The sequence below is a fragment of the Candidatus Edwardsbacteria bacterium genome (assembly GCA_031082425.1).
Taxonomy (GTDB): Bacteria; Edwardsbacteria; AC1; order AC1; family EtOH8; genus UBA2226.
The window spans coordinates 114,707-172,377 of the sequence record JAVHLB010000003.1 but is presented as its reverse complement, the minus strand read 5'-3'; the positions used below and the strand labels follow the sequence as shown (position 1 = coordinate 172,377).

Genomic DNA, 57,671 nt, shown 5'->3' with positions numbered 1-57,671 from the left:
CCCGGGAGCTGAGGATCTTGTTGAGGGACCCGGTGATCTCATTTGCCACCGCAAACTCTATGGGATAGACCACAGTCACCAGTTCCTGCCCCTGCTCTCTCATTCGCATATTTTCGGTGGCCTGCTTGGGGCTCATCACCCTGATGATGCCGCCCGATTCCTCGACCACCAGCCCCGCAGCCTTGACTATCTCCTCAAAGGCCCGGGCCCAGGGAACGTTATGCAGCCTCATGCTGACCGAACCCTTGACATCGTTGCCCACGATCAGGTTCCGGCCGCTGTACTCGGCCATGGCCCTCAAAACAGTTATAACGTCGGCATTCTCCAATTCCATGGAGACCGATCTGCCGCCCGACAAGCCGCCGGAGGAGGCCGAACGGTATCTTGGCTTTTGCGGTTCGACATAGGCGGCCTTGGGCTGGATCGGAGTGGCAGGAAGGGCCATTTTCTCCGGAGGAGCCGGAGGGGTGGGCGCGGCCGCGTAGATCGGCGCAGCCGGCACTTCCTCTATAACCGGGGGAGGGGTGCTGGGTGCGGCCGGCGTAGAAGTCACCGGCACCACCGGGGCCGCCGGCTGTTCTTCCGTCACCAAAGTGGGCGTTGAGGGCGCCGGGGTGGAGGTCACAGGCACTACCGGGGCCGCCGGCGTTTCCTCAACCATCGGAGGCGGCGGGGCCGGCATGCTGGGCGGCTCCATGGCCTGGGGGGCAGTGGTCGCAGCCATCTCTGATGGGGCGGCGCTAGCCTTCCATTCGGCAAAGGGTGAGGTATCCTTGGTGGTCAGGGCAACAATGATGTCGTTCTCTTCGGTCATCAGCAGATAGTTGGGCTTTACGCCCATCTCTATCACGATCCTGGCGATCCCGCCCTCCCGGTCAAACTGGCTGGTGCTGATGGTGGTAATGCCGCCCTTGTTGACGGTCATGGTCTTGTTGCCGAAGGCAATGCTGGCCCCCTTGATGTCAACCACCAGCCGGTCGGGATTGCTGAGGGTGAAATCCTTGGAATCAAGGATATCGTCCCCGGTGATCACCACCTGGGTGACCCCTTCGGATTTCTTGACCGCAATATCCAGCACTTTGGCTGCATCGGCCAGGGAAAATACTGACAGCAGCGCCGCAACGGCCAACGGCAGCATTTTGTTGCTTCTATGATAGCTCATTTTCTTTTGCTCCCTTTGCTTTTACTTTCAGTTAACGGAACAACAAACTTAACCGTGCTTCCTGGATCGCCCTGTTCGAAGACCACCGAGGAGTCGGTTATGGCAAAAACCTTTCCGCCGATCACCTGGTCCCCGGGTTTGATTATATAACCTACCCCTTGGGTGTCGTTAATCAAAGCCAGTCTTCCCGAAGGCCCCCAGATGATGCCGGTCAGGGTCATGTTGCTCACATCCAGAGTGCTGACGTCCGTAACCCCCGAACCCTCGCCCTTTTTCTGGACCAAGGACTTAAAGGGATCCCTTCGTCCGGACGGTTCATAAACATAGTTCTGGGCCCTGAAAAGAGTATCCTCACCGGCCGCCTTCAGGTCTATCGTCCCGGTAGCCGCTGGAGGGTCTGCGGCATAGCCGACAGAGGCCAGGGCCAAAACGATAATTAAAAGGCTACCTGGGTTTACGAGAAGTTTTAGCTTTTGCACTGGCTTGATCTCCTCCTGATTTGAATACGTATGCATTGGCCGTGAAATCGGCTTTAATGGTACGTATCGGATCATTATTAGGATTGATTTTTATATTTGACGAAATAATAATTCTTGACAGATTACCCAGCTTGGCCATAAAGGTGGTTATCTGGTCAAAATTGCCGACCACCGACATGGTGACCGGGATGGCCGCTGAAAGCTGAGTGGCTGAGGCCAGTTTTCCCGGCTTGAAAACCAGGAACCTCACCCCTGATTCGATCCCGGCATTGGTGATCTTTTTAAGCAGGCTGGGAATTTCGCTATCGGTGGGCAGCAACTCCTGAGCCTTTCCCCATTTTTTCTCCAGGGCCTTATACTGCTCCTCCAATTCGGGGAGCCTGGCCACGGCGGCCCGGACCTGCTCAAGCTCCTGGCGCTGCTTGGCCTCCTGGACGGAAAGCCCCTGAATTCTTTTTTGGGACGGCTGATAGCTGAATTTGAAGAATAACCCGGCTAGGATCAGCCCGAATAGTATCAAGCCGACGGTTATTTGTATCTTGGGATCTTTGATATCTAGGCTCATTTTGACCCCTTTCCGGCTGTTTGGCCCGTCGTTTCCCCGGGGCTGACAGGTTTGTTCGGGTTCTCGGTATATTTTGAAGTGATGGAGAATTTCACCAGATCACGCCCCTCGCTGGTGGCCTTGGTGGTTTGGGTTAATTCTACGTTAGAAAAATACCCGGAACCCTTCAGCCTGTCCATGAAATCGGCCACGATAAGATTGGAGAATGTCATTCCTTCCATGGATATCAAATCCTTGTCATCTTTCATGCTGGTAAGCCAGAGATAATCCGGCAAGGCGTGGCTCAATTGATCCAACAAAGTGACGGTATAGAACCGGGTCTTGTCAATGGAGGCTATTTCGTTCAGCTTGGTGTTCACCTCGGCCTGCTTTTTAAGATAATCATCCACCAGCCGCTTGGGACCGGCCAGCTTTGCCAGTTCTTCATTGTAACCCTTGATCTTGGATTCCAGGTTGGCGATCTTGGCCTTCTGCGAGATCATGGTCAAAACCATGACCACCAGCACGATGACCACCCCCAGAACGCTGGCCAAGATGCCGACATTGAAGGGAAGCTTGGGCAATGAAAAGCTGCGCCCGGCTCCGGCCGGTTTGGCACCGGCCACTCTCTCTACCTTGCGATCCCGGATCAAATTAATCTGTATCATTATTTTACCTCCCTAAGCCCCAGGCCGATGGCCAGGGTCAAGATGGGGGAAACCTTTTCGCTGGCTACGGCTCCGAACAGGCCCGGATCATAGCTGATCTTTTGTAACGGGTTTATGATCTCCACCGGGATCCCGAACCTCTCCTTAAGATGATCCTGAAGTGACGGGATCAGGGCCCCGCCGCCCGACAGATATATCCGGCTCATCCTTTCCCCCCCGCCGGACATGGCCAGGAAGGAGAGGGTTCGCTCTATGGAGGAGGCGAAATCGTCGGAGAAGGACTGGAACACCGAGGCCGCCGATTCCTGGCTGACGTCGGACACCGTCTCGCCCTTGATCAGCTCCGAGGCCTGCTCGTAGGAGATCCCCAGGTTCTTCTGCATCAGTTGCAGGCAGGAGTTGCTGGCCATGGGTAGGTCCCGGGTGAAATAGGGCACGCCGTTCTTGACGAAATTGATGTTGGTGTTATCGGCCCCGATATTGACCAGGGCTATGATCTCGTCGGCCGGCATTTCGTAACTGGCCTCGAAGGCATTCTGCACGGCAAAGGCCCCGTAATCCAGCAGGATCGGGTTCAGGCCGGCCCCGGACAGCAGGTCCAGATGGACGTTCACCGTCTCGTTCCTGGCCGCCACCAGCAGCACTTCCATCTGGTTGTTGCCCGAATCGGGGTTGATGATCTGGAAATCCAGCACCACGTCGGAGATCTCGAACGGCACATGCTGCTCGGCCTCCCACTTGATCCTCTCCCGGGCCTCCTGCTCCTTCATCTTGTCCATATTGATCCGCTTGACGATGACGCCCCGGCCGGAGACGGCAGTTACCACATTATTGCTTTTTATCTGCCTGGTCTCCAAAAGGGTCCTGATGGTGTCTATCACCAGGGTCCGGTCCATGATCTCGCCCTCGACGATGGCCTCCGGCAGCAGCGGGGCAATACCGTAGTTGACCAGCGACAGCCCCTTGCCGGTCTTCTGGATCTCGACGACCTTTATCTGGCTGCTGCCTATGTCCAAACCTATGGTGGCTGGTTTTTTTCCAAAAAGCATTTTGAGGTTACCTCACTTTATCGGTTATTATCAACCAATTGATTTTTCACCAGTCCGATCTACCAGCCCAATTCGCCAATAAATTTCTGGATCTCGCTTCCCTTGACCAGCCAACGCCGGCCGACCTTCTTGCCCGGGAGATTTTTTTCGCCCAAATGCTTGCGCACCGTCTGGTCGGTGACCGCCAGGATCTTGGCAGTCTCCGAGACGGTGTATAATTTCCCGGAATCTATTTCTTTTGGGGATACAGGCATATTTACCTCGCTCAAGAATGAAGTATCGGTAAGTATATATAACTATAGACAAAGCTACCTTTAGACATTTTATTCATTTTGTCCATATTTGTCAAGAACTTTTTTTATTTTTTTATTTTTTATTATTTTTTCTCTTGACATAATCACTAAGTTGCACTATACTATCCAATTGATAGGGACACTTAAAGGGATAATTCAACAAACCAAATATTTTTGGAGGTTATCATGAAAAAGTTAATTTCCCTGATTTTCATAGCCCTGCTGACCATTGTGGGTTGCAGTTCTGTGACCCCGGCGCCGGAATTGATAATCACCTCGGTGACCCCTCCGGGCGGTGGTGGAGAATTAACCGTGGCTTTCGAGAACATGAATTACGTTGATGCCGTCCTTAACAAGCGGACCACCACCTTCACCGATACAATTGGAACAACCCCGATCGTTGAAAATTATAATATCGCCGGATATGTTACCGGAGGTGGTATCTATACCTATAAATTCACTCCCAGTTATCCAGCCATGGGGGCAGGTGCCTCGGTTCAGATAACTTTTCATGGGACCGATGCCTATGGTTACAATAAGACCTTCACTGTAACCACCCCAAAGATCTGGTATTGATCTTCAAAACAAGAAACGCCCCGGCTCCTGCCGGGGCGTTTCTTCATTATATATGATATTATTGCTTATATTCCCCTTAAAACCACCCTTTCCACCAATCCTTTCGCCCTCTTTTTCATCTCCTCCAGGTATTCCTCATCATATGGCGGCAGACTACGTAGCCCCTCGTCGTCGGCATTGGTTTGGACAAACTGCTGTAAAACCCACTTTTTTGCCCCTTTTATCTCTTTTGCCATATTTTCAACCGAATCCAGATCGTGATATTGCGGAACAATGGTGGTGCGGAACTCATACTCCCGGCCGGAGGTCATGATCAGGCCGATGCTTTCCCTGATATTCTCTTTATTGACGGCAACCCCGCAGGCCAGGTCGTAGGATCCGTCGAAAGAAGCCTTGATATCCATGGCGATGAATTTTACCAGGCCCTGGTCTATTATCTTCCTTAACAGGGCCGGGTTGCTCCCGTTGGTGTCTAATTTGGCCGGCAGGCCCGATCCCTTCAGTTTCGTCAGCAGGGGCAGCAGGTCCTGGTGGATGGTGGGCTCGCCCCCGGTGATCACCACCCCGTCTATCCAGCCCTTCTTGCCCCTTAAAAACGTTTCTATGCGCTTCCAGGGGACGTCGGCGATCTGCTCAGGGTGCTTGACCAATATATGGTTATGGCAGAACGGACAGCGAAAGTTGCAGCCGGGAAGAAAAAGGACTGAGACGATCTTTCCGTCCCAGTCGATCAGCGATGTTTCGATGAAGCCTTTTATTTCCATAATTACGATCGTTATACGATAGAAACCATTAACCACAAAGGCACAAAGACACAAAGTTTATTAAAACTCAGAAAACAACGGATGATTCTGTTTAGTGCCTTGGTGTCACTTCGGCATGGCTCAGTGCATGCTTGGTGGCAAAAAGCTTTAAAAGACAGCTTATACCGCCGGGTCCAGGTAGGGCTTGAGTTCCTTGGACATCGGGGGCCGCTTGACCCAGCGGTCCATCTCGTCCTGGTTGTTCAGCAGGACCACGGTGGGGATGTCGAACACCTCGTAAAAGGCGCCCTCGGCCAGGCCGTCCACCGTGTCCATGTCGAAATAGGTGAGCGGCACCTTGCCCTGAAATTCCCACTTGTCCAGGAAATAATTGATCTTCTCCATGGCCTGCTTGCAGACCTGGCAGGTGGGCCGGCCGAAAACTTTCAATTCCATAGTATATGCCTTATCCTTGTAGATTTAATTATTATAGGATAGTCATTCCAGCGCAAGGCTGGAACCCACTCTGATATCCCCGGATCCCCTTCCCCGCTTTCGCGAGGACAAGCTTCCAAGGGAATGACGAACCCTATCAGGCGATCTGGGAGTGGTAGCGGTCCTTGAGCTCGCCCAACTTGCCCTTGTTCCAGCCCTCGACGATGGTGAAATAGCCGGTGACCCGGGTGATGTGGTTGACGTCCCGACCGCCCACCGTCTGGCTTTTGATGGTGGCCCAGTCGTGCTTGGCGACGGCCTCGGCGCTGCAGCACACCTTGACCCCGTGCTTCTTGTTGCGGATGATGATGTCCCCGCCCTCTTCGGTGAAGTCGTAGATGTGCTTCTCGGCGCTCAGTTTGTCTTTTAATTCCTGCAGTTCCATGATGTTTGTCTCCTTTGGTTGGGGCAATTCGTGAATTGCCCTTACGTTATTAGTTTCTATATCCTTTTGGGACACGGCATGCCGTGTCCTTACTTATTTACGTCTGGATTGCTTCGTTTGCCAAACATTGATACCCCTCGCAACCACTATTCCCTTCCCCATTGGGGAAGGGCCAGGGGTTAGGTTGGGCGATTCGCGAATCGCACCTAATATCTTGGGTCCAGGGCGAAGCCACTTCACCCCTACAGTAGACTGTCTCCTGTATACTGTATACCCATACCCGCCTACTTGATCCTCATTTTCCCGAAAACTGTTTGTCCCAATCTATCCTGGCCGTGAACTGCATCACCACGAACAGCGTGGCAATACAGCAGATGGTGATGGCCAGCCCGGTGTAGCCCTCCCAGAAGAAGGCGTAGGAGAAGAACACCAGATACACCAGCTGGGCCAGGGCCGTCTCCACCAGGGCAAAGCGGGCCCCGGCCACGATCCGCATGTAGGACACCGCCAGGAACACCGACACCGCCGCGCTGATGAAGAACGCCAGGTAGATGTCGGCGTGGTCCGCCAGGTAGGCCATCAGCAGGTGGAAGGCGAAGAACGACGCCGCCAGGAAAAAGTAATGCATGGGATGCAGTTTTATGCCGCGAAGGACGGTGATGATGAACACCAAAAAGAAGAACAGGAACAGAGACACCGGGGCGAAGAAGCTGATCTTGCTGACGAAGGGGCCGGGGTTTATCTTCCTGGGCATCTCCATGCCGATCTGGATCCCCGAGATCAGGTTGTTGTACTGCCAGACCAGCTCCCATCCCCCGCCCTTTTTGCTCCCTTCGATATTACTCAGGGCCTGCTTGGAGGTGGGCGAGATGGCGTTCTCGGGAAAATCTATCCGCCCGAAATCGGTGGTCATGGCCAGCTTAAAATTGCGGATCTGCGAGATATTGTCCCCGAAGACGTACCACCACTGGTCCAGCCCCTGGGAACGGTAGGCCACCCGCACCTGGGCGGTCTGGCCGGGCTTCAGCCTGATCCACTTACGGATCTTGCCGTCGGTGGGCACCAGCTCCTTCTCCGGCAGGCCGTTGACCGAGATGGCGAAATCGTCGTAGATGCCGTCCCGGGAGGGGAAGGAATACTGGAAGCAGATCTGGCGTTCATCCGAAGTGCTGTTGATCAGGCCGTAGCTGCCGTCGAAATCCACCTGGTAGGTGGAGTACCACAGCAGGCCCTTCTTGCGGTGGGTCAGTTTCAGGTCGGCCTTGATGTCGCTGGATTCCAGGTTCAGGTAGTGGTCGGACAGGCTGTTTCTGGTCTCGGTGACGGCCTTGCCCCCCTCGGTGGTTTTGACCACCTTCTGTTCCTGCCTGACCTGGTAGAACACCAGCGGCGCGCTCTGCCTTTGGGGGGTGCCCCACAGCTGGCCCACCGCCCGCTTGAGCTTGCTGTCCTGGGAGTTGGTGCGGTCCACCGTCACCCCGCCCAGGATCACCCAGGCCATGGCGGTGCAGAAGAAGACGAAGACGATGGCGGCTATCTTTTTGGCCATGATCGCACCTCGGAATGAATTTTGAATATCGAATGCAGAATATTGAACCGGCCTTGCCTGCTTCTGAATTCTGTCTTCAATATTCTATATTCTTTAGGTCTATTTGATCCTCTCTATCCCGCTGACCCTCTTCCCGCTGCAGTGCGGGCACTCGTCCATCAGGCCCCGGTAGACCTTGCTGCAGACATTGCAGGTGGTGAACTCCGGCGAGAAGGCGATCTGGGCGTTGCGGGTGTGGCGGAAGGTCTTGGTGACGAAATTGGCGATGGATTCCGGGGAAGGATGGGAATCGGCGATCCAGATGTGGGTCAGGGCCCCGGCCTCGATCATGTCGTGGAACTTGCCCTCCTGCTTGACCCGGTCGATGGGATTGACCGGGTGGGCCACGTTCAGGTAGGTGGAGTTGGTGTAATAGACCGAATTATCCTTGAGGTTGCCCTTGACCACCTTCTCGGCCTCCTTGGGGAATTGCTCCAGGTCCAGCTTGGCAAAGCGGAAGGCGGTGCTCTCGGCCGGGGTCTGCTCCAGCACGAACTTCATGTTGTATTCCTTGGCCAGCTCCTTGGTCTTGAGGTGCAGGTAGGCGATGACCTTTAACCCGAACTTGAAGGCTTCGGTGGATTGGTGCATCTCCTGGCCGGTGTGGATCTGGACCATCTCGTTCAGGCCCAGCATGCCGATAAGGAACGACACCCGGGGCAGGCGCAGGTATGATTCGCCGTCCTTCTCCATGGCCAGCAGGGCCAGCGGACCCTGGTCTTTCAGGGACATCAGCTTTTCGATGAACTTGCGCTTTTGGATGTGGCCCTTGGCGGAGAGATGCAGGAAGTCGTCCATCTTTTTGAACAGGGCGCTGGTGTCGCCCTTGGCCAGGTAGGCGATGCGCGGCAGGTTCAAAGTGATGTTCTGCAGGGCGGAATATCTCATCTTCCAGGGGAAGTGGGCGTCCTGCAGGTCGGACTCCTCCAGCTTGAAGGCCAGCCGGCAGCATTCGGAGATCTTGGCGGTCTCGCCCCGGTCGAACACGAAATAGGTGTTGCCCTTCTCGGCCGCCACCTGGGAGATATGGTTGAGAAAATCCTGGTGGCCGGGCGTCAGGAAGAATTTTTCGGTGATGTGGACCTGGGGCTTGGGAAAGAAGAAGGGGCGCCCGGTGCCGTCTCCGCCCTTGTAGACATCGAACAGCGCCCAGGCGAAGCGCTGGGACTCCTTCAGATAATCGCCGTATTTCTTTCCGGTATACTCGCCGCCCGGGCCTATGGCCGGGACGTTCTCAAAATGCTTGGGGGTCTCCCAGTAGATGTTCAGGTCGGAGAAGATGGCCTGGCCGCCCCGGGCCACCGACTGCTGGCTGTATTCGAAGATCATCATCTGGGCCAGCTGCTGCATGTCGCGGTCGGACATGCCCACCAGATACGGGGCGAAGAAGACGTTGACGGCATCCCAGCCGATGGCCCCGGCAAAATGCCCCTGCAGGGCGGCCGAGAACTTGACCATGTGGGCCAGCAGGGTGTCGGCATGCCGGGCAGGCTTGGCGATGGACAGGGCATTGGGCAGGGACAGCCCGAATTTTTTGACATATTCCAGGCTCTGCCCGGAACAGTAGGGACGGTTGATGAATCCCAGGTCGTGCAGGTGGATATCGCCCCGGGAGTGGGCGTCGGCCACCTCCTGGGAGAAGACCTTGGCCAGGGCATACTGTTTGTTGATGGTCTCGGCCAGCGACATGTTGGTGGCCTCGGGATTGTGGGGGATGTTGGCGTTCTCCCGGTTGCGGTCGGTCAGGATCTTCTCCACGTCGTACAGGGGAAGCCCCAGCCGGGAGTGCTTCTTGCGGGCCTCCTCCAGGCCGTGCTCCACCAGTTTGGCATCCACCAGTTCGCGGACCAGGGACGAGGTCAGGCGCTTGACCTTGGCGCTGATGATCTGGTCCTCCACCTCCCGGGCGATCTTGTGGGCTATGTCCTCGGCCACCCCGGCCTCCTTTTTAAGGGCGCTGATGATCCTCTCCCGGTCCCACTGGACGATGTTGTCGTCCGACACCCTGACGAACAGCGCCAGATCGGTGGCGTCCTGTTCCTTTCCGGCTTCTGCCGAATCGGGCCTGGCAACGATCTTCTGCTGGCGGATCTTGGACCGCTGGTCGCGGTAAAGGATATAGGCCTTGGCGGTCTTGGCATGGCCGCGTTCTATCAGGATCTTTTCCACGGCATCCTGGACCTGTTCCACATTGGGCAGATGATCGCCCTTGGAGGAATACAAAAAGAGCACCACCTCGTCGGCCAGGTTCTCGGAGACGCTGTTGTCCGAGCCGCCCACCGCCTGGGCGGCCTTGAAGATGGCCTCGGTGATCTTGCGTTTGTCGAAATTGACTATATTGCCGTTGCGCTTCTGGACCAGATGGAACATCTTGTTGGCCAGGGAGCTGTGCAGGTCCTTGAGCTTCTCTCCGGCGAATAAAAAGCGGGGAGGCTCCTGGGTGTCGGGGGTGGACGGGCTGGCTAGTAGCTCACGGTTCTTATCTGGCATTGCTCCCTCACTTTTTTATATTTTTCTGCTGGGTTTTTTCGGCGAATGACTTGGCCGCATCGGCGAATTCGGATACCTCGCGGAAGGAACGGTAGACCGAGGCAAAACGCACGTAGGCCACCCCGTCCAGCTCCTGGAGATGCTTCATCACATGTTCCCCGATGACGTCGGCCGGCACCTCGTTATGCCCCCCCGCCTGGAGTTCGTTCTCGATGGTCTCAACCATCCTCTCCAGGGCGTCGATGCTGATGGGCCTCTTCTCCACCGCCCGGCGGATGCCGGAAATAAGCTTCTGGTGGTCAAAAGCCTCCCGCCGGCCGTCCTTTTTGACCACCATCAGGGCTGATTCTATGTACTCGTAGGTGGTGTAACGGCGATGGCACTGTAGGCATTCCCTGCGACGGCGAATGGCCTGGCCATCCTTACATAAGCGGGAATCGATCACCTTGTCCTTGGGGAAAGAACAGGCTGGACATTTCATGACGTACCCCTTTATTTTGTGGCAAGGGGGTAATTATGCACCATATATGGCCTGATGTCAAGCCTTAAATCAGCCATGGTGGGAATATTTTGTGACTTTTTTTATTATTTTTGGTATCCATTTTGCATAAACAGATTTATAACATCTTGCATAACAATAAAATAAAAACGGCAGTAAAAAACTGCCGTTTTTAGTGAATTTTATACCTGTTTTTAACAAACAGCTATTCAAGGCTTTTATAGACTCTCACCCATTTCTGTAATATATTATCCCAACTAAAGTTATGCTTTAAATGTTGATAGGCCCCCTCGGTAATTTTAGTTCTTAGGTCCTCATCTGTCAATATCCTGGTAATTGCCCTGGCCAGAGCCTGGGGATCCTTCTCCGGCACTAACAAACCGGTTTCTTCATCCATTATAATGTCGGTGATCCCGCCCAGATCGCTGCCGATGACCGGCACCTTGTAATTCATGGCCTCCAGGATGACCACCCCCAGCCCCTCGGTATCCCCCTTGGAATCTATGATGGCCGGCAGAACGAACACCGAAGCATTGCGGTAGGCGCTCTCCAGTTCGGCCTCGCTTACCCAGCCGGGCAGGCTTATCTTTCGCCCCAGGTTCTGTGACAGGGCCCTCTCCTTCAAACGGTCCCTCTCCGGGCCGTCGCCGATGATGGCCAGATGGACCTCCATTTCCTGCGGCAGGTATTTAAGGGCGTCTATCAGATAGATGATGCCCTTGCGTTCCACCAGCCGGCTGACCGAAAGGATGATCCTGGGACCGGCCGGAGGCTGTGAGAATTCCCGGTTCTCCGGCAGGCTGATGGTATAGGGTATCACCTCCACCGGCACATCGGCCAGCTCCCTGACCTCGCCGGCGGTGCAGTTGGAGATGGCCACCACTTTATCCGACATCCGGGCCGACCAGGCCAGAAAACCTTTCAGCAGAGGCATGGAGCGCTTCACCCAGCGCAGCTCCACCCCGTAGAAGGTGGTGACCACCGGCAGGCCGAAGAATGTTTTGGCCGCCCAGCCGAACACGGCATGCGGCAGCGGCCAGTGGACATGGACCGCATCGTATCGGTTTTTTCTTAACAGTTTAACGATCCCGATCATTCCGCCGATGATGTAGAAAGCCGGCATGATCTTGTACAGCAGGGATCTTTTCATGCGGTCCGGGGTGGTCTCCTCGTGGGTCAGGTTCTCCCAGCGTTTGAAGAAATAACGGAAGCGGTGCACCGGCAGCCCGTGGACCATCTGTTCGCCCAGGCCCTGGTAGGACGAAGTGAATATCTCCGCCTCCAGGCCGTGCGCCGGGTAATGCCGCAACATCTCTATCAGCCAGGGGGTGATGATGTCCTTTTCGTCCCGGGGGAAAGCGGTGACCAGGTGAAGTACTTTCATAAGGAAATTATAGCATAGAAATTAATTTTAATAAAGCGAAAGTTGAAAATTTCCGGATCGAACTTGGGGAAATTAAAAAGGGCCGCAACTAACGGCCCTTTGGTTCTTAACTTCAGGAGGTTATTTTATTTGACCAGCACCATTTTTTTGGCGTGGCTGAACTCCCCGGAAGCCAGCTTGTAGATATACACTCCGTCAGCCACCTTCCTCCCGGCATCATCCTTGGCGTCCCACATGACCTGATGATATCCGGAATTATGCTGTCCCAAGGCCAGGGTTCTGACCAGCTGTCCGTTGAGGTTGTAGATCTTCAGGGAAACATCGCCCGGCTTCTCCAGTTGGAAGGCGATCAGGGTTTTATATCTGACCGGGTTGGGGGCGTTCTGGAACAGCTGGTTGGACAGCGGCATCGCCTGGGTATTGAGCCTGACCTGCGGATCGTCGATAGCTGAGCTCCAGGCTGACGGCGGGGTGAACAGCGCCGCCGAATTGGCCGCAGCGGTGGCCGCCACGCCCAGGGTGCCGGCCTGGTTCTCCACCCCCGAGGCGTAGGTCTCGGTGGTGATGCCGCCCCACTGGATCTTGATCTTGCCGTCGGGGGTCAGGATCACCTGGAAGGTTTGCAGGCTGGTGTTGGAGTAGTTCTTGACGGCGTTGAAGGACACCACGAATTTGGTGGCCGACGAGTAGTAGGTGATGGTGCCGCCGCCCGATACGTTCAGGTCCCTCCACAGGCCGGCGATCAGGGCGTTGGGGGCCGCGGTGTTGGGAATGGCGGCCGGGCTGTAGGCGGTGGAGCTGGTGCCGAAGTTGAGGAACCCGTTGGAACAGATGTTGACGGTGGTATAGCTGGTGCCGTAAAAGTTGAAGGCAAAGCCGATGGACTTGCTGACGCTCTGGTCGTCCCCGGTCAGGCCGGTGGCGGTGGTGGCCGAGGCATCCCAGCCGTAGGTGGCGGTGCTCTTGGTGTAATTTGCGGTGCTACCGCCGCTGGAGCCGCCCTTGATATACTCATCCCACACGGTGCTGGAGGCGATGGGCAGGCTATTGTAGGCGGTGTCGTAGTTGGAGCCGTCGATCTTGCAGTGGTAGACCGCGATGCCCCGGGCATTGGCGTAGGTGGACGAATTCTTGTACAGCTTGACCGCCGAGGCCACCGAGCCGATGACGTTGTCGCAGGCGGTGGTCAGGGTGGGCCGGGTGGTGATGGCGGCCTTGACCTTGGCGGCGAAGTCCGACAGATCTATGTGATATGAAAAATAGCTGGTGGAGAACTTGAGACTGTTGGTCAGCGCCGTGCTGATGCTGGCGCCCAGACCGGCCCCCCGGGCCGCCATCAGTTCGGTGGCCAGGGTGTTGACCTTGGTGTTCAGGTCGGAGACCAGGGTCAGGTCCACCACCGACAGGGTCGACTGGCTGGTGGTCCCGTTGATGATGGCCTTGCCCAGGTCGATGGCGCTGGTGGTGGGAGTGGTGTTCAGGGTGTTCAGCCAGGTGGTGTAATACCAGCCGGCGGCCCCCTCGGTCTCCTCGGAAACGTTGGCCACGTTGGCGTAATTGCGCGATATATCCAGCACCTCCCACATGCCCATCAGGCAGGCATCCCAGCCGATGTGGTCCAGGTTCCGGCCCAGGGCGGTCTTGATCTGGGCCATGGCCCCGGCGAATTCCCCGTTGGCGATGCCGATCACCGAGCCGTGGGAGTCGTCGTTGGAGAAGCCCTTGAGGACCTCGTCCTCGCCGTCCTTTTTGTACCAGCCGTCGCCGTGATCCCACATGACCAGGGAATAGCGGTTGGCCGGGTAGTTCTGAATGGCCCAGGTGGCGAAGCTGACCAAAGTGGCGGGGTTGCCCATGTCCACCTCGCCCAGGTCCGATATCTGGTAGGCCGCAGTGGGGGTCATCCCGCTGGCGATCTTGAAACGCTTGCAGCCGGTCCAGTTCTCATAGGTAGTTTCATAGCTGGATGAGCGGTCCATCTGGACGATGACGTTGATCTTGCCCGAACTGTATGAGGCGGCGGCCATCTCCAGAAAATCGTTGATCCCGTCCGGCTCCAGGTTGTTGTCGGCGTTCAGGTAGATCATGACGGTCCATTCGGCCCCGCCGGTGCTGGCTGCCGCCTGGTTGACGGTGATGGTCTTGGGAGAGCCGGTGGTGCCCGAGGGCGCGGTGGCGGTGACGGTGACGGTGGCCGAACGGGCCAGGCCGGTGTTGGCCTCGGCGGTCATGGTGAACGAGCCCGGGGTGCTGCCGCTGGCGGCCGAGGTGGTGAGCCAGGTGGCATTATCGGACACGGTATAGGAGATGACGTCAGCTGTGGCGGAATTGGTGACGCTGACCGTGCCGGAGGTCCCGCCGGCGGCGGCCGGGGACCAGGAGCTCATGCTGACGGCCAGGGCGGGGGTGGGGGTGGTTCCGCCCGAGACGGTTATGATCAGTGTGTAGTTGCCGGAACCGCTGTATTCATAGGCCTTGGCGTACCAATATCCGGTGGCGTCAGCAGTAAAGACCACCGAATCTGCCGCACCGGTGCCGGCGGTGCTGGACCCCTTCTGGGCCTGCGAGGGATTGTACAGATACAGGTCATAATCGGCGGTGCTGGGAGGCACGGTCTTTACCTTGATGACCTGGCCGGAGGTAACGTTAAATTTGAAGTAATCGTTCCGGTCGGTGGCGTCCAGGTAGCAGGTATAGGTGCCCGGAGCCAGGGTCAGCGCGGTGGCGAAGTCGTTGCCGGCATCGGTACCGGAGCCGGCATCGTTCTGGGTGACGGTGGTCGCGGTCCCGGCAAGGACCACGTCATCGATGTACACCCCGGTGTTCTGGACGCTGCCGTCGGAGTTGAAATAGAAGCGGACCTGGGTGGCGGTGTTGGGAATGCTGACCGACTGCTGGGCCCAAGCCTGATAGCTGCCGGCCCTCTGCCAGGCGGTGGTCCAGGTGCTGCCCACCAGGTACTGCACCCGGATATAATCGTACCCGCTCTCGCTGTACTGCCAGATGTAGAATTTCAGGGTGACGTTGGTATATCCCGACAGGCTGACCGTTTTGGTCATATAATTGTTCTGGTTGGCCCCGTAAGGGCTGACATTGTCGCACATGGCGCTGTAGGAGGCGCTGTTATATTTGGTGCTGGTGGTGGTCCAGCCCCCCGTGGTCGGCGACAAGGTCCAGGCAGACAGGTTGGTCATGTTGTCGGAGAAGATAGTGGTCTGGGCCGAGGCTAGGCCTGCCAAGAGAATGATGGCAGATACCGCGAATAAACCGATCTTTTTCATTTTACCACCTTATAAAAATTAATATTTACCATACTCTAATATCACTGCATATACCATACCATACCAATATCATAACAATAAAATATTATCTAACACATTACCTTGCAAATTATTATCTAATATCAAACAATAAATAAATAATAAGTGCTTCCTTTGTTTTGTATCATATAGAGACATAATTATTAAATTTAAACCTACCTTTTAAGCCAAATAGATAAAATATTATTATAATAGATTGCCCAACAACAAGTTTAAATAGAGCCATCTTGTGTCATTATGTTACATTTTATAACCTGATCGTTGTTTTATATTTTAGGATTTAATATTGATGTTTATTGAAAAAAATAAATCCATTTATAGTTGCCTGTTTAAATATTTTGCTTAAATCAAAGAGATCAAAATAAATAATATAGAATTTTCTTGAATTTCAAGAAAGTCTGTGCTAAACTAATTTTAACCATGTATCACTTTGTTACATATGACTAAATTATCAAAGAACACAAAGATCGGTACCAAGTATCAGATCTTGGAATTTTTGGGCCAGGGAGCCAACAGCCAGGTATATAAGGCCACAGACCTGGCTACGGGAGCAACCCTGGCCTTAAAATTATTCTCCGGGGATTCCATCAACATCAACCAGCTGTGCCAGGAATTTCGTTGTTTGTCCGATCTATCCCACCCCAATCTGGCCCGGGCCATAGGGTATGAGCATTACAAGGACGGGTGTTTTTTCGCGATGGAGTTTCTGCCGGGGCCCGATATCCTGGAAAGCTGCCGCGGATTGGACCTTAGGGGGAAATGCCAGAAACTGATCGGCCTGTGCCAGGCCCTGGAATATATCCATTCCCGGGATGTCATACACCTTGACCTCAAGCCGTCCAACCTGCTGCTGGATGAATCGGGAACCGTGAAGCTGCTTGATTTTGGGCTGGCCCAGAGCACCGTGAAAGTGTCTCCTCTAAAAATATCCGGCACTCCCTCATATATCTCCCCGGAGATAATCTCCGGCCAGGCTCCTGACGGAAGGGCGGACCTGTATTCGCTGGGAGTGCTGATGTACCAGATCTTTACCGGGAGTCTTCCCTTCCAAGCGCCGACCATCAAGGAATTGGTCAAAAAACATCTCTATCATCAACCCCAGCCACCCAATTTCATTGATCAATCACTTCCGGAGCGTTTATCGCTCTTGATCTTAAGGCTGTTGAGCAAGGATCCCAATGCCAGACCGGCTCTGGCCGACGAGGTGGCTTCGGAGCTGGCCGGCATCATTAAACTGGAGCGAGCTGAACCCTCCCCAGTATCCCGGCCCCCTTTCATTTTGAACTGCCGGATGGCGGGGCGGGACAGGGAGATGAATCAGCTCCGCCAGGCGGTCCAGAATGCCATTGCCGGGCAGGGTCACAGCATCTTCATTTCCGGGGAGACCGGCATTGGCCGCACCAAGCTGTTGACCGAATTCTCCCTGCACTCCCAGCTGTTGGAGTGCCAGGTGCTGTGGGCCCGTTGTTATCAGCCGGATGCCGCCGCCTTCGGCCTGATGGTTCAGTTGCTCGATCAGGTGCAATCCCTGGCCCGGAATTTTTGCCCCCAGGCACTGGCCGAATTCGGACCCCAGCTGGCGGAGATCATTCCCGGATTGAGCGATCTGCCTGAAGTAAATAACCTCCCGCCGCCGCCAGTTCTGCCCGCCCAGGAACAGCGTCTTCGCCTTTTGGACGCCATGACCAATTTCATCATTAAAACGCTGGAGGCCTCCCCTTCCCGGGCCACGGCGATCATATTAGAGAGCATTCAATGGATAGACCGCGAAAGCCTGGAAGCTCTTTGTCATCTGGTGCGCAATATCGGGCGGGCCCCGGTCCTGGTGGTGGGCAGTTTTAGAAGCGACGAGATCGAATCCGGTCATTTTCTGAGAGCCACCATCGAAAGCCTGGCATCCGATAATCTGGCGGAACAGGTCTTTCTTAAGCGACTAAGCCGCAACGAGGTCTCGGAGTTGATCCGGACCGTCTTCCCCAGTCTGGAGAACCTGGAGCCATTGCTGGTTAAAATTTACGGCGAGACCGATGGCAACCCTCTGCTGATAGAGGAGACCCTGTACTATCTGATCGATGCCGGTTTTATCGTCCGGCGTCACGGGCGCTGGCAGATAACCACCCTGACCCCGGAACGACTGGATCTCCCCGGCAGCCTGACCCTATCCTTCAGGGCCAAGCTGGGAAAACTGCCGCCGGGCCAGCTGCTGATAATGCAATCCCTGGCCATAATGGAGCGGCCGGCCATCTTTCCGGAGATCCGGAGCCTTACCGAGATGGAGGACGTTCAGCTTAGCCGGGACCTTCTGCACCTTAAAGGCCAAAGTCTGCTGGCCTGGCTGCAGGATGAAAAGGGGGAGCCGGCCTACGGCCTGCATCATTTTAAGATCGTCCCCGAGATAGGCCTTACCATCAGCCGGGAGCTATCTTCCGCACTGCATCGCAGGGCGGCCCTGGTCATGGAACAACAGAGAAGCCGTTCGCTGCAGGATACGGTACTGCTGTCCAGCCATTGGGAGGCTGCCGGGGAGCCGGCCAAGGCTGCGGAATGCCATCTGCGAGCAGGCGACGAGCTGTCCGAGTTCTCCAAACGGCAGGCCATTGAGCATTACCGGAGGGCCCTAGTGCTGGTGCCGTCCCCCCGGAATATCCCGGTGCTGGAAAAGGTGCAGAAACTGTATTACGTATCCGGTGAATACCAGAAAGCGCTGGAGCAGGCCCTGGAGATATGTCAACTGCAGGGCTCCTCCCCGGAGATATGCTACAAGATAGGGCGTTGCCAGGAACGCCTGGGGGATTACGACCGTTCGGTGGAATCCCTGCAGAAGGGATTATCATTCTCCCAGGGAGATGCCCTGTCGGCAGCCCGTTTGATGGGAGCGCTGGCCATTACCAGCATCGGCCGGGGCGAATACCGCAATGCCGAAAAAACCTGCCAGGCGGCCTTGAAACAACTGCCCCTTAACAGCCGGCCCACGGTGGAGGCCGAACTGTACAACACCCTGGGACAGGCCTATTGGCATCTGGCCGAATGGAGCCAGGCCCTGTCGGTCCACCGCAGAAGCCTGGAGATAAAAGAACGCGAGGGCAGTCTCTACGGCATAGCCACCAGCTACAACAACCTCGGCGCGGTATATTACCGGATGTACGAATGGGACAAGGCGGCCGAGTGCCATAAGAAAAGTTTCTCTCTGCGGGAGAAGATCGGCGATATCAGCGGCCTGGCCCGTTCCTACAACAACCTGGCCCTGATATACCGGCACCTCTACGACTGGGAAAGGGCCTTGGAGTACCACGGCAAATGCCTGCAGACCATGGAGCGGATCGGGCTGGGGCTGGAGACCGCCGCCTCGTTGGTGGACATAGGCCTGATCCATAAGGCCAAGGGCGAATGGGACCAGGCCCTCTGGAGCTATAACCGGGCCATCCAGCTGGCGGCCAATATCGGGGCCAAGAACCTGCTGCTGGATGCCTATATCCGAAAGGCCGAGCTCTACCTGGCCCTGGGTAGCCTTGAGGACTCCAGCCTGTTCTGCCAGAAATCGCTGGCCATGGCCAGCGAGCTGGGCGGCCGGCTGGAGCTGGGGAGGGGGCTGAACATATCGGGGCGCATCAGCCAGATGCGGCAGCAGTGGGATAAAGCCCGGGAAGATCTCACCAGCGCCCGGGAGATCTTCTCGGGACTGGATATCAAGGCCGGCGAGGCTTACATCCTGAAGAACCTGGCCGACCTGCACCGCGAGCTGGGTCAGTTGGAGGAGTCCTCCGCCCTGGCCGACAGGTCGCTGAGCCTGGCCCAGCGGGTCGAGGAACAGCAGCTGGTCTCGGAGGTCCTGCTGCTGAAGGGCGAACTGCTGGAGGAGAAGGGACTGGACGGCTATCGTTTCATGGAGTGGTCGCTGGAGATAGCAAACCAGGTCAAGATCAGCGAAACCACCTGGCCGGTGTACTCGGCCATGGCCCGCCGCCATTTAAAGAACAAAAAATACCCGGCGGCCCTGGAGTGCTGCCAGAAGGCCCTGCTCCTGTTCAAACAGTCTCTGGCCAATATCAGCCAGCCGGAGCTGAAAACTTCGTATATCTTGGCCCCCCGGAGGCGACAGCTGTTCCGGGATATTAAATCATTGAGCCAGGAGGTGCTGAACCATGCCGGTTAGCCAGAGGATGCAGAATGCCGAGAACCTGATAGCCGAAGCGGAGCTGGAGCTGGCCTCCATCGCCCAGGCGCTGGAGGAGCGAAGGAGCACGGTTTCGTTCCTTTCCCCGGACCAGGGCCGGGAACGGCTGGACCTGCTGCTGGAGGTATCCCGCCGGCTGAGCCGGGTGTTGAACCTGGACCAGCTGCTGAATGTGATCATGGATTCGGTGCTTTCCCTGACCCGGGCCGAACGCGGATTTTTGATGCTCTACGAAGAGGATGTTCTGAAGTTCCGGGTGATCCGCAATCCCCAAAACCAGGAATGGGCGGGCGAGGACTACCAGATCAGCCATACCCTGACCCAGCAGGTGATAGACAGCGGTCAACCGCTCTGGGTGAAGGATGCCTGCCAGGACGCCGCCTACAGCCAATCGGCCTCCATCGCCGACCTCAAGCTGCGCTCCTGCATGTGCGTGCCTCTTTTTTCGGGACAGACCGACAGCCGCAAGCTGCTGGGGGTGATCTACGTGGACAGCCAGCAGCTTCACGAAAGTTTCTCCGCCCAGGACCTGGACCTTTTTTCCGCCCTGGCTGGCCAGGCGGCCATCTCCATCGAGAACGCCCGGCTGGTCGATGATATCCGCCGCTTGGAGGAGGAAAAGCGGACGCAGCTGGAGCGGGAGAATTTATCCCTGCAGAAATTATTGGAGGAAAAAGGAGAGCTGCTGGGCCAGGGGCAGGCCATGGAACAGGTGTTCACAATGATCCGCCGGGTCTCGGGCTCGGATGCCAGCATCCTGCTGTTGGGGGAATCCGGCACCGGAAAGGGCCTGGCGGCCAAGGCCCTTCATCAGCTTTCGTCCCGACAGGACAGGCCTTTCGTGGTCATCGACTGCGGGGCCATTCCGGAGAACCTGCTGGAATCGGAACTGTTCGGATACGAAAAAGGGGCCTTCACCGGGGCCTATGCCAAAAAGCCGGGCAAATTCGAAATGGCCAACGGCGGGACGATCTTTTTGGACGAGGTCGGCGACCTCCCCCTGCTATTGCAGGCCAAACTGCTGCGGGTGCTGCAGGAGGGCATCATCGAGCATATCGGGGGGCGCGACCCCATCAAGGTGGATGTCAGGGTGATAGCCGCCACCAACCGCAACCTGGAGGGCGAAGTCAAAGCCCAGAGATTCCGGCAGGACCTGTACTACCGGCTGAACGTGGTCACCATCAACATGCCGGCCCTCCGGGAGCGGCAGAGCGACATTCTGCTGCTGGCCAGCGTCTTTTTGGAGCGGTTTGCGGCCAAATACAGGAAGGGCATCACCGGTTTCGAGAGCCAGGCCAAGCAGGCCCTGATGGAGCATCCCTGGCCCGGCAATGTGCGGGAGCTGGAGCACCGGATCGAGCGGGCGGTGATCATGTGCGACGAGAAACAGATAACCGCCCAGCACCTGGAACTTAAGCAGGAGCCCCCCAGGGCCGCCCTGGGCCGGCTCAAGAACATCAAGCAGGATCTGGAGAGGCAATTGCTGTCGCAGGCCCTGGCCGCCAACCAGGGAGACATCACTGCCGCCGCCAGGCAGCTGGGGATCACCCGCCAGCAGGTCTATCGGCTGATGGCCAGATATAAAATAAAATGATGCCTCTCTTTTGGAGGCATCAGGGATGTCAAAAAAAGACGGGTTAAGCCAAGCTTAACCCGTCTCTGCAGGTTTAGATCATTGTTTGACGGTGATGCTCTTGATGGTGATATTCTTGGTGGGGCGGTCCCGCATATCGCGGGGCTGTTTTGCTATTTTGTCCACCACCTCCATGCCCTTGACCACCTTGCCGAATGGGATGAAGCCCATCTGGTCCAGCCGGGCGCATTGGTCGTCCAGATTGATGAAGAACTGGGCGTCGGACTGGGAATCTATCGGCTGGGCCCGCGAGGAGGAAGCCATGGAGATGGTCCCCCGAAGGTTGGACTTCTGGCGCGGCTCGGCTCCCATCTGCTCCCCGCCATAGCCGTCGTTATTGGGATCGCTGTCCTTGGACAGTGGGTCTCCCCCCTGGATCACAAAACCGGGGACCAGCCGGTGGAAGGTGGTCCCGTCGAATGACCGGGCCAAAGTCTTGCTGACGAAATTCAGAACGGTCTGGGGGGCATCCTTGGGAAACAGCTCTATCTCTATCTGGCCGAAATCGGTATCCAGAACCACCACCGGTTTCTCCATGATCCTCTTGACATCGGGCTGGGCCTGGGATTCAGCCGGAACCTGGCTCTGCAGGCTTGCCATCTCCTCCTTTTTGCAGGAGATGAAAGCTGCCAGCGAAAGGCCCACCATGATGGTCAATATTTTTTTCATAATATCCTCCGTTTAATATTAAGATGCCCCGAACCAAAATTTCAGTTCGGGGCAATATGGTATACTGGTGTTTACTGGTTGATCTTAAAGGTAACCGGCCACATCACCCAGACCCGGACCGGTTTGCCGCCCGGGGCCACGGCCGGAGTGAAGATACATTGCTTCCCGGCCTCCACGGCCGCTTCGTCCAGAGACACATTCCCTGAGCTTTTGGCCACTACGGCCATTTTGACGTGCCCGTCGAAATCGATCAGGAGCTGCAGATAGACCTTTCCTTCGATGCCGGCTTTTTTGACGATATCCGGATATTCCGCCTTGCCGGCTTTCACAATTTCGGGGGCCTTGTCCACCGCCACATATGCCGCCCGGTCGGGGACCACTTCCTCCACCTGCAGATTGCTGGCTCCGGAGGCTCCCTCGGTGGTGGCCATGCCGGCCGACATGGCTCCCAGTTCGGACTGGGTATAGGCGGCTTCGTCCACCGCCTTGTCGTCGGCCACCGGTTTGGGAACGCCCATGGTGGGGGCTGCAGCCACCGCGGCCGATGCCACCTGCACCTGCTCCACGGTGGAACTGCTTAAAGAGGGCGGCGCGCCCAGCTGGCTGTAGGTGATCCTGACCATCGGGGCCTCCGGTATCGGCCGGTGGGCCTCTATATATGCATTGACCGCAAAATAAGAGAGCCCTCCCAGCACCAGCAACAGCATAAAGGACAGCGATATCAGCATGCCCTTCTTGAGGTGCAGGGGGATCAATACCTTGGATTGTTTGACGCCAAAACCCAGGGATGAGTATTCCCGGGCCTGGATGGTTAACACCAACCAGGCTAGGATCAGCCCCACCAAAGTGCCGGCCACCGGAAAGAAGATATTGATGTTACTGTTCATGTTCTATTTTCCCCCTTTCGCGGCTGCGGCGGCCTTTTTCTTGGCTTCCTCGATGGCCTTCAGATGATCCTCGGTCTGCTCCACGATGGCAAAACGGGCCACCTGGTTCTGCTGGATGGCATCCATCACCGCCACCACCTTGTCGTAGCTGCTCTCCCGGTTCACCTGCACCAGCACCGTCAGGCGGCAGATCTTCTCGTCCCGGACCATATCCAGGCTGTCGCGGATCTCCCGGGGTATCCTTTTGCCCTTGTTGTCGGCCATGAATTTGTCGTACTTGTCCAGGAAATCCGGGCCCGATTCGTAATAGACCTGGGTCCGGCCGTCGATGTGGGCCGGCATCTTCTTGATATTGGCCAGTTTGCTGTTCAGCATCAGTGAATCCAGCGATTCCATCCCCACCAAGGCCGGAACATCAAAACCGATATTCTGCAAAATGGTGCCGTCCTTCATGATATTCACCGAAAGTACATTGGACTGGGCCACCGGTTTCTCGGTGCCGGGCTCTGTTTCCGGGGGCAGGGTGATCTCGATGGCCTGGGGTTCCTTGAACCGGGTGGTGGTCATGAAGAAGATCACCAGCAGGAAGCCGATGTCCACCATCGGGGTCATGTCCAGGACTATATTGGGCCGGCCTTTGCGCTTGCGCAATCCGCCTTTTTTCTTGCCGCTTTCTTGGGGCCCCATATCTACTGCGCCCATGCCATCACCTCCCTTCTTCGCCAAACATCGGTTTGGCATCCGCTTTAAGGTTGGTCACCAGGGAAAACCTTAACATGTTGACGTCTTTTTTCTGCAGGATGCTGGTCAGGTCAAGCATCTTTCCCGACAGGCAGTTCTTGTCCACCATCAGGACCATCATCAGCTTGGGGTTGCGCATGCGCTCCTCGACCACCGTCATGGCGACATTCCCCAACAGCAGCGGCTGGGCCGCGTCCTTGCCGGTGGCATACCATATCATCATGCTGTCCACCCTGGCGGTATACTGCTCCGGGGTCAAAGAAGCGATCTCCTGTTTGGCCCACTTGTTGATGAAATTATCCTTCCTCTGCACCTCGCGGATGGCCAATTCGGCCGCCCGGCCCCTGGTCAGGGGCTTGCCGGGGGCGGAGGCGATCTCCTTGAGCAGATCCTCCGAAGCCGATGGCAGCAGGGTCCCTCCCATGCCCCTCAGAGCCGCCACGGTCACGTTGGGATCGGCCGTAGCCTCCTTGACGTTGGCGATCAGGGTCAGCAGGTTGGTCGGTCCGACGCTGTCGGCCAGGGCCGCGGCCTTCTCCGGAGCCAGCACGTTGATGACCATGACATTGGCCTCGGGAACCTTTAAGGGCGAACGCGAATCCGGCAGCATGACCTCCACCGTCACCGGGGGACGGGCATGATAGGTGGACATGAAGAAGATGACCAGCAGAAAGGCGATGTCAACCATCGGGGTCATATCCAGGACGATCCTGGCCCGACGTTTCATCTTTGCTGACATCTTATTTTTCTCCTATCGTCAAAAGTTGCTGCATCTCGTAAATGGCCTCGTCGGTGCCGAACTGGAACAGGGAGACCTTGTTCATGAAATAGTTGTTGGCCACAATGCCGCCGATGCCGTTGAACAGCCCGCCGGCGGTGTTGATCAGGGCCTCGGAGATGCCGCGGGCCAGCTCGGAGGCGTCCGGGGCGCCGGCGTGGGCCATGGCCTGGAAGGCGCGGATCATGCCGATGGTGGTGCCCATCAGGCCCACCATGGTCCCGATGGAGGCGATGGTGGTCAGCATTATCAGGTTGCGCTCCAGCAGCGGGGTCTCCAGCATGTTGGCCTCCTCGATGGCCCGGAGCAGTTCGGCGCTCTTCTTGTCGGCCGAGAGGTTCTCGTTCTGCAGGGCCAGATATTTCTCCAGTCCGGCCCTCAGAACATTGGCAGTGGAGCCTCTCTGGGCGTTGCAGGCGGCGATGGCCCCGGTGACGTTGCCGGCCCTCAGCAGTTCCCGGAATTCCTCCATGAAGACCGTCAGGTTCTTGGCGCCGCGGGCCCGGCCGATGGTCAGGCTGCGCTCGATGATATAGGTGAACAACAGCACCAACAGGAATACCAGGATGATCACCACCGGGCCTCCGGCCTGGATGTACTCTGGAAGGGTCTTATAGATCACCGTTGATACAGCCAGCCCGATGACATAAAGTATCAAGGTCACCAATCCGATCTTCTTGGTGCGGGCCAGGGCGATGCCCAACCCGGCGGCTACGATAGCCGGGACGACTCCCATGATCAAAATTTTGACGATCATGGGAGCATTCATCAGTCCGTTTAACATTGTTTTAAACTACCTCCTGTGCTTTTTGGTTTTTATTGGGCTTCTCAAGATTGAGAGCCGGTTAATTGAATTTACCCGTGTCCTAATATTCAAAGCCGTGATAGATATTGTGGCCGCTATGTCTACCAGACCTCCACCTTGGGTTTAAGGGCGGCCAGAACCTCTTTGGCGATTTTGTTGGCCGGATCGATCTTTAAAATGGCATTGGCTTCGGCCGAAGCCTTGGTTTTAAAGGCCTTCTCGTTGAATTTGTTGAAAATATACAGATAATGCTGGGACAGGGCCTCCATGGCCGGGATGGCTTCTTTGACGGGTTTGGTATTATTTCCCATCTTCAGGGCCCTGGCCTGCAGGAAGGTGTTGATGGCCTTTTCGTAAATGACCCGGACCTCGGCCTTGGAAGCCTTGCTGGCCTGTCCCTTCAATGAATAGCTGTAGCCCATGTTCATCAAAGCGCCGAAAGCAGTTGCCGGGTTCTTTTCGATGCGTTTCAGGTACCACTGTATGGCCTCATCATAATATCCGGCATAGTAATAAGCGTTGCCCATATCGTAATAGGTGTCCTCCACCTTGGAGGGGTCCAACTCCATCCTTTTTTGGTAGGCGTTGATCGCCGCATCGAACATCAGCTTGGAATTTGCGGTATCCTTGTTGGCCGCATAGGAGCTGCCGGCCCGGATATAGACCCTGGCGGCCTCGTACCAGCGGGCGGGATCCGCTGGCGACAGCTCCAGTGATTTACTGAAGGCCTGGGCCGATTCAATATAATTCTTGACGTCATACTGCAAAGATCCCAGAAGATACCAGACCCCGTCGTTCTCGGGATCCATCTTGGTGACCTTTTGGGCCTCGATGATGGCCGGCCCGATCAAAGCGGTGTCCTTTTGCATCTGATAAGCCTTGGCCAGCATATAGTGGCCGGCGGCGTCCTTGGGTGACAGCTCGGTGTATTTTTTGAAATATCTGGAGGCCTCGGCGTATTTGCCGCTCTGAAAGTAGGCGCTGCCCAGGTCCAGATTGACATCGGTGAAATCGGGATTGAGTTTGATGGCCAGCAGATACTCGGCCATGGCCTGATTGTAGTTTCGCTGGCGGAAATAGAGGTTGGCCAGACCGTTATGGGCGCTGGCATTGTTGGGATCCATCTGCAGCACCTGGCGGAAGACCTCCCCGGCCTCGTTCAGCTGCCCCTTGTCCAGATAAACCTTGCCCAGCCGGTATTTGAGGTCCACGTCGTTGGGCTTCTTGACCAGCAGTTCCTTGATCAGGGCCTCGGCCTCGTCCAGCTTCCCGGCCTTATGGTAGGTGACGGCCAGCTCGGTCACCGCCTGGGGGTATTTCAGGTCCCGGGCCGTTTTGAACTCGGCGATGGCCTCATCGAACATCTTCCGTTCGACATAGATCTGTCCCAGGCGGTAGTGGGCTTCTTTGAGCTTGGATTTCCGCTGGATGGCCTGGCGGTAGAGGTCGATGGCCTGGTCGAAATCGCCCTGATCGTCTGCGGTGATCCCCTGTTTCAGAAGATCCTCAGCCTTGGGTTTTCCCGCCTGGGAGGTGGTGGCGCAGCCGATTAGGCACAGCACCAAGGATATCAGAACAAAATCGGTGATCTTCAATAATTTCATACCGGATTATCTCCCCGCGATATTTATAAATGTGACTGATGGTGTCGATCCTATTTCTTAATGGTCACCGGCATGGTGGCCGGCACGTAGCCCTGCTGGGCGGCTATCTTCTGCCCCTCGGCCGAAGAGATGTAGGTGATGAATCCGTGGGCCAGGCTGGACATACCCTGGGAATAGGTCTTTTCCAGAACATCATTGACATACATATAGAGGGGATGGCTTAGGGGGTAGTTTCCTTCGTGGACCGTCTTTTGATTGGGGGAAAAGTACCCGCTTTCCTTGACCTGGGCTATCTCCAAAGCCTTTATGCCGGTTTCTTTGACCGGCGGCCATACGTCCCAGTCCCTATAAAGCGCGCCCATGGAGACCAGGCCTATGGCGCTGGAATGGGTCTTCACCAGCTCGACTATCTGGGCGGCGGTGGTGCAGGGATAGGCCCTGGCGGCATATTCCCCGCCCTTCAAGACCAGCTGCTGAAAGTATTCGAAATGGCCCATATTGGGTCCGGGGAACACCGGGACCAGGTTTTCTATGTTGCCGCCCAACCGGCGCCAGCTGGTGGTCTTTCCGGAAAAGATCCCCGACAATTGTTCGAAATCCAGCCGCTGTATCTTGTTCTTGGAATTGACTATCACCGCCAGCCCGTCGTAAGCGATTTTGTACTCCTTGGCCAGGCCGCCGTTGGCTTTGATTATCGAATCCTCGGCGGAGGTTATGGGGCGGTTCATCACTGCGATCCTGGCCCGGCCTTCGTTGAGAGCCGCAATCGCCGCTTTGGAGCCGCCTTCATCAACCGCGATATTGGATTTGGGGTACAGGGCCATAAAAGACTGGGCTTCGCGCCTGATCATTCTGATGGCCAGATCCTCCCCCTTGACCACTATCCTTCCGGCGGTCTGGGTCTCATCGGATTTGCTTTGTCGGGGGCCGCAGCCGAATAGCGACAACAAGACCAAACCGAGGTAAGGCCACGATTTTATAAAATATTTCATTCTAATTATCCAGAAGGTCAATTATAAATTGATATATATGTAAAGTCAAGAGAAAATCTTAAAAAATATTCAATAATCTTTGACTAATCCAGCAATTTCTCCAAGCCCCCCCATTCCCTCCCCCGGGGATTCCGCTGTTTTGATATCCGAAGCAGCAACCTTCCCAGGATCTTGTATAACTCCACCCCCTGGGGAAAATCTTTTTTCAGGGCCTCCAGATGCCCGGATATTGTTTGGACATCGCCCCGTTCGATGGGCCCGCTTAGTGAATTTTCCAGCCCGTTTTCACCCAGGCTGTCAATCACCGTCCTGGCCAGGCTCTGGAGCATGTCTTCGGCTTTTCCTTTCCCGGCCACCGTCGTTTCCATCATCTGGCCCGCGCCGTAAAGCAGGGCCACCAGATAGTTAGAAGCCATCACGCTGGAGAGATGATACAGATCCTTTCGGGACGGCATTATATCCACCGGAGAGCACTCCAGAGATTCTATCAAGGGCCTCAATCCCGCCAAGGCCAGGGCGTCTCCCTCGATCCCGAAATAGATCCCCTTGAAACGATCCCAGGGGCTCAAGCATCTGGAAAAGCTGGCCAGGGGATGCATTGAAGCAATGGAGGCCCCCAGCATCTTGTTGGCCACCAAGACCGATGACGGCAGAAAGCCCGAACAGTGGCATAGTATCTGTCCCTTGGTCAGGGCCTGCCGGGAGGCCAGCTGGTCGGAGACGGCCTTTACGCAGTCATCGGGAACCGCCAGGATCACGATCTCCGCCCCCCGGGTCGCAGCCGAGGGATCGCTGTCTGATATGGCCGGGTTTACCGCCCGGCCCGTCTCCTCCACCCTGGCCGGATCGATGTCGGACAGGCCGCTCAGGCGATAACCCTTTTGCCACAGGGCCAATGCCAGAGTGCTCCCCAGCTTGCCGGCTCCGATTATTGCTAGGCTTGGTCTATCCATGATCCCTTTCCGCATTGTTTTGTCAAGGCGCTACCTTCCCGGCTCTTTTTTGTTGTACAGCAGGTAGAAAGATACCGCCGAGACCGCATAACAGCCGGCCGTAAGATAATATGGCATGGCGTAGCCGTAGCGCTGCATGGCCCAGCCCGAGAAAGCGGTGGAGAAGGTCCAGGACAGGTTCCAGGCCATGGTGGCTATGCTGTTGACCGTAGCCCGGGCATCATCCGGGACTATCTCCATCATAAAAGCTGAGGAGATGGGCGAGGACATCTGCATCAGGCTGGCCCTCATCCAGAAGGACAGCACCGCAAGGTAAAGAATCTTTTCCGCCCCCAGGCTTATCAGGAACGGCAGTGACAGCAGCTCCATGACCACCACGGTCCTTACCTTGCCGAAACGCTTGGCCAGGGCCGGACCCACCAGCACCGCCGCCAGGGTGAATATCTGGGACACCGAAAAATACAGGCCGATCTGGACGCTGGAGGCGCCGAATCTTTTGGCAAAATACAGGTTGAAGAACGGGATCACCAGCCCCGCCCCCAGCCCGATCCAGAAGTTGCACCAGACGAACCCGCCGGCGGCCCTGAACCCTTGCCCCAGGCGCTTAAGGCTGACCAGGCTAGAGTCGTCGGTGATTATCGGGGTCTGGGTTATTTTAAATAGCGGCCACAGGGCGCTAAGGAATATGCCGGATCCCAATAGCAGAGAAAAACGATAAGCAGCGAAAGTGCTGCTGCCAAAAACATTCATAACCCAGCCGGGAAGCCCGCCGGCCAACAGGTTTCCGACAATCCCGGCCGCCAGCATCACCGCGAACGAGGCGGAGAAGAGATGGGTCCGCTCCTCCGGGCGGCTGTTCTCCATCATAAAGGGAGCGGCCGACAGAACATAGAGCGTCGAGGCGACCCCTCCCAAAAAACTCAGGGACAGCAGGCCCGGGCCGTTCACGGTCAGGGCCCGGAGAATCGACAGCAGGGCCCCGGAGAGGGTGCCGATGATCATGGCTTTTTTCCGGCCCAGCCGGTCGGAGAGGATGCCGGCCGGAATGGCGGTGACGACCAGAGCCAAACCGCTTAGCGAAAGGATGCTGCCGATGATCCCCTCCTGCAGTCCTCCCTCGTTTAGATAGAGATTGAACAGCACCCCATAGAAAGAGAAACCGACGGATATCAGAAAGGTGGCCAGCAGATACCGCTTGGCATTCGGGGAGAAACGCCCGGTCAGTTTGAAATAATTGCCCCAGAACCCGGCAGCCTTCATCTTAAAAGACCTTCATCTGCATATACCCGCCCCAGACAACCTTTATTCCCGCCATCCCGGAGATTCCATTCTTTGCCGGATCATTTCCTCCAGCTCCCGGCGGCCCTCGCCGGTCAGGGCGGAAAGGAACGCCGCGCCGGGATAATTCCTCCGCAGGCCGTCCAGGGTGTCCGGGTCCAGCATATCCGTCTTGTTGAACACCAACAGCTCCGGGCGGTCGGCCTTGATCTCCTTTAACACCTCCTCCACCGCGGCGATCTCTTTAAGATAGAGGGGATGGGGGCTGTCCACCACCTGCAGCACCAGGTCGGACTGGTTGACCTCCTCCAGAGTGGCCTTGAACGAGGCCACCAGCTGATGGGGCAGGCGCCGGATGAAGCCCACCGTATCGGTCAGCAGGAATTTTTCCCCCGAGGCCAGCACCACCGCCCGGGTGGTGGCATCCAGGGTGGCGAACAGCCGATCCTCCACTTTGACCCCGGCCCGGGACAGCAGATTCATCAGGGTGGATTTGCCGGCATTGGTGTATCCCACCAGGGATATCTTGAAAACGCCGGCCCGGGATTTTCGCTGGGTCCTCCTCTGCTGTTCTATCTTTTTAAGCTCCTGCTTGAGCCGGGCGATCCTATGCCTGATCTTTCGCCGGTCCAGCTCCAGCTGTTTCTCCCCCGGCCCCCTGGTCCCGATCCCGGCCCCGGGATCGGTCATCTCCAGCCCGGCACCCACCAAACGGGAGAAGCGGTATTGCAGCTGGGCCAGTTCCACCTGGATCTTGGATTCGGCGCTACTGGCCTGCCTGGCAAAAATATCCATGATCAGCTCCGCCCGGTCCACCACCCGGCAATCCAGCTGGGCCTGTATATTGGAGGCCTGGCTGGGGGTCAGGCTGTGATCGAATATCACCAGATCAGCCCGGCTGTCAGCCACTGCCAGCGCCAGCTCCTCCACCTTGCCCTTGCCGATGAAATAGGTGGCGTCGGGACGGACCCGCCTTTGCACCAGGTGGTCTATCACCGAGGCACCGGCGGTATCCGCCAGGCGGGCCAGCTCCTTTAAAGATTCCTCTTCCTCAAAGACGCTAGCCCGACCCAGCACACTGCCGACCAGAATGGCTTTTGGTTTCAATATTTATGCCCCATAATTTGGTTTGCCGGGTTCGCCTAATTAACGAATGGGCCTCTGTTCGGCCAAAGTAATTGTTATCACCACTGTTTTTTTGCCTGCCGCTAGACCAGAGGCCCTGGGATATTGTTATTTTTTGTCAGCCCTAATTGACCGCCTCCGCTTCCTTCTGCTTCAGCTCCTCCTGGATGCGGCGGGTCAGCTCGGGCAGCATCCCGGCCTCCACCATCTTGTCGAACACCTCCAGCGCCCGGTCGTAATGGGCCAGGGCCTCCTGGTTGGCGTAGGCTTTCTTGGCTTTGTCCCCGGCCTCCACCGAATAGAAGAAGGCCGGCTCCCAGTTCTGGGCATGAAAATAATGGTGCGACAATAATTCCAGAGCCTCTTCTATCTTGTCCTCATTGGAAAGCTCTATATGGTCGCCGATATTGTTGTGCAGTTCCCGCCGGCGGCTGAACGGCAGGCTGTCGTAGGCCACCTCCTGGGTCATGATGTGCTTGAAATAATAACTGCCCTCCTGCTCCGACAGCACCAGGTCCAGGCCTCTCAGGCTTTTGAGGTGGGGATTTATCTCGACCTTCTTGGGATATATCGCCTGCAAAACATGCTGGTCGAACTCGCGACCTATCACTGAAGAGATCTGAAGCACCTCCCGGGTCTCGGCCGGCAGGCGGTCGATACGGCTCATGATCACCCCCTGAACGGTGTCCGGAATGTTGATCTTGGCGATGTCGGTCGCGACCACCCGCCACTGGCCGTCCTTCTCGGCCACCACTTCCTGTTCGATCAGGGATTTGACCACCTCCTCCACGAAGAAGGGGTTGCCCTGGGATTTTTTCAGGATCAACTGCTCCAGTTCCGGCGGCATCCCTTGGATATCCAGCAGGGTCTTCACCAGCTCCAGGCTCTCCTCCCGGCTCAGCTCCTTGAGGGTCATCTGGCTGTGGTATTCCTTGCCGGCGAATTCGTGCTTGGCCTCGATGGGCCGATAGACCAGGCACAGCACTATGGGCTTGTCTCCGATATTGCGGGCCACGTAGTTCAGCAGCCCCAGCGAGGCCCCGTCGGCCCAGTGCAGGTCCTCGATTATCAGCAGCAGCGGCTCCTGGGCCGCCCCCCAGCTGAAGATATCCAGCACCAGATCGAACAATCTCTGCTGTCTGAGCTTGGCATCCAGCGATTTGGTCAGCTCGCTCTCCGGCATGGGCACACCCACCACCTCGCCGATGATCGGGGCCCAGTCCTTGAGAGCCGGGTCGATGATCCCCAGCATTTTGTGGATCCGGGAGGTCTTGGCCTCCATGGGGTCGGCCTCCTTTATCCCCAGATAGCTCTTCAGCAGATCGGCCCAGGGCAGGTAGGAGATGGCCGCGCCGTAGGACTGGCAGTTGCCGACGAAGAAAGAGTATCCCCGCTCGGCCCAGTTTTGGATCAGCTCCCGGGACAGCCTGGATTTTCCGATGCCGGCCTCGCCCACCACCGAGATTATCTGGCCCTGCCCGGAGATGCCTTTCTCCACGGCGCTGTTCAACAGTTCCTTTTCCTTCTGGCGGCCCACCATGGCCTTGGATTCAGTCATCCACTTGGCAAAGACGTCCTCGCCGGTTTCATCCCTTTTGCTTACCTGATATATGGTGATGGGGTGCTTCTTGCCCTTGAACTCCCTCTCGCCCAGGTTCTTGAATCCGAATTTTCCCGAGTTCTTCCGCTGGATGGCGGCGGTGGCCAACAGTTCCTGCTCCCCGGCCGATGACATCAGGCGGGCCGCCAGGTTGACCTCGTCGCCCATCACGGTGAACTCCCGGCGCAGGGCCGAGCCGACCGTTCCGGCGAAGACATAGCCGCTGTTGACCCCGAATTTTTGCTTGACCCCGCCATAACCGAACTCCTCGCGGCCCAGCATCTCCAGAGCGCACAGCAGGGCCCGTTCCTCGTCGTTCTCATGGGCGATATGGGCCCCGAACAAAACCAGCACCTTGTGGCCCTGGGAACTGAAATCCACCTTGTTGACCAGCCCGCCATATCTCTCCACCACCTCCTGCAGGACCGAGAAATAATTCTGGGCCTTGGAAATGGCCTGCTGGTCATCGTCGAAATCCACCCCCCAGACGTTCAGGAACAGCATGGTCACCCGGCGATGCTCCCCGGCCACGCCTCCGGACTTGGGATCGGCCATGATCCTTTGTGTCAGCCAGCTTGAGAAATAAGGGCGGATCGCCTCCAGATGCTCGATGGACCGCTCGATATCCTCCGTCTCCTCCCGTCCGGCCGCTTCCAGATGGCCGACTTTTTCGTTCACTTTGACAAGTTTATAAGTATTGCCCTGGGCGGGTTCGGCGGTTATCTTGGTCTTGGCCTTATCATAAAGTTCCCGGCTGATCAATAGTTCTGCCCCGGAGGATAGGTCCTCCAGCTGGGAGGCATAGTTGGTGACCCGCCCGGCCATGAAATATTCCAGGTCCAGGTCGCGCCGGCCCACGCTGAATATCTGGGTGGGACCGAAATGCAGGGCCAGGTGCAGGCTGATGGGGAAGGCCCCGGCCGAGGTCTTGATCTCGGTAAAATTCTTGACCAGCTCCTGCATCTCAAAAGCGGCCTGCAGCGCCCGGAGATGGCTGGGCGAGGGCTCGCCCTCCACCGACTCGAAGCCGGCGCTGAAAGCATCGCCGCCGAAGTAGACCACATCTCCGCCGTAGTTGTGGACGATCTTTATCAGCGGGGCAAAATAGCTGTTGATGATCCCGGTGACCTCCTCGGCCCCCTCCCGTCCGATGCGGGACAGCCTCTCGGACAGCGCCGTGAAGCCGGTGACATCGGCCAGCAGCAGGGCCTGCTCCACCTTGGCCCCGCCATGGAGCTTTTGGGCATGCCTCCTGATGCCGCCCGGCAGATAGGACCAAAAGACCCGGGTCAATTCGGACAGCCGGCGCAAGGCCTGTTCCTTTTCGTTTTGGGAAAGTTCCCCGGCAAAAAATCTGGCGGAGGTCTCCTCTCCCAGATACCGGCCATAGGCTTTCTTGTCTGTTTTCATGTTCACCTGCCATAATGTTAAATTCTATTAAGATCAAACCCATTCTATTCCACGGTCACGCTCTTGGCCAGGTTTCTTGGCTGGTCCACATTGCAGCCCCGGAGCAAGGCGATATGATAGGCCAGCAATTGCAGGGGGATGCTGTTGATGATGGGGCCGAAATAGCTGTAGGTCCGGGGGACCTTGATCACGAACTCGGCCAGATGGTCTATCTCGTTGTCATCGACGTTGGCAATGGCGATCACCCGGCCTTTGCGGGCCCGCACCTCCTGGATGTTGCTGACCACCTTGTCGTACAGGGCGTCCTTGGGCACTATAAAGACCACCGGCATGTTCTCGTCAATCAGGGCGATGGGGCCGTGTTTCATCTCGGCGGCCGGGTAGCCCTCGGCATGGATGTAGGAGATCTCTTTCAGCTTCAGGGCTCCCTCCAGGGCGGTGGGAAAATTGCTGCCCCGGCCCAGATAGAGAAAATTCTCGGCATTTTTGAACTCCTGGGCTATCTTCCTGATCTGGCCGTCCAGTAAAAGCACCTGGCGGACTTTGTTGGGGATGTCGGCCAGGTCCTGGGCGATATTGGCCAGGGTCTTTTGCGGCAGACCCCGGTTCTTGGCCAACAGGATCGCTATCTGGCCCAGCACGGCTATCTGCGAGGTAAAGGCCTTGGTGGAGGCCACTCCTATCTCCGGCCCGGCGTGAATATATACCCCGGCGTCGGTCTCCCGGGCGATGGTGCTGCCCACCACGTTGACGATCCCCAGCACCGGAACCCCCCTGGATTTGGCCTCCCGCAGGGCAGCCAGGGTGTCGGCGGTCTCGCCGCTCTGGCTGATGACCATCACCACATCGTCCGGCCGGATGACCGGATTGCGGAACCGGAATTCCGAAGCGTAATCCACATCCACCGGGATCCGGCCCAGCTGTTCCAGCATATACTTGCCCACCAGGGCGGCATGCCAGGAGGTGCCGCAGGAGGTGATGATTATCCGCCGGGCGTTCAAAAGTTTGCCCATCACCGTGTGCAGGCCCCCCAGCCGAACGTCGCCTTCTTTAGCCATCAGGCGGCCCCGCATGGCGTTCTCCAGGGAGGTCGGCTGTTCGTTTATCTCCTTGAGCATAAAATGCTCATAGCCTCCCCGTTCTATCTGTTCCAGGGAAAAGGTGATCTTTTCGATCTGCTTGACCACCTCCTGGTCATGAATGGTCTTGGTATAGAACGAGTCGGCCGTAATGCAGGCCATCTCGTCGTCATTAAGATAGACCACCTGCCGGGTGTGTTCCACCAGGGCGGCGGCATCGGAGGCGATCAGGTTCTCGCCCTCCCCCACCCCGATCACCAGGGGGCTGCCCCGGCGGGCGGCGATGATCCTGTCCGGCTCTTTGGGAGATATCACCAGAATGCCGAAGGTGCCCTCCACCTCCAGCAGGGCGTATCTGACGGCGGAGAAAAGATCCTGGGTCTGCTTGTACATCTCCTCGATCAGGTGGACCAGTATCTCGGTATCGGTGGCAGTCCGGATCTGATGGCCGTCCTGAACCAGTTTTTTCTTCAGGGTGGCGTAGTTCTCGATGATCCCGTTATGGATGATGGCTATCTCGCCCTTGCAGTCCCAGTGGGGATGGGCATTCAGGTCATCCGGCTCGCCGTGGGTGGCCCAGCGGGTGTGTCCGATCCCCAAAGAAGCGGATAACTCCTTCCCCTCGATCATCGCCGCCAGGTCGGCCACCTTGCCGGCCTTCTTCTCGATGACCAGCTGGCCGTCCTTGATCAGAGCCAGGCCGGCCGAGTCGTAGCCCCGATATTCCAGGCGCTTCAGGCCCTCCATGATAAGGGGGACGCAGTTCTTGGTTCCGATGTAACCGACTATTCCGCACATAATGTTAGATGATGGTTAACAGGTTTTTGATGTCGGGATAAAATTAGAAAAGGGACACGGATTTCACGGATTATTCATATTAATTATCCTGTCTTTGGGCGATTCGTGGATCGCCGCTACAATCCCCCGTTTATCTTCCTGACCAATATGCGGGCTTGCTTCTCCTCCCGCGCTTCGGCGATCACCCGCACTATCGGCTCAGTGCCGGAGGCCCGGATATGCACCCAGGCATCGGGCCAGATATATTTAAGGCCGTCCCTTTTGTCAATTTTACATTGGGTGAATATTTTGGCCGCCCGGGCCAAAAACTTCTGGGGATCCTTCACTGTCAAGGTGGTCTTGATCATATAATATCCGGGAATTTTCTCGGCAACCTGTGATAGTGGAATGTTCTCCTCGGTCAGCATCTGCAATATCAAGGCTATCCCGGCAGAGGCGTCCCGGGCGTAGTTCAGCTGGGGGATGATTATCCCCCCGTTGCCCTCGCCGCCGATAAGGGCCCGGTGCTTTTTCATGGCGCCGACCACGTTGGCCTCGCCCACCGGGGTGCGGATGACGCTGGTCTTGAACTGGCCTGCCAGGTCGTCTATCATCCGGCTGGTGGAGAGATTGGTGACGGCCTTGGTCTTGAAATGCGCGAACATGAAACGGGCGGCCAAAGCCAGGGAATATTCCTCTCCGATGGCCCTGCCCTGGTCGGAGACTATGGACAGCCGGTCCACATCGGCGTCGGTGGCAAAGCCGATGTCGGCTTTGTGTGCGATGACCGCCTTCTGAAGTTCCTTCAGATTCTGGGCCTGCGGCTCGATGGGCCGGGAGAACTTTCCGCTGGTCTCGTTGTGCAGGGAGATGCCCCGGCAGCCCAGTTCCTTAAGCAGCAGGCTGAATATCGGCCCGCCGGCCCCGTGGCAGGTGTCCACCACCACCTTGAACTTCTTTCTTTTGATGGCTGGAATATCTAGAAAGGATAATTTGAGTATCCTGGCCACATGGTCTTTGATGGCATTGGGATATTCTTTGCTGTCGCCCAGCCGGTCATATTTTTTATAGGCAAATCTGCCGGACTTGAAAAAGGCGATGACCTTTTCACCCTGGCCTTTGCTTAAAAACAGCCCCTGGCTGGAGACGAATTTAAGGGCGTTCCACTGGGAGGGGTTATGACTGGCGGTGATGGCGATGCCCCCCTTGGCTTTTAAAAGCCTGGTCATCAGCTGGACGGTGGGGGTGGGGACGATGCCGATCCTGATCACCTGGCAGCCCACCGAACGCAGGCCGGCCTCCACCGCCATTTCCATCACCGGACCCGACAGGCGGGAATCCCGCCCCAGCACCACCGGTCCGCCCCCAATGAAGGTTCCGAAGGCCGCGGCGAATTTCAGGGCCAGCTCGGGAGTCAGGCTGGTTCCGACCACACCCCTGATCCCGGCCACGCTGATCATCAGTTTATCGTGAGTAGACAAAATATTATACTCGAAGTTTAATGATTTTTATTATCGTCAATTAAGTTTTGGATTCGTCGTAAATCTAATCAATACAACAAGGAGGAAACAGACAACGGGCAATATTATCATCAAATAATGCATCGCCTTAAACCAAGGATATTTATTTAAAAAATCTTTTGAAGGATAATATGCATGCAATGCACATTTGGTGTTTAGCCATGGGTCAAAGTATAGCCCATAACTATTAATAATCCTAAAATGCTTAGGCAGAGCAATGATATTATGTAAAACAATTGGCACTGAAACAATAACAAATATCAAGAGGGGGAATTTATTGGGAGCATAAAGTGGCATCAAAAACCATATGCTTACCATAATAGCTGAAATATAAAACACTATCCTGTCAAATAACTTCACATTCATGGCTAGCGAATATTGTTCGACAATTTCTTTTTCTTCAGAATTTGTTTTCATTTTAGTTTCTTATTTTGACGAACTAACATATAAAATCTTTGTGCTCTTTGTGCGCTCTGTGGTTAAAAAGATCCTTCGGCTTGCAAGATAGATTGCCTTTCTCAGGATGACGAGAGCAATGATAATGCTTTGAAAGAATCCGGGGCCCATAAGCCTGGATTCCCGCCTGCGGGGGAATGACAATCGGGATTGCTTCGTTTGTCAGCGTGCTAAGCTCCCTCGCAATGACTTTGTGTCCTTTGTGTGAGATAAAAGCCCAATCATGGAGCCGCTGACCGGAATCGAACCGGTGACCTACGCTTTACGAGAGCGTCGCTCTACCAACTGAGCTACAGCGGCAATCCGATTTTTATTTTATCACTATAGAAGTAAAAAGTAAATGAATTTTACTTATTTTTTAACACTTTCTGCTTCTTCCAGAGAATCGCTGAAGATGCTAGGGCAAAAACGATCAATCCCAGGCTTATCCATTGATTATTGGTAAGCCCCAGAAGCCAAAGCTGGCTGTCTTCGTAGTAACGAAAATGATCCAACCCAAAACGCCAAACGCCGTACATCCCCAGGAAAAGACAGAACATCGCCCCGGAGAAATATTTTCTTTTCCCCAGCCACAGCAGTGAGGCCATGGCCAGAAAACCGAAGATCGCCTCGTAAAGCTGGGTGGGATGCAAGGCACAGGTGAAGGCCGATCCGGCGGCGGTATCGGGCGGAAATCTCACCGCCCAGGGCAGGGATGAAGGGTGGCCGAAACAGCATCCGTTCAAAAAGCATCCCAGCCGCCCGATGCCCAGGCCCAGGGCGAAGGCCGGGGCCGCCAGGTCGGACAGCGGCCAGAAGGCGATGCCTTTTTTCCGGAGATAGATGATCCCGGCCGGCACCGCCAGCAGAACGCCCCCGTAAAAGGTAAGCCCGCCCTCCCACACCGCCAGCGCCGTCAGCGGCCGGGGCGCATATCCGGCCCAATGACTTAAAACGTAGAACGCCCGAGAGCCAATAACCGAGGCTATCATTACCACCAATCCGAAGTCCATGATGACATCCTTGGAGATGCCTGATTTCTTGGCTCTTGCCTCCAGCAGCAGGATGGCCGACAGAAATGCCAGCGCCAGCATCAGTCCGTAGCTGTGCAAGGTAAAGGGGCCGATCTTGAAAATGGTGGGAAGCATACCTGAATGTTAAAAAGTTTAAGAAGTTGAACAGTTGAATTGTTTAGGATATCCGACAAACAAAAAAGCCTCATAAGTTATAACCGAGAATACTCTCTGCGCCTCAGCGGTGAAAGTGTCCTTTGAAATCTGTCATCAATTCACTAAAATCCATTTAGTATTCGTACCTTCGCAGGCCGATGTTCAGCAGCAGACCGATCATCATCAGGTTGATGATCAGGGCCGAGCCGCCGAAGCTCAGGAACGGCAGGGGGATCCCGGTCACCGGCAAAATTCCCAGGGCCATGCCGATATTCAGTATCACATGGTACCCCAAAACGGACAGGATGCCCACCGCCGACAGGCCGGCAAAGCGGTTCCGGGCCTGCCGGGCGATGACGATGCCGCGATACACCAGCCAGAAGAACAGCAGCAGCAGGATAAAACAGCCGATGAAACCGAATTCCTCGCCGAAGGTGGCGAAGATGAAATCGGTGTGCTGTTCCGGCAGGAACGACAGCTTCTTCTGGGTGCCCTCCAAAAAACCCTGCCCCCAGAAGCCCCCGGAACCCACCGCGATCTTGGACTGCAGGACGTGCCAGCCGGCCCCCCGGGGGTCGATGCCGGGATTGAGGAATATCATGACCCTCATCCTCTGGTAATCCTTGAGTCCCTGCCACAGGAAGGGGGTGATGCTTCCGATCACCGTGTTCAGCACCAAGATCCAGGAGGCATGCTTGAACTTCATCCGGAAGAACCAGAACGACAACAACAGCAGGATCATGAAGCCTATCCAGCTGGGCATGGAGAACACCGCCACCATCGAAAGGATCGGCGATAGCAAGTATAAGATGTTCTTCACCGGGTACCCCTGCCAGAAGATCATGGCGATGAACAGCGCCCCGAAGGAAAGCGAGGTACCCAGGTCCGGCTCGACCAGCACCAGCCCTAGGGGTACCACCACTATGGCCAGCGGCAGAAGGATCCCCAGAAATCCCGCCCGGCCCAGGTCTTTCCTGTAAATAAGCTTGGCCAGGGCAAAGATGGTGGCCATCTTGGCGATCTCCGAAGGCTGGAACATCTGCCCACCCAGGCGTATCCAGCGGTGGGTGTTCATGTGTTTGGGTCCCAGCAGAACCACTACCAACAGGACCAGGGACAGGCCGTATATCGGCCAGGCGAAGGCCTCCAGATAGCGGTAGGGAATGATCACCGCCACCAACAGGGCCGCCAGGCCGATGGCCAGCGACACCAGCTGCTTTAACCAGATCCCTTCGAAACCGGGCTGATCGGTCTGGGTGGCGCTGTACACCGCCAGGATGCCGATGCAGACCAGGATCAGGACCGCCGCCAGCAGCTGAATATCGAAATCGCGGCTGGAATGAAATCCGAAAAGTTTCATGGGGCCGCCGCCACTTTTAGATTGTCATCCTTGGTTATGCCCTGCTGCGCCAGGTACTGCCTGATCAGTTTGCCGGCCAACGGCGCGGCCACCGCCGACCCGTGCCCGGCATTCTCCACCAGCACCGCCACCGAGATCACCGGATCATCCTTGGGGGCAAAGGCCACGAACCAGGAATGGTCATCCCCGTGGGGATTCTGGGCGGTGCCGGTCTTCCCGGCCACCTCGACCCCGTATATCCTGGCCGAGCCGCCGGTGCCGCCGGGCTGATTGACCACCCCGGCCAGGGCCTGCTTGATTATGGCTATGGTGTGGGAGGAAATGCCCAGCTGATGGCTTGCCAATTTTTCCTTTTCCAACAATTCCCCTTGGTAATCCTCGGTCTTCAGGATCAGGTGAGGCTGAAAAAGCCTTCCGTTGTTTCCGACGGCCCCGTACATGACCGCCAGCTGCAAAGGAGTGACCAGCAGCTCCCCCTGCCCGATGGACAGATTGGCCGGGACCCCGCCGCCCCAGCTTCCCCTGCCCAGCCGTTTTTCGTACCAGCTGATGGTGGGCACCAGCCCGGGAACCTCCTGGGGCAGGTCGATGCCGGTCCTCGATCCCAGGCCGACCTTGAGGCACAGGTCGGAGATGCCCTGGACCCCCAGCATCTGCCCCAGTTGATAGAAATATACGTCGCAGGACTGGACGATGGCCTCATGCAGATTGAGCGAGCCGTGGCCCGAAGGCTTCCAGCATCTGAAAACCCGGTTGCCTATCCTCATGGCTCCGTGACAGGCCTTGGGCAGCAGTTTTTTTTCATCGATCAGGCCGCCGTCCAGCGCCGCGGCCGCGGTGAAGACCTTGAAGGTCGAGCCCGGAGGATAGACGCTGCGGATGGCCCGGTCCCAAAGGGGAAAGGAGGGGTCGTTGGCCAGCCGGTCCCAATCCTGGGCGCTGATGCCGGTGGAAAAAAGATCGGGATTGAAATTGGGGCTGCTGACCAGGGCCAGTATCTGGCCGGTCCGGGGGTCCAGCGCCACCGCCGATCCCTGCATCCCGCCGACAAAAAGGCTCTCGGCCAGCTGCTGCAGCCTCCAGTCGATGGTCAGGTAAAGATTGGCCCCGGGCACCGGCTCCAGCCGCTCCAGGTCGGGAATGTTCCCCTGCTCCCGCCCCTTGGCGTCGACCTCCACGAATTCGCAGCCGTCGCTGCCCCGCAGCAGATCCTCGTACTGTTTCTCCAACCCGGCCTTGCCCAGGAAATCCCCCAACCGATAGCCCCGTTCCCTCAGTCTTTCATATTCCCTGGAATTAAGTTCCGAAGTGTAGCCTATCAGGTGGCTGGCATAGCTGCCGTAGGGCGCCTTGCGCCGGGATTCGGTGGCCAGCCGCAGCCCCGGCAGCTGGTCGGAATGCTCCTCGATCACGGCCACCTGTGCCGGGGAAAGGTTCCGGACGATGGACACCGGATCCTTGGGATAGGAGCGCCTTTGGCTGTTTATCTCCTGCTTGACCCAGCTGCTGTCCAGCCCCAGGAGCCGTGAGGCGGTTATCACCGCCGGCCCCCAGTCCCTGACCGCCACCAGCACCAGGTTGAAGGCCGGTTTGCTCTCGGCAATGATGACGCTGTCCCGGGAGAATATCAATCCCCGGGCGGCCGGGATGGCCACCTTGCGGACCCGGTTCTGCCGGGCATAATTCTTATACCTGGACCCTTCCAGTATCTGGAGCTGGGCGGTCCGGATCAGCAGTACCGACAGGGCCGCCATCCAGAAGATCAGGGCCGCCGCCGCCCGGGAGCTGTTCTTGTAATCCTGCGCCATTACCGCTACCTTTTTCCGTAGGTCCAGCGTTCCAGGGCCGGCAGGATCAGGGCCGCGATCAGAGCGGTGAGGACGGCGCCACCCAGGCCGAATCGGATAAAATAACCGGGATAGGAGGAGAGCGCCCCACCATCCCTCCCGAAAAACACGAACAGCTGATACACCAGCGCCAGCGCCGCGGTCAAGGCCGCCTGGCTTATGAGCTGCTCCCGATAGATCCTGTCCCGGGCCATTCCGGTAAGATAACCGACCACGGTCCCCCCGAAAGCGGACAACCCCATGGTGGAGGGGTGATAGCAGTCAGCCAGAAACCCCACCAGCAGCCCGGTCCACACCCCGGACGACACCCCCTGACTCAGTCCGGCCAGGGCGATCACCATCACCATGAAGTTGGGGATCAGCCCCCAGGGACTGATGATGTTTATCACCGAGCTCTGCAGGAATACTGCCAGCCATATCAACCACAGAATTTTAAAGGTCTTGATCATTGCCCGGCCCCTCCCGGCAGCTCCGATTCATCCGGCACCGGCACCGGGTCCTGGGGCAGCCGGATATCCATCTCCGGAGGGGGCGGGAACTTGATCCTTCTCCGGGGCCGGTATGCCAGGCTGTCCGGAGCCTTGGCCGGGGCCAGCGAGGGCAGCGGCGGATTGACCCCGCCGGTGATGATGAAGATCTGGCTGGTCCGGTTCAGGTCCAGCGAAGGTTTGATCTCAATATTCATCGTCAGCTGCCTTTTATCGATCCGGATCCTGGCCACCGTTCCCAGCATCAGACCGGAGGGGAAGACCTGCCCGTAGCCAGAGGTCAGAACGGTGTCGCCCACCCTGACGTCTGACCTCAAGGAAACCCTGTCCAGGATGCAACTCCGGCCCCGGTCGGTGCGAAAGATCCCCAGCACCCGGCTGCGGGCCACTATGGCGCTGACCCGGGAGTCGGGGTCGAAGATGGTGGCCACCTGAAAATACCCCGGCCCGGAGTTGACCACCTTCCCCACCAGCCCCCGGTCGGATACCGCCGGCATATCATCCCTGATCCCTTTGGGATCGCCCGGCTCGACCACCAGGGAAGGAGCCCGGGCCGTCGGCTCGCGCCCCACCACCCGGGCGGAACTCAGCAGCCACTGGGTGCGGGACTTGAGTTCCAGCAGTCTCCGGAACTCGTCATTCTCCCGGGCCGCCTGCTTCAGCGAGATGTTCTCCAGGGAGGCCACCGCCAGACGCAGCCTTAATTCCTGATTGTCCTTCCAGCTGGAAAAGAGCGACCGGACCTGGCTGGCCGGGTATTCCAGCGGGGCGAACAATGTCCCCACCACCCCGCCGCCGGCGGCTGTTTTAAGCCCGGAAGGCAGAACGGCCAGCACCGCCGAGATCATCAGGGCGGCTATCAGCACCGCAATCTCGTGCCGGTGCCAGATCCTTCGGTCGAACAGAAGCATCAGTATCGGTCATCCCTAATCATTCGCGGCGGCTCTGCATCAGCACGCTGTCGAAGTTGTCCTGGCCCTCCAGTATCCGGCCGGCCCCCAGCACGATGCACTCCCGGGGATTGTCGGCCACCTTGATGGGCAGATTGGTCTCCTCGCGCAGCAGGGCGTCCAGCCCCTTGAGCAGCGATCCGCCCCCGGTCATCACGATCCCGGCGTCCACGATGTCGGCTGCCAGCTCCGGCGGGGTCTGCTCCAGGGCCTTCTTCACCGCCAGCACTATCAGGTTGATGGGCTCCCGCAGGGCCTCCCGGATCTCCTCGCTGCGGACCTTGACCGCCCGGGGGATGCCGGACACCAGGTCCCGGCCCTTGACCTCCATCTCCCGGCTCTCCTCCACCGGGAAGGCCGAGCCGATCTTTATCTTGATGTCCTCGGCGGTCTGCTCGCCGATCAGGACGCTGTAGCTCTTGCGCAGGTATTCCACGATGGCCTCGTCCATCTCGTCTCCGGCGGTGCGGATGGAGGTGTTGCTGACGATGCCGGACAGGGCGATCACCGCGATCTCGGTGGTGCCGCCGCCGATGTCTATCACCATGCTGCCGATGGGCGAGCTGACCGGCAGCCCCACCCCGATGGCGGCCGCGATGGGCTCGGCCACCAGGTACACCTCCCGGGCCCCGGCGTGTTCGGCCGAGTCGCGCACCGCCCGCTTCTCCACCTCGGTGATGCCCGAGGGCACGCAGACGATCACCCGGGGCTTGACTATGGAGCGCCGCTTCTGGGCCATCTTGATGAAGGCCCGCAGCATCTCCTCGCAGATCTCGAAGTCGGCGATCACCCCGTCCTTCATGGGCCGGATGGCCTTGATCTCGTCCGGGGTCCGACCCAGCATCTTCTTGGCCTCGTCGCCCACCGCTATGGCCATGCCGGTCTTCCTCTCGATGGCCACCACCGAGGGCTGGTGCAGGACTATCCCCTTGCCCTCGACATAGACCAGGGTGCTGGCGGTCCCCAGATCCACCGCCATGTCGTGGGAGATGACGCTGGAAAAGATATCCCTCAGGTTGGGAAGCTTTATCATTGTTCCTCCAAGTTGGATGGTATTTTACAGTATTAAAGTTATAACCTAGAAAAGCAGGCAGAGAGAAATCTGAAATTATTGTCAGGCCGTCAGCTTCCGGTGCTCTCGTAGGCCCGGGCCCCCTGGCGCCAGATCAGCAAAGCCAGGCTTAAAAAGATCACCGCCACCACCGGGGTCATCCAGACGTAGATCGAATATTTATTTTTCCCCAGCAGGTACATCGAGGGGAAAAAGGCGGTGAAGGCATACGGTATCACAAAGGTCAGGATCACCCGCACCACCCGGTTGAAGATGGTCACCGGGTAGCGGGAGAACCCCTCCAGCATCAGCATCACCGAGACCACGCTGCCCCGGTCGTTGAACCAGAAGGTCAGGCTGACCAGGATGGTGAATATCGCCAGGTAGATGGTGCAGGCCGCCAGTACCAGCCCGAAGGTCACCAGGTAATCGCCGGCGCCAAGCTGCAGGTGCATCTTCGACAAGGCGTAGGACATCATCGACAGGCCCACCAGGATGGTGGAGCTCTCCTCCCAGTAGATGCGCTCGGTGACCACCTGGAAGAAGCTGTTAAGCGGCCGCAGCAGGATCCGGTCGAAGTTGCCCTCGATGATGTACTTTTCGCTCAGCTCCAGCAGGTTGGAGAAAAAGGTGAAGAACAGCCCCAGGCTGACCTGGGAGAATCCGAAGATGAAGAATATCTCCTCCTTGCGCCAGCCCTTGAGGCTGGGGACCTTGACGAACAGCGAGACGATGAACAGCACCCCGATCAGCTGCATCATGGCCCCGGCGATGAAGCCGGACAGGAAATCCTCCCGGTAGGCCAGGCGGGACTTGATGGAATTGGACAGATAGGCCCGCAGGAGATTTAGGTAGAAGATGAAGCGCTTGATATTCGTTCCAGTTTTATTTTTGATTTTTCATCCATTCGCAGGTCAGACAGGTTGGCATTTCCCAAGGCAAGCTTTTGACTTTTACCCTCTGAATCCATTGGTTTGCCAACCAAACCTGCATTTCTCCGGGCAGGTTTTTACAATTTGCATCCATTCGAATGTCAGGCAGGTTAGCAAGTTTCACGCCTTCGGCGCACAGGCAGGATAAGTTTTTGCCTTTTGCCTTCTGACTTTTGCAATTTGCATTTATGTCACCCCCCCTGTATCTCCAGCCGCTTGATGGCGTAATGCCAGACCACCTGCCCGGTCAGATAGATGATCACGATCCACATTATCTGCAGCAGCACGCCCTGGTGGACCTTGGACAGCGGCTCCATCCCCAGGTAGATCCTCAAGGGGGCGTAGGCGATGTATTTGAACGGCAGCCAGAACAAAACATTCTGCACCCAGTCCGGGAAGAAGGTGATGGGGATCATCACCCCGGAAAACACTTCGACCAACAGCTGTTTGAATCGCAGCACCCCCTCGTTGTTCCTGGTGAAGAAGGCCACCAGCCCGGTCAGATAGCTGATGCCGGCGTGCAAAAAGAAGCTCAGGATGACGCTCAGGGGGAACAGGTACGGCCCCAGCTTCCCGCTGGGCAGGCTGACCGGAAATATCATCGAGGCCACGATGATGATGGGCAGGGTCATGAACAGGAACATGAACACCGCCCGGCCGAAGGCCCGGAAGTAGTGGTACAGTTGGAAATTGGTGGGCTTCAACAGGTCCATGGCTATGGAGCCGTCCCGCACCGCATCGCCGATCATCCGGTCTATCCGGTTGGCAAAGAAGGTCCGGGCCGACCAACCGATCACCACGTAGGTCATCATCTGCTCCATGGTGAATCCGGCTATCACCTGGTGCTTGGCGAAAACCGCCTTCCATAAAAAATAGTTCAGGGCGATGATCAGCAGGTAGGAGACGAAGCTCATCAGCACCTGGAAGCGGTAGGCCAGGTAGGTCAGGTAGCCCATCCGCATGAAGGCCCAGTATTTGGCAAATTTATTGTTCATAGGCCGCTATGCCACAGAGGCTCAAAGACACCAAGCGCTGTCGGAATAATCCTCCTGTTGATCAAAACAACGACCGTTCTCACCTTCTTCTCTTCCGAAATTCTCATCTTCAGATCTTTTTCACTTCTGCCCCTGCTGGTAGATCTCCCGGACCACGTCCTCGATCTTGGGGTTCTCCAATTCCAGGTCCCTCACTTCAAGCTTGGATAGCAGCTGGCCGATGATCTCCGGCGCAGTGACCTTTTTCCGGTCGAAGGCGAACTCCCAGTGGAAGGGACTGCTGCTCTCCATCTCCACCGGACATCCCGCCAGCACCTTCTCCAGGCCGGGCCGTTCGACCGGTAAAATGAAGTCCACCAGCAGGCGCCTGGTGCCCACCGCCCGGTCCTTGAGCGATTTCAGGTCCCCGTCGTAGATCAGCTGTCCGTGATCGATCATGATCACCCGGCGGCACAGGTGCTCGATGTCGCTCAGGTCGTGGGTGGTCAGGATCACGGTGGTGTTGTATTCCCGGTTGATCTCCTTGATGAAGTCACGGATGCTGGATTTGACCGCAATGTCCAGCCCGATGGTGGGCTCGTCCAGAAACAGCACCGGGGGGTTGTGCAGCAGCGAGGCCGCCAGGTCGCAGCGCATCCGCTGGCCCAGCGACAGCTTGCGGACCGGAATGTTCAGCAGGTCCGCGATCCCCAGCACCTCCTCGAACTTTTGGAGCCGGGCCTCGAAATCGGCCTGGGGTATCTCGTATATCTTCTGCAGCAGTCGCAGGGCCTCGATCACCGCGATGTCCCACCACAGCTGGGTGCGCTGGCCGAACACCACCCCGATCTGCTTGACGTGCTGGTATCTTTTTTTGTAGGGCACCAGCCCCTGGACGCTGATGCTGCCCGAGGTGGGCACCAGGATCCCGGTCAGCATCTTGATGGTGGTGGACTTGCCGGCCCCGTTGGCCCCGATATAGCCCACCATCTCGCCCGGTTCGACGGAGAAGCTGATGCGGTCCACCGCCCGGACGGTCTGGTACTTGCGGTTGACCAGGTCCTTGAAGGAGCCCCACAGCCCGCTTCTCCGGCGGAAGGTCCTAAAATTCTTGACCAGTTCATTTACTTCGATGATGGGCATTAGATATCAACTGCTATAAAAGTTTGACATGCTTTATACCTAACTCATCCCCTCACCCCTTCCCTTTATAAGAGAAGGGGAATTTAGGGGGTTGAGTTTATAAAGTCACACCCTCCAGCGGGCAGCCCTGGCAATCGGGCCTCTGGCGGCATCTCTCCTTGGCCAGCCGGACGATCAGGGCATGATACTCATTGAATAACCTTTGATCCTTCGGCAGATGCGATTCGAAGAACTTTTGCCAGCCGGAATAATCGGGATCGTTTATCTGGACCCCGTGGCGGCCGAAGATCCGCCGGGTGTAGGCGTCTATCACGAAGACCGGTTGGTTCAGGGCATAGAGCAGGATTGAATCAACCGTCTCCGGACCCAGGCCCTTGACGGCCAGCAATTCATCCCGCAGAACGCCGGTCCCGGCCCGGGGCATTTTTCGCAGATCGCCGGAAAATCTTTCGAGGACATACCGACTGAGACCCTTTAGATACGCGGCCTTCTGGTTGTAGAACCCGGATGGCCTGATGGCCGTTATCAATTTTCCCTTATCTACGGAAGCGATCCTCTGTGGATCGATCAGATTTTTTTCCTTCAGATTTTCTATGGCCCGGGAAACGTTTCTCCAATTGGTGTTCTGGGTCAGCACCGCGCCGATCATCACCTCGAACGGGCTGTCGGCCGGCCACCAATACTGCGGCCCGTATTCTTTTAAAAGAATTTTATATATTTTTAACAGCTTTTTCCCGTATATCATGTAATTTGTTATTTTAGCACAAGTTACGAATAAGTGTCAATGTTTATATGTTTTTTGTTGAATGATCGGTAAGTCTTGTAAATTTAAGATGATAGCACATATGCTTTGATTTGAAAATAAAAAAAAGGCGGGGCTGCCGCCTTTTAACTAGATGGGTTATATCACTTCCCTATTATCTTGATCCCTGCTGAGGTCCCGATGCGGTTGGCCCCGGCCTTTATCATGGCCAGCGCGTCCTCGCCCGTCTTCACCCCGCCGGAGGCCTTGACCCCCAGCTCCGGCCCCACCGTTTGCCTCATCAAGGAAATATCAGCGACCGTGGATCCGCCGCCGGAGAACCCGGTGGAGGTCTTCACAAAATGGGCTCCGGCGGCTTTGGCCAGCAGGCAGGCCCCTATCTTCTGCTCATCGTTTAGCAGGCAGGTCTCGATGATCACCTTCACGGTTTTTCCTCCGGCCGCCCTGACCACTCCGGAAATGTCGTCGAAGACCTCACGGTAAAGGCCGGAGCGCAAGGCTCCGATGTTGATCACCATGTCCACCTCGTCGGCCCCCTGCTCAACCGCCTTTCGGGCTTCATCAGACTTCAGGGACGGATCGTCCGCTCCCAGCGGGAAACCGCACACCGTGCATAATTTGACGGCGCTGCCCTGGAGATTTTCTTTGGCCAGCGGCAGCCAGTATGGATTGATGCACACCGAGCAGAACCCGTGCTCCACCGCCTGCCGGCACAGCTCTTTGACGGCATTCTGATCGGCCTCCGGTTTGAGCAGGGTATGGTCGATGTAGGCCGCCAGCTCTTTTGGCTGCCGCACTTTTTGCGCCCCGGCGATCTCGTCCTTTACCGATCTCCCGGCGCCGGAGAGAGGCCTCTGGCAATCGGTCGGAACCCCGGAGTTGTTAAGCTTCTGGGCCATCTTTTCGATCAGGTCCTTCATGCTGTTCTCCTTACTCTATCATGCTTTTGCAGGTTATGCTCTCCCCGTCGCTCTCCATCATTACGGCGCCGCATAGGTCGGTCCGGTATATGGTCGAGCCGATGGCAGTATAATTTTCCACCGCCTCCCGGGCCGGATGCCCGAAACGGTTGTTCTCTCCCACCGATATCACGGCCAGCTCGGGGCTAATGATCCCCGCCAGTTCCTCTGGATTATTGGGCCGGGCCCCGTGGTGGGGGACCTTGAGCACCCGGCATCTTCCCAGCAGGCCCTTCTGTAGCAGGATATCCTCCAACTCCGGACCCATATCCCCGGGGAACAGGATATTGGTCCGGCCGTACTGCAGATACAATATCAGCGAGGACTCGTTGCCGTTATGGATGCTGTCCTCCCGGGAATAGAGGAAGCCCCGGGCCGGCCAGATCCCGCACAGGGTGTCGTAGCCGGAGACGGTCTGCAGCGGGACCTTTCCCCTCCGGGCCTGTTCCAGGGCGCGGTTGAACATGGGCTGGCTGCTGGGATGATCGCTGATGACAAGGTTTTTGATATCCACATGATCCAGCAGGTAGGACAGGCCCCCGCAGTGGTCGGCGTCGCTGTGGCTGATCACCACCTGATCCAGCCGGGTGATCCCTTGAGCCCTAAGGAAAGGCAGTATCACATCCCTCCCGCTGTCGCGGTTGGGAGCCGAAAGCCCGCAGTCTACCAGGTATCTTTTCCCGTTGGGCATCTCCACCAGGGCGCAGTCACCCTGGCCCACATCCAGAAAGGTGACCCTCAGGCCGGCCGGCCGGGCCAGGGCCTGCTGCCAGACCATCACTGCGGCCGCCGCCATGACCACCGAGATGGCCGCCAGACGGGGCTTCCCGGCCCGGCGCCACAGGAACGGCAGCAGGCAGATCCCGGCATACAATGCCAGCTGGGGCCAGCTTACGGTCGGCCAGTTGATGGTCCCCAATTTCAGCCGGCTGAAGAACTCCACCGATTCCAGCATGATCTTGGAGAACAGATAGGCGCTGGCGGCCATGGGCCAGGCGACCCAGCCCCCCAGAAGATTTAAAAGCACCATCGCCAAGGCCAGGGCCAGGATCAGCCCGGTCAGCGGCACCACCACCAGATTGGCAACCAGCGAGATCAGCGGGATGCGGTGGAAATACCAGGCCAGCAGCGGTGCGGTGAAGAGCTGGGCGGCCAGGGACACCGCCAGCGGGGTCAATACCCATTTTCTTATCAGCGCCGATCCGGAGGCCCTGAAAAGGAGTGATTCGATGGGGCTGGTCAATATCAATATCCCGGCGGTGGCGGCAAAGGAAAGCTGGAAGCCGATGTCCAGGGCCGCATCCGGCCAGAAGGCCAGGATCAGCAGGCCGGCCAGCCCCAGCATGTTCAGGCCGTTCCCCCGGCGCTCGAACAGCCCGCCCAGCAGCACCGCCCCCACCATGATGGAGGAACGGACGATGGATGGGCTGGCCCCGGCCAGCAAGGCATACAGCGCCAGCCCGAACACCGTCCCCAGGCTGGCCGCCCGTTTGGGCAGCTGCAACAGGCGCAGGATGATGAAAATAATGAAGGCCATCAGCGCCGCATGAAGCCCGGACACCGCCAGCACATGGGCGGTCCCGGTGTCGGAGAAGGCCTCCCGGACCGGCCGGGAGAGGTTGTATCTCTCCCCCAGCAGCAGCCCGGCCAGCAGGGATCCCGGGTCGCCGCCCAGATAGCGCTCGATGGTCCCCCGGACATACCGGCGCAGGGGGATGATCAGGCCGGATACCACAATATTGCCCCGGGAATGCGATATGATCCTGTGGCGGCTGGCGGTTAATATCCCGGACACCTCCTGGCGTTCCAGATACCGGCGGTAATCGAACCCCCCGGGATTGCGTCTTTCGGCCGCTATCCGCCAGATCCCCTCGGCCGTCAATAGGTCCCCGTATTCCGGGCGGCTTTCCCCTTGGGAGTCGATATAGGTCATTATTTTCCTATCGGCCGGCTGCCACGATCCTCCGCTGCGCCGGGCGATCGTCCGGGATACGAACCTCCATCCCCTGTCAGTCCGGCGGGGTTCGGAGATAATTTTTGTCAGCAGGGTCTGTTGGCTGCCGTGGGCCCAGTGGGGGGTAACGGCGGAGTGCCTTGTTTGATAACTGGCCAGCCCTGCCGCCAGCAGGGCCAGAGATAGGCCCGGGGCAACCGTTTTGATCCCGAATCTGTGCCCGGCCCAGGCCAGCAGCAGCGCTGCCGCAGCCATCGGCCCTGAAAAAATAAAAGGGATGCGGAAGGCCGAAGCGGCCAGCACCCCTAATAACAAGACTATGAAAATTTTCAGGGCCGGATATCTGTCCATCTCAGACCATATTAAACGTAGGATATCCTCTGTTTTTCCGGTTTCTTCAGCTTGGATGGGATGGGCTTGGGTTTGGGGGCTGATTCAGTTTCGGGCTCCGGCGCCGGCTGGTACTGGGGGGCCGGGGCGGCCGGCTGCATGGCCGGTCGGGGCGGAGGCGCAGCCGGGCGCTGGATCTGCGGAGCCTGGGGCATCGGCCTGGCAGCCGGCGGTTGGGGGACCGGGGCGGCCGGAGGGGCGGCGGGCGCCAGGGAGGCCCTCAGGGATTGCAGCCTCTGTCCCACATCCCTGAAGTTGACATCGGTGGTGTAGATATCCTCCAGGGTCTTGATGGCGCTGGGGATCTCCCCGGTAAGTTCATAGGCCTGGGCCAGGTTATAACGCAGTCCGATGTAGTCCTCATCGCTGTAGCCAGGGGTGGAGAGGCCGCGCTCCAGCTGTTTGACGGCGAACTTGGGCTCCCCCCGGTCCAGGAAGCAGACGCCCAGCATCTCGAAGGCCTTCAATCGCTCCTTCTCGCCCTTGGAGGCGATCTGGAATTCGGCAATGGCCTCCTCCACCAGGCCCATTTCTTTATAGGCTATGCCCAGGTCGTAATGGCCCTGAAAATCCTCCTGGTTTATGCTCTGGTAGACCCCTTCCTTGAACTCGGCCAGAATGTCCTGGAGGGACAGGAATTCCTCCTGGGCCCCCGGGGCGGCGGCCGGCTCATCATCGGCCACGCTGAACTTGACCCGGGACTGGCGGCCCCCCTCCACGATCTCCCGACCCCAATGGACGTCATCGCTGGCCGGCGGTTCGGACGGCTGGCCGTGGAACTGCGGCTCCTCCGGCTGGGGCTCGCCGTGATGCATGAAGCTTTCCGGCTGGGCATTTTCCGGCTCGGGCTGAGGCGCCTCCCAAGCCGGCGGGGCCTCAGCCGGGGCCGGTTCCGGCTGCCAGGCAGCAGGCTCCGGGGCTTGCTCCTCGAACTGGGGAGCTTCCGGCTGGCTGAACGATATATCGGGAACCGCCTCCGGGGCAGACTCCGGCTCTTGATGGATCTCCATGCCCGGCATCTCAAAGGCCCCCTCGGGCATCTCCGGCAGCAATAGGGACAGGCTCTCCAGGGCGCTCTCGTTGACCGGGTCCATCTCCAGAACCTTCTGGTAGACCGCCGCAGCCTGTTCCCGCAGTTCCCTGCGGTGCAGGCATTCGGCCAGGCCCAGGTAGGCTTCTATCAGATCATCCTGCTGGTTGTTTTGCAGGGCGATCTCCACCAGCTTCTGGCGGCTGCGCAGCTCCAGGGGCTGCAGGTTGGCTATCTTCTTATATACCTCCACCGATTTCCCCACGTTGCCGTCGTTCATGTAGCCGTTGGCCGCGGTGTGGTATTGGTCCAGGGCCTCCTGGGTGGAACCGATCTCCACCAGCAGGTCGCCCAGCTCGATGTTGGTGGCCCAGTCCTGTTTGGCCTCCTCTTCCTGGGGCGGCTCCGGTTCTTTATCGATCACCAGTTCCGGAGGGGCTTGTTTCTGGGCCGGGGTTTCGGGCCGCTGCTGGGAAAGCTCCTCGATGATGGAATCGGGCCTGACCTCGGCCTCCGGCGCTGCCTGGGCCGGTGGGGCCTCCCCTTTCATCCCCCTGACCTTGGCCTCCAGGGACTCGGCCTCGATCGTCCGGCCTTGATCCCGGTAGGACTTGGCCAGCTGGGAGAATTCTTCTATGGCTTCGGGGATCTTTTTCTGGGTCAGGTACATCTCGGCCAATTTGGAGCGTACCGCCAGATTCTGGGGGTTGATCTCTACGATCTGGTGATAGATCGGGAAGGCCTCATCGGCTTTGCCCTGTTTGATCTTCCGCTCGGCGTACTCCAGAAGGTTGGTGATGGCCTCGTTGACCAGCCCCTGCTGGATATACAGGTCGCCCAGGGTCTTGTAGACCTCGGGGTCGTCCTTGTTGACCCGGAGTATCTTCTTGCAGACCGCAATGGCATTGTTATAAAGGGCGTCGTTGCTGTAGCCCCTGACCGCCTCCAGGTAACTGGAGACCGCCTCTCCGACATTGGACAGCTTCACATAGGCGTCGCCGATGAAGTTATAGGTGCTGGCGTTGCCGGGCTCCAGGTCCAGCACTTTCTTGTACTCGCTCACCGCTTTGGCGAAATCGCCCTTTTGAAAATACTCGGCCGCCTTGGCTCTTATTTGATCAACTTTTGCCATCGTACCATTTATTGTATTGTGAATTTAGTCCGCTGTTATATCAGAAACCGTAATCGTTGGCCTCGGCCCCGGCCGCCACCCCGGCAGCCTGTTCCGCGCCGTCGTCCAACCCCAGATTGTTGGCCACGATCTGGATCACCGAGGCGTCCAGCAGGTCCTTCTCCTGGAGGCAGCCCTCCATCAGGGCGTTGTCGCAGATGGCGTTTATCAGCCGGGGACGGCCCTGGGCATACCGGGCGATCAGCTGGTAGGCAGTGTCGGTAAAAAGCTCCTCCTCCCGGCCGGCCACCACCAAACGGTGCTGGACGTATTCCTTTACCGCATCCTCATCCAGCGGGCCCAGGTGATATTTCACCGACACCCTCTGGTTAAGCGAAACATCAACCAGCAGGTTCTGGTTGACCTCGGTCATGCCGAACAAAATAAAAGTTATCAGCCGGGCATCGGACAGCTCCAGGTTCAAAAGGCCGCGGATCTCCTCCAGCATGGCCTGCCCCCGCAGGAGATTGGCCTCGTCGATCAGGATCACCGCCTTGCGGCCCTCGGCATGGATCTCCATCAAACGCCGGGCCAGGGCTGATGACACTTGGGTCTTATCGTCCGAAACGTCCTTGACGTCCAACAGGGCGCCTACCCTGCGCAGGAACCATAGCGGACTGAAATCCCCGTGGGTCAGCACCAGCAACGCCGTTTCGAACCGTCCGTCCTCCCGGAGGATCTCCAGCAGGCGCCGGGCCAGCATGGTCTTTCCGGTGCCCACCTCTCCGGTCAGCACCCCCAGCCCCCTCATCCTCTCGGCCACGTGGGCCAGGTGCATTATGGCCCGGCTGTGCTGGGGGCTGTCGTAATAGAAACGGCTGTCGGGGATATTGGAAAAAGGATCGTCATTAAGCTTGAAAAATCTTTCGTAGTCCATCGATTCTCCTAAAAAATATTACAGGAAGGAAAGTCCTTTGTCTTTGGGGCCGAGGACTATCGGCGCTGCCTGCGGGGACGGTTCGGCTTCCGGCTCCGAATCTGTTTCCTCCACCAGTAAATTTGCCGGCTGATAAGAAACGTCGCCATCCTCATCCGGCGGGGCATATCTGTCATCAATGGCATTCTCCGGGAGATCGGCCGCCGCCCCCAAGGGATAAAATTCCTCATCCCCTGAAGAGGGCAGATCTTCCATCGGGGTCATTGGGGGCCTCTCCTCAACGGCCGCCGTCTGGTCCGGGGCCTCTTCGGCCGCAGGATCCAACGATCCCGGTTCGATGCCGGAAGCCGGTCCGCCGGACTCCGGCGGCTCCGGAATGATGATCCTGGTCTGCTGCGGGGCCTTGACCTTGTTCTCCAGATCCCTCAGGCGCTTGGCGACGTCCTTATAGGTGATGTCAATGACATAGACCTGCTCATACTCGTATAAAGCCTTCTGAAACTCCCCCAGCTGTTCATGGGCCACCCCCAGGTTGTAATGCAGGCCCACATATTCATTGTCCAGAAACTTCCGGATGGCCAGACCCTGGCTGAGCACCTCCTTGGCCAGACCGTAATCGCCCTGTTCCAGGAAGGATACCGCCAGCATCTCAAAGCCCTTTAACTGCCGGTCCCCGCCCTTGATGGAATTCTGAAATTCAACTATGGACTCGTCCTTCAAGCCCTCCTGCCGGAAAAGAGTGCCCAGGTCGTAATAAGGCTCATAGGCTTCGTCGATCTTGTCCCAGATCAGTTCCTGATAGTTTTTGCAGGCTTCCAGCAGCTGGGATTGCAGCTTTTTATCATCCAGGGCGCCGTCCCCGGACGATGAAAGCACCTTGGCCAGGGCCTCCTCATTGCCGGGGTCGCGTTCCAGGATCTTCTGATAGACCGCCTTGGCCTTTCGGACAAAACCCCTCCTCAGCAGCACCCGGGCATAGCTCTGCTGGGTTTCGATGATCTTCCTGGCCTGGCCCATCTTCAGGGCCACGTCCACCAAACGGCGGTAGGGTACGATATCGGCCGGCTCCGGGGCATTCTCCGAATTGTCGGAGACGGCCTGATCCGCCAGCTGCCTGATCTTCTGATAACTGTCAGCTAGGGGGGGGTTCTCCGGAATAATGTCCGTTATCCGCTGGTATACCGCCGCCATAGCAGTAAAATCCGAGCGGATCTTCAGCTGGTCGGCAAAGCGGATCCACTCCCGGACGGCCCCGCTTTTCAACCCCAGTTTAAGGTATCCTTCAGCTATCTTATTATATAACTCTATCCTATCCTTGTCAATAGACAAAATCCTCTTGGAGGCGGCGATCACCCGGCTGAAGTCCCCGGATTTCTCCGAAAGCCTGAGGGCTTTCTCGTAGGTGTCCAGGCCCTTGCGATCCTCTCCCACCTCCCGGTAAATATTGGCCAGGGTCAGAGTGAATTCGGGATCCTCCGGCTCGATGGAGACGATCTGCTCCGCCGCCCTTCTGGCCTTCTCCCACTCGCCCTTCTGGTAAAAAGTGCGGGCCTGTTCTTTCAATCGGTTTATTTCAGCCATAACTCATATTTTCCAAAATCCTTGCCGCTAGTATATGATTATAAAGGACTGGGGCCAAAATTACAATTATATTTTTATGTTTTTCATCACCGCCAGCTGGACAATGTCGCACAGATCGGCCGATTCCTGCTTCAGGCCCTGGCATTCTTTTACATGGCGGTCCTTGAAAGCCTGGTCCTTTATCGATCCCAGGTTTATCAGCACGTTCAGCACCGCCCCCTCCACTCCGGCCCGGGCCATCAGGGCTGCCACCCCGGCATCGGAGGCGGAATTGGCGTTGCCCTTCCGGGCGGCGGCCAGGGATACCTTCATGGCCTCCAGGCAGGTTTTGGCTGTCTGGAGTGGCACCGCTGCCGCCTTCTTGTAGCCTTCCTCCATTGCGGCCTCGCGGGCGGCCTTCTGTTCCGGGGTGGTTTTTGGCAGGCGCATGGCCTCCATCAGTTCATTGAAGGCATTGGTGTCCTCGTCCACCGCCTTGGCCAGCTGGTCCTTTATCTCCTGCCCCTGCTCGGCCAGGTCGGACAACTCTTTCCAGACCTTTTCATATCCCGGCTTGCCCACGGTCAGGTTGGCCACCATGGCCGATAGGGCCGCGCACAGGCTGCCGGCCAAAGCCGCCACCGATCCGCCGCCCGGGGCCGGGGATTCGGACGACACCTCGTCCACAAAATCCCTGGCGGTCAGGGACATCAGCGGGGCGGGCTTAAGGAAGTTGTATTCCACGATCTTCTTGGCCGGGTCGAATTCCGACAGCTGGTCCAAACCCAGGGAGCGGACGGCGGTCTCCACCAGTTCCTTCTCCGGCGCCCCGGCCGACTTGCCCTGCTTTTTCAGGTAGAACTTTCCCGCCTCCAGCATCGGCTTCAACGGCACCAGTCCCACCAGCTCCGAGCCGGT

The 57,671-nt window shown here is 57.5% G+C and carries 47 protein-coding genes and 1 tRNA gene (2 of these 48 running past the window's edge); 3 read left to right on the top strand and 45 right to left on the bottom strand.

The window, feature by feature from the left end; translation table 11 throughout:
- The 6 genes in view from RDU76_04125 to RDU76_04100 are tightly spaced (at most 59 nt apart) and all read right to left on the bottom strand, a layout consistent with a single transcriptional unit that may run on beyond the window.
- On the bottom strand, positions 1 to 1,162 hold the 5' portion of the coding sequence (locus tag RDU76_04125; GenBank protein MDQ7798118.1) for an AMIN domain-containing protein. Its footprint begins 800 nt before the window's first position; 1,162 of the gene's 1,962 nt are visible here — the first part of the coding sequence; the start codon lies at positions 1,160 to 1,162; its stop codon lies beyond the left edge, outside the window.
- Positions 1,159 to 1,641: a hypothetical protein gene (locus tag RDU76_04120; protein ID MDQ7798117.1), complete on the bottom strand. Its 483-nt coding sequence runs from the start codon at positions 1,639 to 1,641 to the stop codon at positions 1,159 to 1,161. The genes RDU76_04125 and RDU76_04120 overlap by 4 nt, the downstream gene beginning before the upstream one ends.
- A complete protein-coding gene (gene pilO, locus RDU76_04115; GenBank protein MDQ7798116.1) occupies positions 1,607 to 2,206 on the bottom strand; it encodes a type 4a pilus biogenesis protein PilO in 600 nt (199 codons plus the stop codon). The genes RDU76_04120 and pilO overlap by 35 nt, the downstream gene beginning before the upstream one ends.
- Positions 2,203 to 2,853: a PilN domain-containing protein gene (locus RDU76_04110; protein ID MDQ7798115.1), complete on the bottom strand. Its 651-nt coding sequence runs from the start codon at positions 2,851 to 2,853 to the stop codon at positions 2,203 to 2,205. Before RDU76_04110 ends, pilO begins: the two co-directional genes overlap by 4 nt.
- Positions 2,853 to 3,902, bottom strand: a complete 1,050-nt coding sequence (gene pilM / locus RDU76_04105) for a type IV pilus assembly protein PilM (protein MDQ7798114.1) — start codon at positions 3,900 to 3,902, stop codon at positions 2,853 to 2,855. Before pilM ends, RDU76_04110 begins: the two co-directional genes overlap by 1 nt.
- A 59-nt stretch (positions 3,903 to 3,961) precedes the next feature.
- The gene (locus RDU76_04100) at positions 3,962 to 4,156 is read right to left on the bottom strand and encodes a helix-turn-helix domain-containing protein (protein MDQ7798113.1); all 195 of its coding nucleotides are present in this window, start codon (positions 4,154 to 4,156) and stop codon (positions 3,962 to 3,964) included.
- Positions 4,157 to 4,381: 225 nt separating this feature from the next.
- Here RDU76_04100 and RDU76_04095 point away from each other — a divergent pair, with 225 nt between their 5' ends.
- The gene (locus RDU76_04095; protein ID MDQ7798112.1) at positions 4,382 to 4,771 is read left to right on the top strand and encodes a hypothetical protein; all 390 of its coding nucleotides are present in this window, start codon (positions 4,382 to 4,384) and stop codon (positions 4,769 to 4,771) included.
- Between the two features lie 65 nt (positions 4,772 to 4,836).
- Here RDU76_04095 and RDU76_04090 read toward each other — a convergent pair whose 3' ends face one another.
- The 8 genes from RDU76_04090 to RDU76_04055 all read right to left on the bottom strand — a co-directional run bounded on the left by RDU76_04090 (position 4,837) and on the right by RDU76_04055 (position 15,636).
- Positions 4,837 to 5,535: an anaerobic ribonucleoside-triphosphate reductase activating protein gene (locus RDU76_04090; protein ID MDQ7798111.1), complete on the bottom strand. Its 699-nt coding sequence runs from the start codon at positions 5,533 to 5,535 to the stop codon at positions 4,837 to 4,839.
- A gap of 159 nt (positions 5,536 to 5,694) precedes the next feature.
- Entirely contained in the window at positions 5,695 to 5,970 is a 276-nt protein-coding gene (locus RDU76_04085; GenBank protein ID MDQ7798110.1) for a hypothetical protein, read from the bottom strand.
- Between the two features lie 136 nt (positions 5,971 to 6,106).
- The gene (gene nrdD, locus RDU76_04080) at positions 6,107 to 6,394 is read right to left on the bottom strand and encodes an anaerobic ribonucleoside-triphosphate reductase (GenBank protein MDQ7798109.1); all 288 of its coding nucleotides are present in this window, start codon (positions 6,392 to 6,394) and stop codon (positions 6,107 to 6,109) included.
- Between the two features lie 295 nt (positions 6,395 to 6,689).
- Positions 6,690 to 7,943, bottom strand: coding sequence for an inner membrane CreD family protein (locus RDU76_04075; protein MDQ7798108.1), 1,254 nt, complete (start codon positions 7,941 to 7,943; stop codon positions 6,690 to 6,692).
- A gap of 99 nt (positions 7,944 to 8,042) precedes the next feature.
- On the bottom strand, positions 8,043 to 10,472 hold the full coding sequence (nrdD, locus tag RDU76_04070; GenBank protein ID MDQ7798107.1) for an anaerobic ribonucleoside-triphosphate reductase: 2,430 nt from the start codon (positions 10,470 to 10,472) through the stop codon (positions 8,043 to 8,045).
- Positions 10,473 to 10,479: 7 nt separating this feature from the next.
- Entirely contained in the window at positions 10,480 to 10,953 is a 474-nt protein-coding gene (nrdR, locus tag RDU76_04065) for a transcriptional regulator NrdR (GenBank protein MDQ7798106.1), read from the bottom strand.
- Positions 10,954 to 11,176: 223 nt separating this feature from the next.
- Positions 11,177 to 12,355, bottom strand: coding sequence for a glycosyltransferase family 4 protein (locus RDU76_04060; protein MDQ7798105.1), 1,179 nt, complete (start codon positions 12,353 to 12,355; stop codon positions 11,177 to 11,179).
- A gap of 125 nt (positions 12,356 to 12,480) precedes the next feature.
- Positions 12,481 to 15,636 (bottom strand): clostripain-related cysteine peptidase, encoded by a 3,156-nt coding sequence (locus tag RDU76_04055; protein ID MDQ7798104.1) that lies wholly within the window; start codon positions 15,634 to 15,636, stop codon positions 12,481 to 12,483.
- Positions 15,637 to 16,114: 478 nt separating this feature from the next.
- Here RDU76_04055 and RDU76_04050 point away from each other — a divergent pair, with 478 nt between their 5' ends.
- Together RDU76_04050 and RDU76_04045 are read left to right on the top strand one after the other, a co-directional pair.
- Complete coding sequence (locus RDU76_04050; GenBank protein MDQ7798103.1) at positions 16,115 to 19,828, top strand: tetratricopeptide repeat protein; 3,714 nt, start codon at positions 16,115 to 16,117, stop codon at positions 19,826 to 19,828.
- Entirely contained in the window at positions 19,818 to 21,443 is a 1,626-nt protein-coding gene (locus RDU76_04045; protein ID MDQ7798102.1) for a sigma 54-interacting transcriptional regulator, read from the top strand. The genes RDU76_04050 and RDU76_04045 overlap by 11 nt, the downstream gene beginning before the upstream one ends.
- 78 nt (positions 21,444 to 21,521) lie before the next feature.
- Here the strand turns inward: RDU76_04045 and RDU76_04040 are convergent, their stop codons facing one another.
- The 31 genes from RDU76_04040 to ftcD all read right to left on the bottom strand — a co-directional run.
- Positions 21,522 to 22,151: a peptidylprolyl isomerase gene (locus tag RDU76_04040; protein ID MDQ7798101.1), complete on the bottom strand. Its 630-nt coding sequence runs from the start codon at positions 22,149 to 22,151 to the stop codon at positions 21,522 to 21,524.
- A 71-nt stretch (positions 22,152 to 22,222) separates the two neighbouring features.
- Positions 22,223 to 23,038: an energy transducer TonB gene (locus RDU76_04035; protein MDQ7798100.1), complete on the bottom strand. Its 816-nt coding sequence runs from the start codon at positions 23,036 to 23,038 to the stop codon at positions 22,223 to 22,225.
- Between the two features lie 3 nt (positions 23,039 to 23,041).
- Positions 23,042 to 23,740 carry a biopolymer transporter ExbD gene (locus RDU76_04030; protein ID MDQ7798099.1) on the bottom strand — a complete coding sequence of 233 codons (699 nt, stop codon included), beginning with the start codon at positions 23,738 to 23,740 and terminating at the stop codon, positions 23,042 to 23,044.
- 4 nt (positions 23,741 to 23,744) lie between these two features.
- The gene (locus RDU76_04025) at positions 23,745 to 24,518 is read right to left on the bottom strand and encodes a biopolymer transporter ExbD (protein MDQ7798098.1); all 774 of its coding nucleotides are present in this window, start codon (positions 24,516 to 24,518) and stop codon (positions 23,745 to 23,747) included.
- A 1-nt stretch (position 24,519) separates the two neighbouring features.
- On the bottom strand, positions 24,520 to 25,341 hold the full coding sequence (locus RDU76_04020) for a MotA/TolQ/ExbB proton channel family protein (GenBank protein MDQ7798097.1): 822 nt from the start codon (positions 25,339 to 25,341) through the stop codon (positions 24,520 to 24,522).
- Between the two features lie 122 nt (positions 25,342 to 25,463).
- Positions 25,464 to 26,966, bottom strand: coding sequence for a tetratricopeptide repeat protein (locus tag RDU76_04015; GenBank protein ID MDQ7798096.1), 1,503 nt, complete (start codon positions 26,964 to 26,966; stop codon positions 25,464 to 25,466).
- 50 nt (positions 26,967 to 27,016) lie between these two features.
- Positions 27,017 to 27,958, bottom strand: coding sequence for a PstS family phosphate ABC transporter substrate-binding protein (locus RDU76_04010; protein ID MDQ7798095.1), 942 nt, complete (start codon positions 27,956 to 27,958; stop codon positions 27,017 to 27,019).
- 83 nt (positions 27,959 to 28,041) lie between these two features.
- Positions 28,042 to 28,911, bottom strand: a complete 870-nt coding sequence (locus tag RDU76_04005; protein MDQ7798094.1) for a DUF2520 domain-containing protein — start codon at positions 28,909 to 28,911, stop codon at positions 28,042 to 28,044.
- A gap of 30 nt (positions 28,912 to 28,941) precedes the next feature.
- Entirely contained in the window at positions 28,942 to 30,171 is a 1,230-nt protein-coding gene (locus RDU76_04000; protein MDQ7798093.1) for an MFS transporter, read from the bottom strand.
- A 42-nt stretch (positions 30,172 to 30,213) separates the two neighbouring features.
- Positions 30,214 to 31,296 (bottom strand): GTPase HflX, encoded by a 1,083-nt coding sequence (gene hflX / locus RDU76_03995; protein MDQ7798092.1) that lies wholly within the window; start codon positions 31,294 to 31,296, stop codon positions 30,214 to 30,216.
- Between the two features lie 142 nt (positions 31,297 to 31,438).
- Complete coding sequence (locus tag RDU76_03990; GenBank protein ID MDQ7798091.1) at positions 31,439 to 34,324, bottom strand: adenylate/guanylate cyclase domain-containing protein; 2,886 nt, start codon at positions 34,322 to 34,324, stop codon at positions 31,439 to 31,441.
- Between the two features lie 44 nt (positions 34,325 to 34,368).
- Complete coding sequence (glmS, locus tag RDU76_03985; protein ID MDQ7798090.1) at positions 34,369 to 36,201, bottom strand: glutamine--fructose-6-phosphate transaminase (isomerizing); 1,833 nt, start codon at positions 36,199 to 36,201, stop codon at positions 34,369 to 34,371.
- A gap of 116 nt (positions 36,202 to 36,317) precedes the next feature.
- Positions 36,318 to 37,661, bottom strand: a complete 1,344-nt coding sequence (glmM, locus tag RDU76_03980) for a phosphoglucosamine mutase (GenBank protein MDQ7798089.1) — start codon at positions 37,659 to 37,661, stop codon at positions 36,318 to 36,320.
- Positions 37,662 to 37,697: 36 nt separating this feature from the next.
- The gene (locus RDU76_03975; GenBank protein ID MDQ7798088.1) at positions 37,698 to 38,117 is read right to left on the bottom strand and encodes a hypothetical protein; all 420 of its coding nucleotides are present in this window, start codon (positions 38,115 to 38,117) and stop codon (positions 37,698 to 37,700) included.
- 263 nt (positions 38,118 to 38,380) lie between these two features.
- A tRNA-Thr gene (locus tag RDU76_03970) sits at positions 38,381 to 38,456 on the bottom strand.
- A gap of 47 nt (positions 38,457 to 38,503) precedes the next feature.
- Complete coding sequence (gene lgt / locus RDU76_03965) at positions 38,504 to 39,283, bottom strand: prolipoprotein diacylglyceryl transferase (protein ID MDQ7798087.1); 780 nt, start codon at positions 39,281 to 39,283, stop codon at positions 38,504 to 38,506.
- A 154-nt stretch (positions 39,284 to 39,437) separates the two neighbouring features.
- On the bottom strand, positions 39,438 to 40,664 hold the full coding sequence (gene rodA, locus RDU76_03960; GenBank protein MDQ7798086.1) for a rod shape-determining protein RodA: 1,227 nt from the start codon (positions 40,662 to 40,664) through the stop codon (positions 39,438 to 39,440).
- Positions 40,661 to 42,472, bottom strand: coding sequence for a penicillin-binding protein 2 (mrdA, locus tag RDU76_03955; protein ID MDQ7798085.1), 1,812 nt, complete (start codon positions 42,470 to 42,472; stop codon positions 40,661 to 40,663). The genes rodA and mrdA overlap by 4 nt, the downstream gene beginning before the upstream one ends.
- 5 nt (positions 42,473 to 42,477) lie before the next feature.
- Complete coding sequence (mreD, locus tag RDU76_03950) at positions 42,478 to 42,960, bottom strand: rod shape-determining protein MreD (protein MDQ7798084.1); 483 nt, start codon at positions 42,958 to 42,960, stop codon at positions 42,478 to 42,480.
- Positions 42,957 to 43,910, bottom strand: coding sequence for a rod shape-determining protein MreC (gene mreC, locus RDU76_03945; protein ID MDQ7798083.1), 954 nt, complete (start codon positions 43,908 to 43,910; stop codon positions 42,957 to 42,959). The genes mreD and mreC overlap by 4 nt, the downstream gene beginning before the upstream one ends.
- Before the next feature lie 19 nt (positions 43,911 to 43,929).
- On the bottom strand, positions 43,930 to 44,982 hold the full coding sequence (locus RDU76_03940) for a rod shape-determining protein (protein MDQ7798082.1): 1,053 nt from the start codon (positions 44,980 to 44,982) through the stop codon (positions 43,930 to 43,932).
- Between the two features lie 89 nt (positions 44,983 to 45,071).
- The gene (locus RDU76_03935) at positions 45,072 to 45,761 is read right to left on the bottom strand and encodes an ABC-2 family transporter protein (GenBank protein MDQ7798081.1); all 690 of its coding nucleotides are present in this window, start codon (positions 45,759 to 45,761) and stop codon (positions 45,072 to 45,074) included.
- Between the two features lie 362 nt (positions 45,762 to 46,123).
- Complete coding sequence (locus RDU76_03930; protein ID MDQ7798080.1) at positions 46,124 to 46,927, bottom strand: ABC-2 family transporter protein; 804 nt, start codon at positions 46,925 to 46,927, stop codon at positions 46,124 to 46,126.
- 120 nt (positions 46,928 to 47,047) lie between these two features.
- Complete coding sequence (locus RDU76_03925) at positions 47,048 to 48,049, bottom strand: ATP-binding cassette domain-containing protein (protein ID MDQ7798079.1); 1,002 nt, start codon at positions 48,047 to 48,049, stop codon at positions 47,048 to 47,050.
- 97 nt (positions 48,050 to 48,146) lie between these two features.
- Positions 48,147 to 48,794: an endonuclease III domain-containing protein gene (locus RDU76_03920; GenBank protein MDQ7798078.1), complete on the bottom strand. Its 648-nt coding sequence runs from the start codon at positions 48,792 to 48,794 to the stop codon at positions 48,147 to 48,149.
- A gap of 161 nt (positions 48,795 to 48,955) precedes the next feature.
- A complete protein-coding gene (gene deoC, locus RDU76_03915) occupies positions 48,956 to 49,732 on the bottom strand; it encodes a deoxyribose-phosphate aldolase (protein MDQ7798077.1) in 777 nt (258 codons plus the stop codon).
- 10 nt (positions 49,733 to 49,742) lie between these two features.
- Positions 49,743 to 52,076: a DNA internalization-related competence protein ComEC/Rec2 gene (locus RDU76_03910; protein MDQ7798076.1), complete on the bottom strand. Its 2,334-nt coding sequence runs from the start codon at positions 52,074 to 52,076 to the stop codon at positions 49,743 to 49,745.
- Positions 52,077 to 52,087: 11 nt separating this feature from the next.
- Positions 52,088 to 54,277 (bottom strand): tetratricopeptide repeat protein, encoded by a 2,190-nt coding sequence (locus RDU76_03905; GenBank protein MDQ7798075.1) that lies wholly within the window; start codon positions 54,275 to 54,277, stop codon positions 52,088 to 52,090.
- A gap of 40 nt (positions 54,278 to 54,317) precedes the next feature.
- Positions 54,318 to 55,193, bottom strand: a complete 876-nt coding sequence (locus RDU76_03900; protein ID MDQ7798074.1) for an AAA family ATPase — start codon at positions 55,191 to 55,193, stop codon at positions 54,318 to 54,320.
- An 18-nt stretch (positions 55,194 to 55,211) separates the two neighbouring features.
- A complete protein-coding gene (locus RDU76_03895) occupies positions 55,212 to 56,774 on the bottom strand; it encodes a tetratricopeptide repeat protein (GenBank protein ID MDQ7798073.1) in 1,563 nt (520 codons plus the stop codon).
- A 66-nt stretch (positions 56,775 to 56,840) separates the two neighbouring features.
- On the bottom strand, positions 56,841 to 57,671 hold the 3' end of the coding sequence (gene ftcD / locus RDU76_03890; protein ID MDQ7798072.1) for a glutamate formimidoyltransferase. 843 nt of this gene lie beyond the right edge of the window; the window shows 831 of its 1,674 coding nt (coding positions 844-1,674); the start codon falls outside the window, past its right edge — the gene reads right to left on this strand; its stop codon occupies positions 56,841 to 56,843.

Coding starts and splice junctions, on each gene's coding strand:
- glmS (MDQ7798090.1), bottom strand. CDS start 36,201: ATGTGCGGAATAGTCGGTTACATCGGAACCAAGAACTGCGTCCCCCTT.
- nrdD (MDQ7798107.1), bottom strand. CDS start 10,472: ATGCCAGATAAGAACCGTGAGCTACTAGCCAGCCCGTCCACCCCCGAC.
- RDU76_04035 (MDQ7798100.1), bottom strand. CDS start 23,038: ATGAACAGTAACATCAATATCTTCTTTCCGGTGGCCGGCACTTTGGTG.
- nrdD (MDQ7798109.1), bottom strand. CDS start 6,394: ATGGAACTGCAGGAATTAAAAGACAAACTGAGCGCCGAGAAGCACATC.
- RDU76_03975 (MDQ7798088.1), bottom strand. CDS start 38,117: ATGAAAACAAATTCTGAAGAAAAAGAAATTGTCGAACAATATTCGCTA.
- pilO (MDQ7798116.1), bottom strand. CDS start 2,206: ATGAGCCTAGATATCAAAGATCCCAAGATACAAATAACCGTCGGCTTG.
- RDU76_04000 (MDQ7798093.1), bottom strand. CDS start 30,171: ATGAAGGCTGCCGGGTTCTGGGGCAATTATTTCAAACTGACCGGGCGT.
- mrdA (MDQ7798085.1), bottom strand. CDS start 42,472: ATGGCGCAGGATTACAAGAACAGCTCCCGGGCGGCGGCGGCCCTGATC.
- RDU76_04005 (MDQ7798094.1), bottom strand. CDS start 28,911: ATGGATAGACCAAGCCTAGCAATAATCGGAGCCGGCAAGCTGGGGAGC.
- RDU76_04040 (MDQ7798101.1), bottom strand. CDS start 22,151: ATGAAAAAAATATTGACCATCATGGTGGGCCTTTCGCTGGCAGCTTTC.
- RDU76_04100 (MDQ7798113.1), bottom strand. CDS start 4,156: ATGCCTGTATCCCCAAAAGAAATAGATTCCGGGAAATTATACACCGTC.
- RDU76_04085 (MDQ7798110.1), bottom strand. CDS start 5,970: ATGGAATTGAAAGTTTTCGGCCGGCCCACCTGCCAGGTCTGCAAGCAG.
- RDU76_04020 (MDQ7798097.1), bottom strand. CDS start 25,341: ATGTTAAACGGACTGATGAATGCTCCCATGATCGTCAAAATTTTGATC.
- RDU76_03925 (MDQ7798079.1), bottom strand. CDS start 48,049: ATGCCCATCATCGAAGTAAATGAACTGGTCAAGAATTTTAGGACCTTC.
- mreD (MDQ7798084.1), bottom strand. CDS start 42,960: ATGATCAAGACCTTTAAAATTCTGTGGTTGATATGGCTGGCAGTATTC.
- RDU76_04090 (MDQ7798111.1), bottom strand. CDS start 5,535: ATGGAAATAAAAGGCTTCATCGAAACATCGCTGATCGACTGGGACGGA.
- RDU76_04010 (MDQ7798095.1), bottom strand. CDS start 27,958: ATGAAATATTTTATAAAATCGTGGCCTTACCTCGGTTTGGTCTTGTTG.
- RDU76_03990 (MDQ7798091.1), bottom strand. CDS start 34,324: ATGAAAACAGACAAGAAAGCCTATGGCCGGTATCTGGGAGAGGAGACC.
- RDU76_04075 (MDQ7798108.1), bottom strand. CDS start 7,943: ATGGCCAAAAAGATAGCCGCCATCGTCTTCGTCTTCTTCTGCACCGCC.
- pilM (MDQ7798114.1), bottom strand. CDS start 3,902: ATGCTTTTTGGAAAAAAACCAGCCACCATAGGTTTGGACATAGGCAGC.
- RDU76_04030 (MDQ7798099.1), bottom strand. CDS start 23,740: ATGGGCGCAGTAGATATGGGGCCCCAAGAAAGCGGCAAGAAAAAAGGC.
- RDU76_03920 (MDQ7798078.1), bottom strand. CDS start 48,794: ATGATATACGGGAAAAAGCTGTTAAAAATATATAAAATTCTTTTAAAA.
- RDU76_04050 (MDQ7798103.1), top strand. CDS start 16,115: ATGACTAAATTATCAAAGAACACAAAGATCGGTACCAAGTATCAGATC.
- RDU76_04110 (MDQ7798115.1), bottom strand. CDS start 2,853: ATGATACAGATTAATTTGATCCGGGATCGCAAGGTAGAGAGAGTGGCC.
- RDU76_03930 (MDQ7798080.1), bottom strand. CDS start 46,927: ATGAACAATAAATTTGCCAAATACTGGGCCTTCATGCGGATGGGCTAC.
- RDU76_04015 (MDQ7798096.1), bottom strand. CDS start 26,966: ATGAAATTATTGAAGATCACCGATTTTGTTCTGATATCCTTGGTGCTG.
- RDU76_04095 (MDQ7798112.1), top strand. CDS start 4,382: ATGAAAAAGTTAATTTCCCTGATTTTCATAGCCCTGCTGACCATTGTG.
- mreC (MDQ7798083.1), bottom strand. CDS start 43,910: ATGCTTCTGTTCGACCGAAGGATCTGGCACCGGCACGAGATTGCGGTG.
- RDU76_03905 (MDQ7798075.1), bottom strand. CDS start 54,277: ATGGCAAAAGTTGATCAAATAAGAGCCAAGGCGGCCGAGTATTTTCAA.
- RDU76_04045 (MDQ7798102.1), top strand. CDS start 19,818: ATGCCGGTTAGCCAGAGGATGCAGAATGCCGAGAACCTGATAGCCGAA.
- RDU76_04055 (MDQ7798104.1), bottom strand. CDS start 15,636: ATGAAAAAGATCGGTTTATTCGCGGTATCTGCCATCATTCTCTTGGCA.
- RDU76_03935 (MDQ7798081.1), bottom strand. CDS start 45,761: ATGATGCAGCTGATCGGGGTGCTGTTCATCGTCTCGCTGTTCGTCAAG.
- nrdR (MDQ7798106.1), bottom strand. CDS start 10,953: ATGAAATGTCCAGCCTGTTCTTTCCCCAAGGACAAGGTGATCGATTCC.
- RDU76_03895 (MDQ7798073.1), bottom strand. CDS start 56,774: ATGGCTGAAATAAACCGATTGAAAGAACAGGCCCGCACTTTTTACCAG.
- RDU76_03900 (MDQ7798074.1), bottom strand. CDS start 55,193: ATGGACTACGAAAGATTTTTCAAGCTTAATGACGATCCTTTTTCCAAT.
- RDU76_03910 (MDQ7798076.1), bottom strand. CDS start 52,076: ATGGACAGATATCCGGCCCTGAAAATTTTCATAGTCTTGTTATTAGGG.
- RDU76_03940 (MDQ7798082.1), bottom strand. CDS start 44,982: ATGATAAAGCTTCCCAACCTGAGGGATATCTTTTCCAGCGTCATCTCC.
- lgt (MDQ7798087.1), bottom strand. CDS start 39,283: ATGCTTCCCACCATTTTCAAGATCGGCCCCTTTACCTTGCACAGCTAC.
- RDU76_04025 (MDQ7798098.1), bottom strand. CDS start 24,518: ATGTCAGCAAAGATGAAACGTCGGGCCAGGATCGTCCTGGATATGACC.
- rodA (MDQ7798086.1), bottom strand. CDS start 40,664: ATGAAACTTTTCGGATTTCATTCCAGCCGCGATTTCGATATTCAGCTG.
- RDU76_04060 (MDQ7798105.1), bottom strand. CDS start 12,355: ATGAAAGTACTTCACCTGGTCACCGCTTTCCCCCGGGACGAAAAGGAC.
- deoC (MDQ7798077.1), bottom strand. CDS start 49,732: ATGAAGGACCTGATCGAAAAGATGGCCCAGAAGCTTAACAACTCCGGG.